46 protein-coding genes (1 of these 46 running past the window's edge) are annotated in these 57,671 nt (G+C 62.1%); 5 read left to right on the forward strand and 41 right to left on the reverse strand.

Annotated features, from left to right (window positions below; all coding sequences use genetic code 11):
* Positions 1-307 precede the first annotated feature (307 nt).
* The 3 genes from pbpC to HNO82_RS15205 form a co-directional block, all read right to left on the reverse strand.
* On the reverse strand, positions 308-2,590 hold the full coding sequence (pbpC, locus tag HNO82_RS15195; protein WP_175344303.1) for a penicillin-binding protein 1C: 2,283 nt from the start codon (positions 2,588-2,590) through the stop codon (positions 308-310).
* A gap of 5 nt (positions 2,591-2,595) precedes the next feature.
* On the reverse strand, positions 2,596-8,469 hold the full coding sequence (locus HNO82_RS15200) for an alpha-2-macroglobulin family protein (RefSeq protein ID WP_175344304.1): 5,874 nt from the start codon (positions 8,467-8,469) through the stop codon (positions 2,596-2,598).
* A 104-nt stretch (positions 8,470-8,573) separates the two neighbouring features.
* Positions 8,574-9,455 (reverse strand): LysR substrate-binding domain-containing protein, encoded by an 882-nt coding sequence (locus HNO82_RS15205; RefSeq protein WP_175344305.1) that lies wholly within the window; start codon positions 9,453-9,455, stop codon positions 8,574-8,576.
* A gap of 134 nt (positions 9,456-9,589) precedes the next feature.
* Here HNO82_RS15205 and HNO82_RS15210 point away from each other — a divergent pair, with 134 nt between their 5' ends.
* Positions 9,590-10,771: an MFS transporter gene (locus HNO82_RS15210; protein WP_175344306.1), complete on the forward strand. Its 1,182-nt coding sequence runs from the start codon at positions 9,590-9,592 to the stop codon at positions 10,769-10,771.
* Positions 10,772-10,789: 18 nt separating this feature from the next.
* A complete protein-coding gene (locus tag HNO82_RS15215) occupies positions 10,790-11,887 on the forward strand; it encodes an SDR family oxidoreductase (RefSeq protein WP_175344307.1) in 1,098 nt (365 codons plus the stop codon).
* A 43-nt stretch (positions 11,888-11,930) separates the two neighbouring features.
* Here HNO82_RS15215 and HNO82_RS15220 read toward each other — a convergent pair whose 3' ends face one another.
* The 18 genes from HNO82_RS15220 to ndk form a co-directional block, all read right to left on the reverse strand.
* On the reverse strand, positions 11,931-12,596 hold the full coding sequence (locus tag HNO82_RS15220; protein ID WP_175344308.1) for a GAD-like domain-containing protein: 666 nt from the start codon (positions 12,594-12,596) through the stop codon (positions 11,931-11,933).
* Entirely contained in the window at positions 12,593-13,714 is a 1,122-nt protein-coding gene (locus tag HNO82_RS15225) for a polymorphic toxin type 15 domain-containing protein (protein ID WP_175344309.1), read from the reverse strand. The genes HNO82_RS15220 and HNO82_RS15225 overlap by 4 nt, the downstream gene beginning before the upstream one ends.
* Positions 13,711-13,956 carry a hypothetical protein gene (locus HNO82_RS15230; protein ID WP_175344310.1) on the reverse strand — a complete coding sequence of 82 codons (246 nt, stop codon included), beginning with the start codon at positions 13,954-13,956 and terminating at the stop codon, positions 13,711-13,713. The genes HNO82_RS15225 and HNO82_RS15230 overlap by 4 nt, the downstream gene beginning before the upstream one ends.
* A 331-nt stretch (positions 13,957-14,287) precedes the next feature.
* Positions 14,288-14,818, reverse strand: a complete 531-nt coding sequence (locus HNO82_RS15235) for a phosphoribosyltransferase (RefSeq protein ID WP_008329857.1) — start codon at positions 14,816-14,818, stop codon at positions 14,288-14,290.
* A 53-nt stretch (positions 14,819-14,871) separates the two neighbouring features.
* Positions 14,872-16,185: an adenylosuccinate synthase gene (locus HNO82_RS15240; protein ID WP_008329859.1), complete on the reverse strand. Its 1,314-nt coding sequence runs from the start codon at positions 16,183-16,185 to the stop codon at positions 14,872-14,874.
* Between the two features lie 3 nt (positions 16,186-16,188).
* Positions 16,189-17,349: an ATP phosphoribosyltransferase regulatory subunit gene (locus HNO82_RS15245; RefSeq protein WP_175344311.1), complete on the reverse strand. Its 1,161-nt coding sequence runs from the start codon at positions 17,347-17,349 to the stop codon at positions 16,189-16,191.
* A gap of 271 nt (positions 17,350-17,620) precedes the next feature.
* Entirely contained in the window at positions 17,621-18,514 is an 894-nt protein-coding gene (hflC, locus tag HNO82_RS15250; RefSeq protein ID WP_175344312.1) for a protease modulator HflC, read from the reverse strand.
* On the reverse strand, positions 18,514-19,872 hold the full coding sequence (gene hflK / locus HNO82_RS15255; RefSeq protein WP_008329866.1) for an FtsH protease activity modulator HflK: 1,359 nt from the start codon (positions 19,870-19,872) through the stop codon (positions 18,514-18,516). The genes hflC and hflK overlap by 1 nt, the downstream gene beginning before the upstream one ends.
* Before the next feature lie 89 nt (positions 19,873-19,961).
* Positions 19,962-21,086 (reverse strand): GTPase HflX, encoded by a 1,125-nt coding sequence (hflX, locus tag HNO82_RS15260; protein WP_008329868.1) that lies wholly within the window; start codon positions 21,084-21,086, stop codon positions 19,962-19,964.
* Between the two features lie 39 nt (positions 21,087-21,125).
* Positions 21,126-21,365, reverse strand: a complete 240-nt coding sequence (hfq, locus tag HNO82_RS15265) for an RNA chaperone Hfq (protein WP_006463311.1) — start codon at positions 21,363-21,365, stop codon at positions 21,126-21,128.
* 139 nt (positions 21,366-21,504) lie between these two features.
* Positions 21,505-22,848 (reverse strand): ribosome biogenesis GTPase Der, encoded by a 1,344-nt coding sequence (der, locus tag HNO82_RS15270; RefSeq protein ID WP_008329870.1) that lies wholly within the window; start codon positions 22,846-22,848, stop codon positions 21,505-21,507.
* A 32-nt stretch (positions 22,849-22,880) separates the two neighbouring features.
* Positions 22,881-24,080 (reverse strand): outer membrane protein assembly factor BamB, encoded by a 1,200-nt coding sequence (gene bamB / locus HNO82_RS15275; protein WP_008329871.1) that lies wholly within the window; start codon positions 24,078-24,080, stop codon positions 22,881-22,883.
* Between the two features lie 142 nt (positions 24,081-24,222).
* Positions 24,223-24,867 (reverse strand): YfgM family protein, encoded by a 645-nt coding sequence (locus tag HNO82_RS15280; protein WP_175344313.1) that lies wholly within the window; start codon positions 24,865-24,867, stop codon positions 24,223-24,225.
* A 45-nt stretch (positions 24,868-24,912) separates the two neighbouring features.
* A complete protein-coding gene (hisS, locus tag HNO82_RS15285; protein ID WP_175344314.1) occupies positions 24,913-26,268 on the reverse strand; it encodes a histidine--tRNA ligase in 1,356 nt (451 codons plus the stop codon).
* A 129-nt stretch (positions 26,269-26,397) separates the two neighbouring features.
* A complete protein-coding gene (gene ispG, locus HNO82_RS15290) occupies positions 26,398-27,660 on the reverse strand; it encodes a flavodoxin-dependent (E)-4-hydroxy-3-methylbut-2-enyl-diphosphate synthase (protein WP_175344315.1) in 1,263 nt (420 codons plus the stop codon).
* A gap of 14 nt (positions 27,661-27,674) precedes the next feature.
* Positions 27,675-28,766 carry a helix-turn-helix domain-containing protein gene (locus tag HNO82_RS15295; protein ID WP_175344316.1) on the reverse strand — a complete coding sequence of 364 codons (1,092 nt, stop codon included), beginning with the start codon at positions 28,764-28,766 and terminating at the stop codon, positions 27,675-27,677.
* A 300-nt stretch (positions 28,767-29,066) separates the two neighbouring features.
* A complete protein-coding gene (rlmN, locus tag HNO82_RS15300; protein WP_175344317.1) occupies positions 29,067-30,239 on the reverse strand; it encodes a dual-specificity RNA methyltransferase RlmN in 1,173 nt (390 codons plus the stop codon).
* A gap of 96 nt (positions 30,240-30,335) precedes the next feature.
* Positions 30,336-30,761 (reverse strand): nucleoside-diphosphate kinase, encoded by a 426-nt coding sequence (gene ndk, locus HNO82_RS15305; protein ID WP_008329884.1) that lies wholly within the window; start codon positions 30,759-30,761, stop codon positions 30,336-30,338.
* Positions 30,762-31,028: 267 nt separating this feature from the next.
* On the opposite strand from ndk, the gene HNO82_RS15310 reads away from it, so the two are divergent.
* Positions 31,029-31,718 carry a Bax inhibitor-1/YccA family protein gene (locus HNO82_RS15310; RefSeq protein ID WP_008329886.1) on the forward strand — a complete coding sequence of 230 codons (690 nt, stop codon included), beginning with the start codon at positions 31,029-31,031 and terminating at the stop codon, positions 31,716-31,718.
* 73 nt (positions 31,719-31,791) lie between these two features.
* On the opposite strand, the gene rlmD is transcribed toward HNO82_RS15310, so the two are convergent.
* The 20 genes from rlmD to HNO82_RS15410 all read right to left on the reverse strand — a co-directional run bounded on the left by rlmD (position 31,792) and on the right by HNO82_RS15410 (position 55,312).
* Positions 31,792-33,153: a 23S rRNA (uracil(1939)-C(5))-methyltransferase RlmD gene (gene rlmD / locus HNO82_RS15315; protein WP_175344318.1), complete on the reverse strand. Its 1,362-nt coding sequence runs from the start codon at positions 33,151-33,153 to the stop codon at positions 31,792-31,794.
* A 141-nt stretch (positions 33,154-33,294) separates the two neighbouring features.
* Entirely contained in the window at positions 33,295-34,308 is a 1,014-nt protein-coding gene (gene rpoS / locus HNO82_RS15320; RefSeq protein ID WP_175344319.1) for an RNA polymerase sigma factor RpoS, read from the reverse strand.
* A gap of 3 nt (positions 34,309-34,311) precedes the next feature.
* Entirely contained in the window at positions 34,312-35,283 is a 972-nt protein-coding gene (locus HNO82_RS15325) for a peptidoglycan DD-metalloendopeptidase family protein (RefSeq protein ID WP_008329893.1), read from the reverse strand.
* Positions 35,284-35,518: 235 nt separating this feature from the next.
* On the reverse strand, positions 35,519-36,484 hold the full coding sequence (locus tag HNO82_RS15330; RefSeq protein WP_175344320.1) for a protein-L-isoaspartate(D-aspartate) O-methyltransferase: 966 nt from the start codon (positions 36,482-36,484) through the stop codon (positions 35,519-35,521).
* Positions 36,481-37,218, reverse strand: coding sequence for a 5'/3'-nucleotidase SurE (surE, locus tag HNO82_RS15335; protein WP_175344321.1), 738 nt, complete (start codon positions 37,216-37,218; stop codon positions 36,481-36,483). The genes HNO82_RS15330 and surE overlap by 4 nt, the downstream gene beginning before the upstream one ends.
* 71 nt (positions 37,219-37,289) lie before the next feature.
* Complete coding sequence (locus HNO82_RS15340) at positions 37,290-38,237, reverse strand: flagellar brake protein (RefSeq protein WP_008329899.1); 948 nt, start codon at positions 38,235-38,237, stop codon at positions 37,290-37,292.
* 1 nt (position 38,238) lies between these two features.
* Positions 38,239-40,392, reverse strand: coding sequence for a DNA repair helicase YoaA (yoaA, locus tag HNO82_RS15345; protein WP_175344361.1), 2,154 nt, complete (start codon positions 40,390-40,392; stop codon positions 38,239-38,241).
* 216 nt (positions 40,393-40,608) lie between these two features.
* Positions 40,609-40,815: a YdcH family protein gene (locus tag HNO82_RS15350; RefSeq protein ID WP_008329904.1), complete on the reverse strand. Its 207-nt coding sequence runs from the start codon at positions 40,813-40,815 to the stop codon at positions 40,609-40,611.
* Positions 40,816-40,923: 108 nt separating this feature from the next.
* Positions 40,924-41,835 carry a hypothetical protein gene (locus HNO82_RS15355; protein ID WP_175344322.1) on the reverse strand — a complete coding sequence of 304 codons (912 nt, stop codon included), beginning with the start codon at positions 41,833-41,835 and terminating at the stop codon, positions 40,924-40,926.
* A gap of 11 nt (positions 41,836-41,846) precedes the next feature.
* Positions 41,847-42,944 carry a cell division protein ZapE gene (gene zapE, locus HNO82_RS15360; protein ID WP_175344323.1) on the reverse strand — a complete coding sequence of 366 codons (1,098 nt, stop codon included), beginning with the start codon at positions 42,942-42,944 and terminating at the stop codon, positions 41,847-41,849.
* A 146-nt stretch (positions 42,945-43,090) separates the two neighbouring features.
* On the reverse strand, positions 43,091-44,518 hold the full coding sequence (gene lpdA, locus HNO82_RS15365; RefSeq protein ID WP_175344324.1) for a dihydrolipoyl dehydrogenase: 1,428 nt from the start codon (positions 44,516-44,518) through the stop codon (positions 43,091-43,093).
* 121 nt (positions 44,519-44,639) lie between these two features.
* Positions 44,640-45,881: a 2-oxoglutarate dehydrogenase complex dihydrolipoyllysine-residue succinyltransferase gene (gene odhB, locus HNO82_RS15370; RefSeq protein WP_017451791.1), complete on the reverse strand. Its 1,242-nt coding sequence runs from the start codon at positions 45,879-45,881 to the stop codon at positions 44,640-44,642.
* 88 nt (positions 45,882-45,969) lie between these two features.
* Entirely contained in the window at positions 45,970-48,834 is a 2,865-nt protein-coding gene (locus HNO82_RS15375; protein ID WP_175344325.1) for a 2-oxoglutarate dehydrogenase E1 component, read from the reverse strand.
* Between the two features lie 367 nt (positions 48,835-49,201).
* Positions 49,202-50,503: a citrate synthase gene (gltA, locus tag HNO82_RS15380; RefSeq protein WP_008329923.1), complete on the reverse strand. Its 1,302-nt coding sequence runs from the start codon at positions 50,501-50,503 to the stop codon at positions 49,202-49,204.
* A 159-nt stretch (positions 50,504-50,662) separates the two neighbouring features.
* On the reverse strand, positions 50,663-50,947 hold the full coding sequence (locus HNO82_RS15385; protein WP_008329929.1) for an FAD assembly factor SdhE: 285 nt from the start codon (positions 50,945-50,947) through the stop codon (positions 50,663-50,665).
* Between the two features lie 132 nt (positions 50,948-51,079).
* Positions 51,080-51,790 carry a succinate dehydrogenase iron-sulfur subunit gene (locus tag HNO82_RS15390; RefSeq protein WP_006463281.1) on the reverse strand — a complete coding sequence of 237 codons (711 nt, stop codon included), beginning with the start codon at positions 51,788-51,790 and terminating at the stop codon, positions 51,080-51,082.
* Between the two features lie 11 nt (positions 51,791-51,801).
* A complete protein-coding gene (sdhA, locus tag HNO82_RS15395) occupies positions 51,802-53,580 on the reverse strand; it encodes a succinate dehydrogenase flavoprotein subunit (protein WP_034333989.1) in 1,779 nt (592 codons plus the stop codon).
* A gap of 2 nt (positions 53,581-53,582) precedes the next feature.
* Positions 53,583-53,948 carry a succinate dehydrogenase, hydrophobic membrane anchor protein gene (sdhD, locus tag HNO82_RS15400; protein WP_008329931.1) on the reverse strand — a complete coding sequence of 122 codons (366 nt, stop codon included), beginning with the start codon at positions 53,946-53,948 and terminating at the stop codon, positions 53,583-53,585.
* Between the two features lie 2 nt (positions 53,949-53,950).
* Positions 53,951-54,361 (reverse strand): succinate dehydrogenase, cytochrome b556 subunit, encoded by a 411-nt coding sequence (gene sdhC, locus HNO82_RS15405; protein WP_175344326.1) that lies wholly within the window; start codon positions 54,359-54,361, stop codon positions 53,951-53,953.
* Positions 54,362-54,526: 165 nt separating this feature from the next.
* Positions 54,527-55,312: a GntR family transcriptional regulator gene (locus HNO82_RS15410; RefSeq protein ID WP_034350451.1), complete on the reverse strand. Its 786-nt coding sequence runs from the start codon at positions 55,310-55,312 to the stop codon at positions 54,527-54,529.
* A 468-nt stretch (positions 55,313-55,780) separates the two neighbouring features.
* On the opposite strand from HNO82_RS15410, the gene HNO82_RS15415 reads away from it, so the two are divergent.
* The gene (locus HNO82_RS15415; protein WP_034350453.1) at positions 55,781-56,770 is read left to right on the forward strand and encodes a malate dehydrogenase; all 990 of its coding nucleotides are present in this window, start codon (positions 55,781-55,783) and stop codon (positions 56,768-56,770) included.
* Positions 56,771-56,872: 102 nt separating this feature from the next.
* A protein-coding gene (locus HNO82_RS15420; protein WP_175344327.1) for an HpcH/HpaI aldolase/citrate lyase family protein crosses the window boundary here: on the forward strand, positions 56,873-57,671 show its 5' portion. Its footprint extends 203 nt past the window's final position; the window shows 799 of its 1,002 coding nt (coding positions 1-799); its start codon is at positions 56,873-56,875; its stop codon lies off the right edge, out of view.

A 57,671-nucleotide genomic window follows, 5' to 3' on the forward strand; every position in this document is an offset into this window, starting at 1 on the left:
ACCAAAATAGAAAAGGTCGATTGATGAAAATCAATCGGCCTTTTGTATTTTGGGGACCGCGAGCAAAGCGCCTGCGCGCTTTGCGGGAGGGGCGAGAAAGTCCGGCCTTGCAAGGCCGGACGGGGTCGCGGGACGTGACCGAGTGCCTCAGTGCGCAGCAAAATGGAAAAGGTCGATTGACGAAAGTCAGTCGGCCTTTTGTATTTTTTGGGGGGCACGTCATGACGGCTAAGTTATTCGAAGTGTCGTTTTTATTATTTCTTGCGCGCCGTGCAGAATACTCAGAGTCGATCAAGAAACGACATCCTCAATTCCCACGCTTGCCCACCACCTTGCCACCTGGTCGCTCCACCGCCCCCCGCACCTCAAATCGCACCCGATCCAGTTCCTTGCCGGCCTTGTCCTGCAACACCAGCACATGCTTGCCCGGCCAGGGCATCCAGTCGAAACTCAAGTCCTCCAGCGCAGGCGCAGACGTGCTCGCCACCACCTTCTGTGCCTTCACCCTGCCCGCCTGCATGACCTCCTGCGGCATCAGCTTGCCGTCCAGCATCCAGCGACTACCGGCAGGCGCACCCTGGGCGCGGAAGCGGATGCGCTGACGCGCAGGCGGAATATCCGGGTCCAGTGCCGCCAGCATGCCCGTGGTGGGATAGGTGATGGCAGGACGGATATCGCGCGCATGCGCCAGCCGGATCTCGGCCTGCGCCGTGCCGGGCAGAAAATATTCCGTGCGCGCCGCTTCCACCTCCTGCTCATAACGGATCACCTGCGCCTGCACGCCAATTGGTTTGGCAGGCGGTCCGTTGCCTGCATCGCGGCCACCGTTGCGTCCACGCTCATGCAGATACTGCATGACTTCCTGCCACACCGGTGCCGCCCCCGTCACACCGGACACGTCCCACATCGGCGCACCAGAAGCGTTTCCGACCCATACCCCGACGGTATAACGCGAGGAATAGCCCACGCACCAGTTGTCGCGCATGTCCTTGGAGGTGCCGGTCTTGACCGCCGTCCAGATGCGCGTGGATAGCGCATTCTCCAGACCGAAGGTACGGGCGCGCGCACTGCGGTCCGAAAGAATATCGCCGACGATGTAAGCCGCATCTGGGTCCATGACCTGCAGGGTGCGCGCTGTGGTGCGGGCCTCATCGAGTCGCGTGCGCAATGGCGTGTAGCGCCCCTGATTGGCCAGCACGCGATAGGCATTGGCCAGGTTGGCCAGGGTCACATCGGCACTGCCCAACGCGAGGCTGTAGCCGTAGTAATCACCGCTCTCGCGCAGGTTGAAACCCAATGCCTGCAAGCGCCGGAAGAAGCGCTCCGGCGTCACCATCACCAAGGTGCGCACGGCGGGGATATTGAGGGAGGAAGCCAGTGAGGTGCGCAGGCTGACCAATCCCTTGTATTGCTTGTCGTAGTTCTGGGGGATATAGAGCCCCGCCGAAGTGGCAAGGTTGACGGGAGAGTCGTCCAGCAGGGAGGCTGCCGTCAGCCATTTCTTTTCGATCGCCAGTTCGTAGAGGAAGGGCTTGAGGGTCGAACCCGCCTGCCGCTGTGCGACTACACCATCCACATTGGCCGCCGCCGACAGCGGGCCGCTGGAACCAACCCAGGCCAGCACCTCGCCGCTGGCATTGTCGATGACGATAATGGCACCGTCCTCGATGTTGCGATCGGCCAGTCCGGCCAGTTGATGGCGCAAGACTTGTGTGGCAAAACGCTGCACGGGCGCATCGAGTGTGGAGCGCAATTGCTGGCCCGGTGCGTTCAGCAGCTTGCGCGCCAGATGCGGTGCCAGTTGCGGCGCTTCGCTGGTGCCTGGCAAATCACGTCTGGCTGACACGCGCGCCACGGCCAGTTCGGTGCGACCGTCCATGCCGCTGCACTGCTGCGCTGCCCCCTCCTCCTTGAGGATGGCGCAGGCACGTTCGGCCACGCGGCGCGGCGGCGCATTGGGCGCGCGGATCAAGGCGACCGCAATGGCGGCCTCACCCTGGTCGAGTCCGCTGGGATGCTTGCCGAACATCACCCGCGACAAGGCGTGCACCCCCACCAGTTCCCCCCGGAAAGCGACCAGATTGAGATAGGCCTCCAGGATCTGATCCTTGCGCCAACTGCGTTCCAGTGACTGTGCAATCCATGCCTGCGAAACCTTCTGCGTGAACGAACGCGCGCCGGACTTGCGGTGCAGATCGTCATAGAGCAAACCCGCCAGCTGCATGGTGATGGTGGAGGCGCCGCGTGTCCTGGTGTTCCACAGATTTCCCCAGGCAGAGGCGGCCACGGCACTCCAGTCGATACCGCTGTGCTGGTAGAAGCGTCGGTCTTCCGAGGCGATCAAGGCATGGCGCAGGGCCGGCGAGACGTCTTCCAGTTTGACCCAGGCCAGCTTGCGCTCGTCCATGTTGATGCGCATGCGCTGCAACAGCTCGCCATGACGGTCCAGCAGACTGGCTTCGGAGGGCAGGAAATCGCGCTGCACCTCGTTGAACGAAGGCACCGCAGCCGCCGCTATCGGCAGCAGCAAGGCCAACATCAGCGCGCCCCTTGCACACAGTGCGCCGGGCCGGGATATGCGTGTGGTCATGCCGATCACGGCGCTGCCTTCACGACCAGCTTGCCATTGGGGATTTCACCAAACATCTCGGGCGCGTACATCGCTTCCACCCGCGTGGGCGGCAGGTTGAATTCACCGGCATTGTTCAGACGCACGGTATAGCTGATGCTGGTGCGACCCTTGGGCATGGCTTCGTAGTAGGCGCGATAGGCTTCGAAGCTGCGCTCTTCATAGGCCAGCCAGCCCATGCCATGCTCACGCGGGGCCGCCTCTTTGCCCTGTGCGATGACGGAGTCGCGCCCCAGGCCGGAACCCAGCAGGGTGGCACCGCCCGGCACCGGATCGCTGACCACCACCCAGGTCATTTCGGCCTGGGCATCGATGTCCAGCGTCACGCGCAGCACGTCGCCACGGGTGTAGACGCCGGCTTGCTTCTGCTCGATGGCCTCGACCTTGCGGGTGATGCGATAACCGGCGGCGAAGGGCTGCTTCAAGGGCACCGCGGCCAGACTCTGCAAGGTGACCCATGGTTTGCCATTCCCCTCTTGCACCACGCGTACGCTGCCACCTTGCGCATTGCCTTGCGGCCACGGCAACTGCAACTTGCCGCCGTTGGCTGCGCCGCTCCAGGCCAGGCTTTGCGTGGCGGCGCTGGCACCGTTCTGCTCCAGCGTGGCACGGGTGGTACCGGTGACCGCTTCGGACTCGAACTTGCGGGCGAATTTCTCCAGCGCCAGGCTGCCCCAGACGTTGGCCGTGGTGGTGCTCCAGTGGCCGCGCTGCTGCCGGCCGATGGCGCCGGCGATCAGGCGCGGCATGTCCTCGCGCCAGGCCGGGTTGTTCAGCTCCAGCAGGATCAGACGGTTGGCATTGGCATCGGCGCTGCTCATGAGCCACCACCAGTAATCACCCTCTTCACTGGAGAAGCCCATGCGCGTGCCCTGGAAGTTCAGGCGGGCGCGCAGGATCTGATCAGCTTGCTGCAGCTTCTTGTCGCGCTCGGGGATGGCGGCGACCCGCTGCAAGATGCCGATCCAGTCCAGCAGTGCCGATGTGGGCCAGACATTGGGGTTGATCTGGATCGAACCCAGCATCGCAGGCTGGACGCGGTTATAGCGCGACAGCGCTTCCAGCGCGGCCAGCTTGCGCACATCCAGATCCTTCTGCGGCGACCAGAATTCGCGCATGACCTTGCCTTCCACGAAGGCAGCCAGACCATCGAGCATCTTGTCGCGGCTGGCTTGCGGAATGGCGTAGCCGGCCTCGTTGGTGGCGGCCAGCAGATAGGCCGTCAAGGTATCGCTGCCCCGGCGCGCAGCACTGTCACTGGGCGGGAAGTAATAGGCCAGGCCGTCGCCGTCCAGATAGGTCGGCAGGTCCGCCACGATCTTCTGCCAGGCCGCTTCATCGCGCAGACCGATGGCCTTGGAGGTCTTCTGCTCCAGGCAAGCAAAGGGATAATTGACGAAGTAGCGGGTCAGGGCATCACTGCCACCGGCCAGGCTGGGCTTGAGCGAGATCGCCAGGCCACCGCGCCCGGGCAGGCTGTCGGCGGGCCGCGCCACGTTCATGGCAGCACTCTTGTCCAGCTGGAACAGCGTGGCCTGCTGCACCGTGACCGGCACGGCGGGCACAACGCGCTGGGTGAACTTCATCGCGTCACGCGCTTGCTGACCGCCCTGCTCCCGGGCGCTGATTTCCCAGGCCAGCTGGCTGATATCTTCGGGCGTCTGCACCGGCCACATGACTTCAGTGGACTGCCCGGCGGCGATCTTCACCTCACGTTCAGGCAGTGTCAGCGTACTGCTTGCAGTGCCCCCCTGCGCACGTGCGGCGACCTTGATGGTCATGTCGTGCGTGGTGGTGTTGCGTACGGTGACGGTGCCATTGAAGTTGTCACCTTCACGGACCAGCGGCGGCAGACCGGAAATGAGCTGCACATCCTGCGTGGAACGGATGCTGACGCTGCCGGTACCGAAATCGCTGATGCCGTTCTCGGCGATGGCAACGATGCGGAAGGAGGTCAGCGCATCATTGAGCGGCACATCGAGTTGGGCCTTGCCCTCTGCATCCAGAGTGACGCTGGGCTTCCATACCAGCAAGGTATCGAACAACTCACGCGTGGGCGCACGACCACCGCCACCGCCGGCCGGGGTGGCCTTCTTGCCGTAGTGGCGCTTGCCGACCACCTGCATCTGCGCGGTGGAGGTTTCCACGCCATAGCTGCGCCGTTGCAGCATCGCGTGCAATACATCCCAGCTGCCATTGGGCTGCAGTTCCAGCAAGGCTTCATCGACGGCGGCGAGCGCGAATTCACCACCGGCGGCGGGCTTGCCGTTGGGCAGCTTCACCTGCACTTGTACTTTCGCCGTGGCGCGGATCGGATACGTCGGTTTGTCCGTCGTGACCGCTACCTGCAGACGATGGCCCGCATCACCGACGTTGACTTCGGCAATACCGAATTTCCAGGCCGGCTTGGAAAGATCGACGACGGGGCCCGGTCCCTGGTATTGGCGGAATTCATGCCACCAGTTGATCGGTTCCTTCCAGCCCCAGATGAAGAAGGAATACCACGGCACCTCGCGCATGCGGCCACGCACAGCCAGGACCGACACATAGACGTTGGGACCATACTCGGCCTTCATCGGCACACTGATGGCGGGATCCTGGCCGGACAGCTGCACCACGCGCGTATCGATGACACCCTCGCGTTCGACCGCTACCAGGGCGGTAGCGTGGCGGAATGGCATGCGTACCTGGAAGGTGGCGGTCTCACCGGGCTGATAACTTTTTTTCTCGGGCAGGATATCGATGCGGTCCTGGTTCTCGCCATCGAACCAGACTTCGCCGCGTCCCGCGACCCACACCGAGGAGCGGGCGGCAGCGGCGTTGCCATGGCCATCCCTGGCGCTGGCGATCAATTCCACATTGCCCGCTTCCGACAATTCCGTCTCGCAGGTGAACATGCCGTGCGGGTCGCTCTTGCCGGAGCAGAGCTTGCCCAGGTCCTGCTTGCTCTCATCGTTTTCATACGCATAGAAGCCGCCGACCATGCGCTTGCGGTGCGAGTTGGTCTTGCGCGCCAGGCCACGGATTTCCACCGGCACACCGGCTTGCGGCTGGCCTGCGGTATTGAGGGTGACGGCAGTCAGTGTGAGCTTCTTCTTCACCGAGACCCAGTTGCCGGTGCGCAGACCGACCACCACGGCGGAAGGCCACAAGGGCGTAACGCTGGAGATGGTCTGCACCTCGCCATTGGGGTCGCTGTAGGTCATTTCGGTGAGCAGTTCCTGCGGGCGTTGCAGCGCGGGCAGTTTGCCGATCACGGCGCGGCCTGCACCGTTCTTGTCGAGCGTGACGGCCAGCTTGTCGGCGACGATCTTCTGGTCGTCCGCGTTGCTGTCGTCATCCTCGCGCGGGGCATCGAAAGAGAAACCGTCGTAACCGGACATGTTCAGCGACCGCGAGCGCAGCAGCGAGGACACCTGCACCGCCTGGTTGGCCGCTGCGCCACCGTTGATGTAGTTCAGCTGCAGGTCCAGCGGCAGTTCCTTGATGGCGACCTGCGCGCCCTTGGGAGGCGTGATGCGCCCCTGCATCAGCGGCAGGCGGAATTCCTCCACGCGGAAGGTACCGGTGACGTAGCTGCCACGGCCATAGTGATCTTCGTCATCATCGTCACTCTGCTCACCCGTATTGGACCTGACGCGTCCCTGGTCGAGCACGACTTCATAGCTGCCCAGCCTGGCTTGCCTGGGCAGGACGAAGGTGGTCTCGGCGCTCTTGTTGCCGCGCCAGGTCAGCGGGAACTGGTATTGCTGGCCACTGCCGAGATGGCTGATGCGAATGCGCGTGGGCAGGTCTTCCTTGCGCATCAGGCCAAAGCCTTGCATGGTCTCGGTGCGGATGACGTGCTTCATGGATACCGTTTCTCCCGCACGGAACAGGGTGCGATCGAAGATCGTGGTAGCGCGCGTGGTGACCGACTTGTCCATGTCGGTGGGCAGGTTGAAGCGCCAGGATTCGATGCCCTCGTTCCACGAGGTCAGCGCGAAGGCCATGTCCTGGCGCCCCTTCTCGTCGGTCTTGCGGGCGCTGACGAAGAGGCCATTGACCTTGTCGGCGTTCTCGGGGCTGTAGCCACGGTTGGCGCAGGCATCTTCCAGCACCGGCATCATGGCCACGCCGCTGGCATTGGTCCGGCCCTGCCAGAGCTGGGTGCCGTCGCAATTGGAGACGCGGATCTCGGCATCGGCCACCGGCCTGGCATCATCCAGTCGGGTTACCCAGACCGCACCATTGACGCGACCCAGCTTGACGTGCACCGACAGGTTGGTCACCAGCGCGCTGGTGCGCACGTACATCGGCTGCGGCTTGCCCAAGAGCGAGGCACCCAGTTTCTGCGATTCCAGTTCGACCACGTAGAAGCCGGGGTCCTTCAGCGGAATGCCGATCACTTCAAACGGCCATTGGCCATCCTTGGCGTCCTTCTGTGCGGGCAGATCGAGTTTCTTCGCGCCCGGTTCCCTGGCCAGCAGGCTGACGCTGCGCGTATCTATCTTCTTGGGATCACCCCATTTCTCGTGATATTTGTTCAGGCGCGTGAGCCAGGCGATGACGGCCTTGTCGCCATCGACCTTGAGGTCGGCCACCTGGCCGGGCATGGCGCGGCCATCCTTGCCGCGCACCAGCAGACCGGCTTCCACGCGGCGCAACGTGACCGGCAGTGTGGGATCGGCGTTGAGTTCGATGATGCCGAAGGGCGCGGCCGGGAATTTGGCCAGCGGCGGGAAATCGGCCAGCGCCGACTTCAACGGGAAGCTGCCCGCATTGGCCAGCGTACGCCCATCCTCATCCTTGAAGCCGGAGGGCAGGCTGATGGTGAAGTCGGATTTCTCCGGGAATGGCGGCTTGAAGCGCAGCTCGCGCACCGCTTCATCCTTGTCGCCTTCCAGGGTCGGCTTGATCTTGCCGGTGGTGGCGTTCATCACCACCTGTTCGGCCAACTTGCGCGGCACCGGGGCCGAGAACGACAAGGTGACCGGCAGGATCGGCGAGCAGGCCGCATTGGCGTTCTCGCGCTGGCACGACAGGCTGGCGACGAATTCGCTGCGCACCTGGAAATTGAAGACCTGAGGCTTGGAGGTGACGATGGAAGGCGCATTGGCGGCGGCGATGCCGCGATCCCAGACCAGTTTCACGTGCGCCTCGTTGGGCAGGCGCTGCTGGCACTGCACGATGGTCACCGACGCCGGGTCCACGCCTTTGGCGAACTGCTGCAGCAAGGCCTTGCGATCAGCGTCTCCGACGGCTTTGGTGGGGATGCGCTCGTTGATGCCTTCGGCTTCGCAATACAGGTGCTCGCGCACCGTGGCCTCGGTGGCCGGGCCGTTCTGGAACAGGATGAAGGCCTGGTCCTCGGTGATCCGGGCGCCATCGTAGGGCTGTACGCGACTCACGGCCGGGCCGCCCGTGCTGAACTGGAAGCGCGTCTTGCCGCTGACGGTATTGCCGGCCTGCGAGCGTACGTCGCCGCGCAGACTGAAGCTGCAGCGCGTACCGGGCGGCAGGTCGCGTTCGAAGTCGTAGACCCAGTTCTTGTCATCGACCCAGCGCGCCGTGCCGCTGACGGCGCAATCGGCATCGAAGGGTGAGGCGGCCTTGGGATCGCCGAACTTGATCATCGATTCCGAAAAGCGCGCCCGTACCTGGCGGATGCGCTGCACGTCGCCCTGTGGCGAAAAGGACAGCACACTGGCATTGGCGGCCTGCGCCGCCGGTGCAGTGAGCACAGTGGCCGTGCCCAGCGTGACCAGCAACGCAGCCGCCGCCAGCAACCCTCGCAGCGGGTGGCACAGGGCCGTGAACCATGGACGGCCTGTGGCCATGCCGTTTTCCGTTTGCTTCATCTTGTTCTCTCCGGATCAATCTTGTCTTGATGACAGCCACAGGACGCTTCCCCCTTGCGGCAACGCTGGCGCTCAGACTGGAATAACGGCAAAACGTTTCCGATTTACAGCTTGCACTGCAAAAAATCCAGGAAACAGCTGATGCGGCGTGACAGTTGGGTGTTGTGATAGTAGACCGCCGAGATCTTCTGGCGAAAACCGCTATCGTAGTGCTCCATCAGCCGCACCAGGCGCCCGGCGGCCAGATCGGCAACGGTCATGAAGTCGGACAGGCAGGCAATGCCCTGCCCCTGCAAGGCCAGGTGACGGAGGGTCTCGCCACTGGAGGCGCGGATCGCCGGGCGGACCTGGTAGCGGTCCCCGGCGGTATGGCGCAGCGGCCAGTGATTGAGGATGTCTGGCTGGGAAAAGCCGATCAGTTGGTGCTGCTCCAGCGCTTCCACCGACTCCGGCGCGCCGTGGCGGGCAAGGTAATCGGGACTGGCCACGATGTTCAGGCGCGCCGAACTCAGGGGCCGTGCATGCAGGGTGGAATCCTGCAGTTCACCGATGCGGATGGCAATGTCGGCGCGCTGCTCCACCAGGTCGATGAAGCGGTCATTGGTGGTCAGCTCCAGTTCGATGTCCGGATAGGCTGCGCGGAAAGCCCCTACATGCGGAACAATACAATGCAGCATGAAAGGCACTGCCGCATCCACACGCAGCTTGCCAACCGGCTTGCGGGTGCGCATGCGCACCGTGTCTTCGGCTTGCTCCATGGCGGCCAGGATGGCGCGCGCCTGCTCCAGGAAGGCTTCACCCTCTTCGGTCAGTTCCATGCGGCGCGTGGTACGGGTCAAGAGGCTCGCGCCCAGCTTCTCTTCCAGGCGCGACAACGCCCGGCTCACCCCTGAGGTGGTCTGCTCCAGCACCTCGGCGGCCGCCGAGAGCGTGCCCGCCTCCACCACGGCGACGAAGGTGCGCAATTCCTCGGACTGAATGCTCATTGTTGACTCCGGATCAAATATTCTTTGATTTTAACGGTATTTTTCTCAACAAAGTCTGCGCGCACAATCCTTCATATCGCTGGCAATCCATTCCGGATCGGCCGGCCTGAACCCCTCACCTATCAAGGATTGCCATGCCAATTGCACTTTGGGCGCTGACCATCAGCGCATTCGCCATCGGGACTACCGAGTTCGTCATCATGGGTCTGCTGCCAGAGGTAGCGACCAACCTGGGCGTGAGCCTCTCCTCGGCCGGCCTGCTGGTGACCGGTTATGCGCTGGGCGTGTTCGTGGGCGCCCCGCTGGTCACGGCGACCTCCGGACGCCTGCCGCGCAAGACCTTGCTGATCGCATTGATGGTGGTCTTCGTCATCGGCAACCTGGCCTGCGCCATCGCGCCGGGTTATGCCACGCTGATGATCGGGCGCGTGGTGGCCTCCTTCGCCCATGGCGCCTTCTTTGGTGTCGGCTCGGTGGTAGCCACCAGCCTGGTTCCCAAGGAAAAGCAGGCCTCGGCCATCGCCCTGATGTTTACCGGCCTGACGGTGGCCAACGTGCTGGGCGTGCCCTTCGGCACCTGGCTGGGCCAGAGCTATGGCTGGCGTGCCACCTTCTGGGCGGTGACCGCCATCGGCGTGATCGCGCTGGCCGCCACGGCCGTGCTGGTGCCTCGCTCGCAAGGCGGAGAAGAAGCCGACTTCGGCAAGGAAGTGCGCGTGCTGATGCGCCCGCAGGTAATGCTGGGGCTGTTGATGACGGTACTGGGCTTTGGCGGCGTGTTTGCGGCCTTCACCTACATCGCCCCGATCCTGACCGACATCAGCGGCTTCCCGGCGTCGGCGGTCTCGCCCATCCTGTTGCTGTTCGGCCTGGGACTGGTGATCGGCAACCTGGCCGGCGGCAAGCTGGCCGACCGCAAGCTCATGGCCACCCTGCTGGGCAGCCTGGTGCTGCTGGCGGTGGTACTGGTGCTGTTCGGACTGACCAATGAAAACAAGATCGCCGCCATCATCGGCGTGGGCCTGATGGGCATGGCAGCGTTCGCCACCGTGCCGCCCCTGCAGATGCGCGTGCTGGAAAAGGCGACCGGTGCGCCCAACCTGGCCTCCTCGGCCAACATCGCCGCCTTCAACCTGGGCAATGCCGCAGGTGCCTGGCTGGGTGGCGTGACCATCGATCATGGTCCGGGCCTGCATGCAGTGCCTTACGTCGCGGCGCTGCTGCCGCTGGCGGGGATCGCCGTAGCGCTGGTGAGCTGGAAGATGGACGCCCGTCCGGCAGTCCTGGTCCGCACCGAACGCTCCACACCCCTCTGATCACTGACGGAGCCTGCCATGACCCAGTCCCCAAACGCCTCACAAACGCAGCGCCAGACTGCCCTGGTAGTGGGCGCCCACGGCGTGATCGGCAGCCAGCTGATCGCGCACCTGCTTTCCCTGCCGCAGTGGGAGGTCATCGGCCTCTCGCGCCGGGGTGGCGAGCACCGCAAAGAACAGCGGCTGCGCCACGTTTCCGTGGATCTGCTCGATGCCGGCGATGCGAAGCGCCAGTTGGCCCCGCTGGAACAGGTCACCCACGTGTTCTATGCGGCCTATCAGCATCGCCCCAGCTGGAGCGAACTGGTGGCTCCCAACCTGGCCATGCTGCAGAACACGGTGCAGACGGTGGAGGCTTATGCCCCCGGCTTGCGCCATATCAGCCTGATGCAGGGCTACAAGGTCTATGGCGGCCATCTCGGTCCCTTCAAGACGCCGGCGCGCGAAAGCGATGCGCAGTTCATGCCGCCCGAATTCATGTTCGACCAGCAGCGCTGGCTGGAGCAGCGGCGCGTCGAATCCGGGTGCGGCTGGAGCTGGTCGGCACCGCGCCCGGCAGTCGTGGGAGGCGCCGCCCTGGGCAACCCGATGAACCTGGCGCTGGCCATTGCCCTGTACGCCTGCATGAGCAAGGCACTGGGGCTGCCGCTGCGCTTTCCCGGCAAGCCAGGGGCTTACGACAAGCTGATCGAGATGACCGACGCCCACCTGCTGGCCAAGGGCACGGTGTGGGCCGCCACTACCGAGGCGGCGGCCAACCAGGCCTTCAACATCGGCAACGGCGACCTGTTCCGCTGGAGCGAGATGTGGCCCAGGATCGCCCGTTATTTCGGCATGGAAGTGGGCATTCCGCTGCCGCTGAAACTGGCCGAGGTGATGGCGGACAAGGCGCCCCTGTGGGAAAGGATCGTCACGGCACATGGCTTGAAGCAGCATCCTTATGCTTCACTGTCGGCCTGGGAATTTGCCGATTTCGTGTTCTCCTGGGACTACGACATGTTCGGCGACGGCAGCAAGGCGCGGCGCCTGGGCTTTCATGAGTATGTGGAGACGGAGCAGATGTTCTATCAGCTCTTCGATACCTTCAAGGAACGCAAGGTCATTCCGTGGTCCTGAACTGCGCAGCCCGGGATCGGTAGACGGATCATGGCTGCGCGTTTCAAGAATCGAGCAGCTTTTCAATATCGATCCCGGCGAGCGGCAGTGACGGTTCGGCGAACTGGCGGAGAATCGTCAGGTGCACATGCGCATTCACTTTTACCAAATTATCCAGACGCATTTTTCCTCCAAGAACGATGGCGGGCTCGAATCCATAGATTTCATTCGGTTCAAGAGGACCGAGCTTGGATCTGGCGCGCTCGAAAAGTGGCTGTCCGTTCTCGTCTTCCATGTCAAACGTGTCCGGGTCACTAGCTCCGAAAAACGAACGGACCGAAAAGTCCATGTCTTCCTTAGTTTGGGGTTTCAAATCTTCGGGCAGTGCAGCGATCACGTTGACCGCGCAAGCAATTGTGACGCTGCACCCCGTTGCCTCCCCGCACACATAAAGATCGCCAAATGCAGACCTTGCAATCACGTGAAATGCGTCAATCTCATCCAATCCTGTGTCTGCGAGCCACTCATCAACGAGGTCTTCATAGTCATCAGGATCAACTGTGCAAAAGAGACCGTTCGCATATTCGCACCATCCCTCTTGCTCCCAATATTTCAGTAACTGATCGGGAAGCGTATCGCGCCATTTTTCAAGACTTGACGCCGGTACTGGAGATCTCTTGGTAGCCTCCCCAAAGTTACTAATAAAAAATTCGAAGTCCTCGTCTCTCATCTCATTCCCTTGCCACGGCAGGGCTCCAGTTTGACATTCATTTTCTGATCTCCACGACCGTTATCGATCGCATGTTTGGCTTCACGATCCATTTCCTGCACCCTCGTCAGCGGCTTCTGCCCTGAATTCCGGCTTCCCGGCGGCGTGTAAGCTTGGTTCCAACTAGCTCCAATTGATTTGTTCACGTCTGCGCGGCCGATATTCTGCGTCTTATGCTGCATCCAACCTCCAGCAACCATGTCTGGCTCATGCAGTACAGCTAACGCTTCCATCACCTTTTTTGCTCGAATTTCCGCTTGTGTCTTTGCTATTTCCGGGCTCACACCTCGCTTACGTTGGCTAGTGTTAATCCTAGTCGTCATTCGTGTCAGGACAGATTTACGCTCTAGGTCTTGCGCTGGTCCGGCCGCCGGATTCCGATTCATTTTCTTAAATGCATCCCTGGCCATCGCGTATTCGCTAGCCGTCAGATTATTGATGGCCTCCTCCTGGCGTCTGAGCTGCTCCGCCATTTCTTTCAGAAACGCCTTTTGTTCCTCCTTGCTCATCCGCATGAATTGTTTCTTGTCATAGGGATGGAAGCAAGGCACTTTAAACGGCCGGGCCTTGACGGTGACATCCTTCTTTGGGTCCTTGGGCTTTTGCGGGCCAGGGGTAGCTTCTCTGGCGACCTTGGCTTCGCGGGCAGCTCTGGCGGCTTCCTCTGCTTCCTTTGCCGACTTCGCTGCTTTGGCGAGTTCTTCTGCCTCGTGCGCGCCCTTGCCAACCCGGGATGCGGTTCCGGCACCCTTTGCCATGCCGACCGCACGCTTGGCGACCTTGCCAACTGTGGTCACTACCTTGCCGCCCGGGATCATGCTCGCCGCAGCGATCCCCGCTTCAACGTAGTCGCCCTCGGCGGTATAGATGGCCGCATCGATCGCACCCGTGATGACCGACAAGCCAGGAACGAAACTGGCCACGCCCAGCACGCCGTGCACCCAGGGACTGGACTTCTGCCAAAACGTTTTCTCGGCCGCAGTCTCTGCCTTGATGGCTGCGTTGGCGCCGCCACCGTGCGGTTCGATGTGCGTGAACGACCTGTCAGCCTGTTCGAGGATGACGCCTTTGGTCGTCATGACACTGTATCCCGGGTCATGTCGACCAGAAGGCAAGGCAAGTCTTTGATTTCAAACCAGCTGTGATCGGCCAAGCGCTCAAGAACGGGCGCGAAGTCGCGTGGCAAGCGCTCGCTGGCGTCAAGCCGGTTGACTAGCGGTTCATTTTGGGAGACGGGGTGATACGGGAAAGCCCGCCGCAGAATGCGGGCGTAGGCATGGTCTGGAAGCAGCTGTTCCAGACCCGGGGGCGCTTTGGGCATGCGAAGATCCTGTGCTCATCAAGTATCCCTCCCTGATGTAACACCGGCCCGCATTATATTGTTTCCTTTAGGAAACTTGCAACTACTGGATGGCGACGGCTGGCAAAAATCCTGAACACGGCACAGTGACCACGGGCTTCGCTATGCATCTAGCACCGTGTACGTTGACTATGGCCACCATCAGCATGAAGCCAAAACAAAAAAGGCCTGAGTCCGGTTTGATACCGGACTCAGGCCTTCAAGACGTAAATCTGCTTGCCAACTTATAGGGTCAGTTCACCCCAGCAAACCTTTTTACATTCACATCTTCTTCCATAAACCAAAGCAACGATCAGGCACCCTTCTTGATCCAGGCTGCCAGCTGATGCGGACCCAAGCCGTCATATTCTTCGAACGGCTGGTGAATCCACGGGTTGGTCGGCAGGTAGTCGATGTGGAAGTCAGGTTCCACCACCGAGCAGGCCTTCCACCACAACACGGCACTCTTGATCTCGGTGACGGCAGGGTAATGTTCCTTCAGGTGGACCATCACCTTCTGCAGGGTCACGCCCGAATCGACCAGGTCGTCCACCAGCAGGATGCGTCCACCCAGGGTTCCCTTGGTGATGGTGATGTACTTGGCGATGTCCAGGGAACTGCGGATGGTGCCGGCCGCTTCACGGTAGGAGCTGGTCGAGAGAATGGCCAGCGGGACATCGAAAATGCGCGACATCACGTCACCCGGGCGCAGGCCGCCGCGCGCCAGGCACAGCACCTGGTCGAACTGGTAGCCGGATTCGTAGACCTTCAATGCCAGTCGTTCGATCAGGCGGTTGTAGTCGTCCCAGGAGACCCAGAGGTCTTTGTCGTCAGAGATCTTCATATTCTTGATTGCTTCGTAGTGCCTTGTGCCGATAACGGCGATTGCTTGGTGAATTACTTGAACGGATGGCGCAGGACGATGGTCTCTTCGCGGTCCGGGCCGGTGGAGATCATGTCGATGGGCACGCCCACCAGTTCCTCGATGCGCTTGATGTAAGCGCGGGCGTTGGCCGGCAGAGCGTCCAGCGACTTGGCGCCGACAGTGGTCTCGGACCAGCCTGGCATTTCTTCGTAGATCGGCTCGCAGGCAGCGGCTTCTTCAGCGCCGACCGGGAAGATGTCGACGGTCTTGCCGTTGAGCTTGTAGCCGGTGCACAGCTTCAACGACTCCAGGCCGTCCAGCACGTCCAGCTTGGTCAGGCACATGCCGGAGACGCCATTGATCTGCACCGAGCGCTTCAGCAGGGCGGCATCGAACCAGCCGCAGCGGCGCGCACGGCCGGTGACGGTACCGAATTCATGACCGACCGAGGCCAGGTGCTTGCCGGTGCCGGCGTCCGTCGGCAGTTCAGCCGGGAACGGACCCGAACCGACGCGGGTGGTATAGGCCTTGGTGATGCCCATGATGTAGTGCAGCATGCCCGGACCCACGCCCGCACCGGCGGCGGCATTGCCGGCCACGCAGTTGCTGGAGGTGACGAACGGGTAGGTGCCATGGTCCACGTCCAGCAGGCTGCCTTGCGCGCCTTCGAACAGGATCTTGCCGCCGGCCTTGTGGATGGCGTACAGGTCGCTGGAGACGTCGGTGACCATGGGCTTGATGCGCGGCACATTGGCCAGGGCATCGTCCAGGGTCTTCTGGTAGTCCACCGGCTGGGTCTTCAGGTAGTGGGTCAGGACGAAGTTGTGGTAGTCCAGGTTGGCCAGCAGCTTTTCGGCAAAGCGCTTTTCATTCAACAGGTCAGCCACGCGGATGGCACGACGGGCCACCTTGTCTTCGTAGGCCGGGCCGATGCCCTTGCCGGTGGTGCCGATCTTGTCCACGCCTCGGGCGGCTTCACGCGCCACGTCCAGGGCCACGTGATACGGCAGGATCAGCGGACAGGCGTCCGACACCTTCAGGCGCGAGCACACTTCCACGCCGGCGGCTTCGAGCTTGTCGATCTCGCGCAGCAGGTCGGGCACCGACAGCACCACGCCGTTGCCGATGTAGCAGGCCACGCCTTCGCGCATGATGCCCGAGGGGATCAGTTGCAGCGCAGTCTTCTTGCCGCCGATGACCAGCGTGTGGCCGGCATTGTGGCCGCCCTGGAAACGCACCACGCCTTGGGCGTGATCGGTCAGCCAATCGACGATCTTGCCCTTACCTTCGTCGCCCCATTGCGTACCGATGACGACGACATTCTTTGCATTGCTGTTCTGTAACATGACTCAACCCAAGTTTTTGATAATCCAGTTTCCATTGCTGAAATCGAGTGCGCGATCGCAATCGAATTCGTCCTGATCGTTTTCGTGGCCGGGAAGGCTTTGGATCACGATCTCTCCCGCTTGCCGCAATTGCGCTATTTTCTCACGCAGACCGGCGTCCCTGCCCCAAGGGGCGAGGATGGCGCGTTTTCGTTCTGCGCCCGGCATCAGTCGTGCCAGTTCACGCAGGTCCAGGGAGAAGCCGGTGGCCGGCCGCGCACGGCCGAAGGCTTCTCCCACATGGTCGTAGCGGCCGCCGCGCACCACCGCATTGGGCAGGCCGGGCACGTAGGCAGAGAACATCACGCCGCTGTGGTAATGATAGCCGCGCAGGTCGGCCAGATCGATGGTGACAGCCGCGCCTTCATGGCCGGCAGCCAGTTCCACCACGGCCTGCAGCTCGTCGAGCGCCTGGCCGATGCCAGGCAGAGCCGGCAAGGTGATGCGGGCGCGCGCGATGACGGAAATGTCGCCATACAGGTTGGGCAGCGCAAGCAAGGCGGCGCGAGTACCGTCCTGATAGCCGGCGGTGATTTCCTTCAGGCCAGGCACATCCTTGGCCTGCAGCAGGCCGAAGAGCTCCGCCTCGTCGCGCTTGGCGGCGGCATCGTTGGCAATGATGGCGCGCAGCACGCCGACGTGGCACAGGTCCAGGCGGATGGTTCGCATGCCGGCCAGGGCCAGCGAATTCAAGGCCAGTTCCTGAATCTCTGCGTCGGCTTCGATGCCGGCATGGCCATAGATCTCGGCACCAATCTGGATTGGTTCGCGGGTGGCGTGCAGGCCGGTCGGGCGAGTATGCAGGACACTGCCGGCATAGCACAGGCGGGTGACCGAGGCGCGATTGAGCAGATGGGCGTCGATGCGCGCCACCTGCGTGGTCATGTCGGCGCGCACGCCCAGAGTGCGACCGGAGAGCTGATCAACCAGCTTGAAGGTGCGCAGGTCGGTGTCCTGGCCGGCGCCGGTGAGCAGCGATTCGAGGTATTCCAACAGCGGCGGCATGACCATTTCGTAGCCATAGAGGCGGAAATTGTCGAGCAGGCGCCGGCGCAGTTCCTCGATCTTGCGCGCTTCGGAGGGCAAGACATCGGCGATGTTTTCGGGAAGAAGCCAGTTAGGCATAAACAAAAGTCAAAGCAGAAAAAAACGGTTTGCGTACTTGCGTGATGCGGATGACAACAAGACAAGCAGGCGCCCAGACGAACAATCGGGGCGGTCCGCAAATGCCTGCCGCCCCTCATCTTGTATTCCGGGAAAATTGCACCCCGGAACATTGTGTCCGACCAAAAAAGGAAAGATGCCCTTTACCAGCGGCATCCATCCGGTTCGCCCTGCCCGCCGCAAACCTGCGGCGGCGCAGAACACTTCACATTATCGCCTGTTAAGCAGATTTTTACTTCTTCGCAGCGCTGGTGGCGCCGCCGCCCACTCCCTTGAAGTACTTGAAGAACTCCGAGCTCGGATCCACGACCAGGAGATCGTGACGGTTCTTGAAGCTGGCGCGGTAGGCTTCCAGGCTACGGTAGAACTTGTAGAAGTCGGGGTTCTGGCCGAAGGCCTGGGCGTAGATCTGGGACGCCTTGGCGTCACCGGCACCGCGAATCTTTTCGGATTCGCGGTAGGCTTCGGCCAGGATCACCACGCGCTGGCGATCGGCATCGGCACGGATCTTCTCGGACTCGGCCGCACCGGTGGAACGCAGCTCATTGGCCACACGCACCCGCTCGGACTTCATGCGTTCAAACACCGAATTGTTGATCTGGTCAACGTAGTCCACGCGGCGCAGGCGCACGTCGATGACTTCGACGCCGATCTGCTTGGCTTCGTTGGCCACGCGGGCCTGGATGGCGTCCATGAGGTTGTTGCGCTGGCTGGAGATCACTTCGCGTACGGTGCGCTTGGTGATTTCATCGTTGAGCGCCGCCTTGACGATCTGCGAAAGGCGATCCTGGGTACGACGTTCGTCGGCGTTGAAACTGACGTAATACAGACGCGGATCGACGATGCGCCACTTGACGTAGGCATCAACCAGCACGTTCATCTTTTCGGCGGTGATGAAGCGGTCTGCATCAGGGGTATCGAGCGTCTGGATGCGCTTGTCCACGTACATCACGCTCTGGAACGGTGGCGGCAGCTTGAAGTGCAGGCCGGGTTCGGTGATGACCTGCTTGACTTCACCCAGGGCGAAGACAATGGCCGAGGAGCGCTGATCCACCACGAAGATGGTGGACGACGCCAGCCAGATCGCCACCACGGCGACGATGACGGAGGTAACGAGGCGGCCCATCAGCGCACCTCCCTTTCGCGCGCATCACGGGGATCGCGGTTTCTCGAATCTCGCATCAGCTCGGAAGAATACACGGTGTCGTTTCCTGCAGTCGAAGTGGTGGACGCCGCGCCCGCAGAGGGCTGGACGGTCGCCGAAGCCTGCGCCTTGCCACCGGCCGGGGTCGCTTCGCTGGCGCTTTGCTGGATCAGCTTGTCCAGCGGCAGATACAGCAGGTTGCTGCCGCTCTTGGCATCAACCATGACCTTGGTGGTGTTGGCAAAGATTTGCTGCATGGTTTCCAGGTACATGCGCTCGCGGGTGACCGCCGGCGCCTTGGCGTAGGCTTCTTGCACCTGGGTGAAGCGGGAGGCATCACCTTCTGCATTGGCGACCACGCGGGAGCGGTAGGCCTCGGCTTCTTCCAGCAGGCGCGAGGCGGCGCCGGATGCGCGCGGGATCACGTCATTGGCATAGGCCTGGCCTTCGTTCTTGAGGCGCTCGCGATCCTGACCTGCCTTGACGGCGTCGTCGAAGGCGGCTTGCACCTGTTCAGGCGGTTGCACGCCCTGCATGGTGACGTTGGTGATCTGTACGCCGGACTTGTAGCGGTCCAGGATCTGCTGCATGCGCTGGCTCACGTCCAGCGCGACCTTTTCACGGCCTTCATAGAGGACGAAGTCCATCTTGCTGCGACCGACGATTTCACGGATGGCGGTCTCGGCGACCTGGCGTACGGAGTCATCCGGGTCGCGGTTGCTGAACAGCCATTCTGCGGCGTTCTTGAGCTTGTACTGGACGGCGAACTGGATATCGATGATGTTTTCATCATCGGTCAGCATCAGGGATTCCTTCAGCTGCTTGTTGCGCACATTGCCGCGATAACCGATCTCGGCAGTACGCACCTGGGACATGTTGACGATCTCGTGGCCCTGGATGGGATACGGCCAGCGCCAGTTGAAGCCCGGCAGCGTGGTGTGGCTGTAGCGACCGAAGGTAGTGACCACGGCGGTCTGACCTTCCTGCACGATGAAGAAGCCGCTGGCCAGCCAGAGGAAAGCCACGATCACGGCGATGACGCCCACGCCGATGCCGGCACCCTTGACGTCGCCACGATTGAAGCCACCGCCACCGTTGCCGCCGTCGGATCCGCCACCGCCCTTGCGGCCCAGGAGGCCGGCGATGCGCTGGTTGAAGTCGCGCCAGAGCTGGTCGAGGTCAGGCGGGCCGTCATTGTTGCCGGACGGTTTTTCGGGCCGTTTGTCGCCGTTATTTCCGTTATTCTGATTCTCGCGGTTGTCGTTTTGCGAACCACGTCCCCATTGGGGGTCGTTCAACGAAAACTTGACACCGATTTTCCTGAATAAAGACACAAGCATGCGTTTGCGTTCCGGCTGAAGTAATGGATTAAGAAAATCAAGGAGGAATGCGCGCCAGGAACGTGCAAAAAGCCGTCCCCTCGAACGGCTCAAGCGTGCATGTCTGCGGAATCGACTGGCTCGGAACGGCTGCGACCCCTGGCCTCCAAGGCGGCCTTGAGCGAAGCGGCGATCGCTTCGCGCAGCAGATCCAGGCCAGCACCGGACTTGGCACTGACGAAAACCCGCTGGATTTTACCATACTCGTCATACTCGACCGTCGGTTCCAGACCGGCGGCGTCGATCTTGTTCCAGACCAGGATCTGCGGCACGTGATCTGCGCCGATTTCCTTCAACACCAGGTTGACCTGCTCGATCTGTTCCATCCGTACCGGGCTGGCCGCATCCACCACGTGCAGCAGCAGGTCGGCGTGAATGGTTTCTTCGAGGGTGGCGCGGAAGGCCTCGACCAGTTGGTGAGGCAGTTCGCGGATGAAGCCCACGGTATCCGAAATCACCACGTGCCCGACCTCGCCCAGGTAAACGCGACGGGAAGTCGTGTCCAGCGTGGCGAAGAGCTGGTTGGCGGCATACACCCCGGCCTTGGCAAGGGAATTGAAGATAGTCGACTTGCCGGCATTGGTGTAACCCACCAGCGAGACCGAGAAGGTTTCACTGCGCCCCCGCGCGCGACGCTGCGTGGCATGCTGCCGGCGCAGCTTGGCCAGCACGGCCCGCAAGGCCTTGACACGCTCGCCCAGCAGACGGCGGTCTGTTTCGAGCTGGGTTTCACCGGGTCCGCGCAGACCGATACCCCCCTTTTGCCGCTCCAGGTGAGTCCAGCCGCGGATGAGGCGGGTGGCCAGGTGTTGCAACTGGGCCAGCTCAACCTGCACCTTGCCCTCGTGGCTCTTGGCGCGCTGCGCGAAGATATCGAGAATCAGGCTGGTCCGGTCGAGCACGCGCACCTTCAGCACCCGCTCCAGATTACGCTGCTGGGCCGGTGAAAGAGCGTGATTGAAAATGACCAGTTCGAGCTGGAGGTCGGCAACGGCGTCGGCCACTTCCTGTGCCTTGCCGGTGCCTACGAAAAGCGCGGCATCCGGACTGGCACGGCGACCGGTGATGGTGATCACCGGTTCCGCACCAGCCGATTTTGCCAGAAGGAGGAGCTCATCCAGACTTGCGGCGAAATCGTTCTTGCCGAAGTCCAGGCCGACTAACGCGGCACGCATGTCAAAATGCCCACGGCGTCAAGCCGGCCAGGTAGACCATTATTCGTCGGACGAGGATTCGAGACTGAGGTTGACCGCACGTGCAGGCACGACGGTAGAGATGGCGTGTTTGTAAACCATTTGCGTAACGGTGTTACGCAGCAGGACCACGTATTGATCGAAAGACTCCACATGGCCTTGCAGCTTGATGCCGTTGACCAGATAGATAGAGACGGGAACGTGCTCTTTTCTCAATGCGTTCAGGAATGGGTCTTGTAACAATTGCCCTTTGTTGCTCATGGCAGCTCCACGGTGTTGTTGTGATTAGGACTTGGAGGCACTTCAAGGAATATCAAGTGCTTGACCAACTTTATGCTATTCAATTTAAACGATTTTCGCTCCAACGCCAAAAACATTGATCGAATAGCAGGATTTACGATTATTTTTCCTGCCGGATGAAAGGATTCTTGCCCGACTTGAACTCGATACGCAGTGGAGTGCCGACCAGGGAGAAAGTTTCCCGGAAGTGCTTTTCCAGATAGCGTTTGTAATTGTCATCGATGGCTTCCAGCGCATTGCCGTGGATCACCACCACGGGAGGGTTCTGCCCGCCCTGGTGCGCATAGCGCAGCTTGGGACGAATCGAACCCTTGCGGCGCGGCTGCTGGTGTTCCAGCGCCTCTTCCAGCGCGCGCGTCAGGCGCGGCGTGCTCAGCTTGGCCATGGCAGCGGCGTAGGCCGAATCGATGGATTTCATCAGCGGACCGATACCGGTGGACTTGAGTGCCGAGATGAAGTGGAACTTGGCGAAGGAAAGGAAATTCAGTTTGCGCTCCAGATCCATCTTGATCTGGTTGCGCTGATCGCTTTCCATGCCATCCCATTTGTTCACACCGACCACCAGCGCCCTGCCCGACTCCAGCACGAAGCCGGCGATGTGGGCATCCTGCTCGGAGATGTCCTGTTGGGCATCCAGCAACAGCAGCACGACGTTGGCATCTGAAATCGATTTCAGCGTCTTGACCACGGAGAATTTCTCGATGGCCTCGAAGACCTTGCCACGGCGGCGGATGCCGGCGGTATCGATCAGGGTGTAGTGACGGCCTTCGCGCTCGAAGGGAATTTCAATCGAATCGCGCGTGGTACCCGGCATGTCGAAGGCAATCACGCGCTCTTCGCCCAGCAAGGTATTGACCAGGGTCGACTTGCCCACGTTGGGACGACCGACGATGGCGATCTTGGTACCGCGCATGGCCGGCTCTTCGGCTTCCGGCTCCTGGGCACGCTGGGCCTCGATCTGATCGAGGGCTTCCTCGACCAGGTCAGCCACGCCGTCACCGTGGGCGGCGGAGATCACATAGGGATCGCCCATGCCCAGCTCGTAGAAGTCGGCGGTGACCGAGGTGTACTTCATGCCTTCGGACTTGTTGACCACCAGCAGCACGGAGCGGCCGCACTTGCGCAGGAAGTCGGTGATGGTCTTGTCGTGCGGCGTCAATCCCTGGCGACCGTCGACGATGAACACCACGATATCGGCCTCGACCACTGCCTGCTTGGTCTGCTTGGCCATCTCATACATGATCCCGTCCTTGGCGACGGGTTCGAAGCCACCGGTATCGATCACCAGGAACGGACGTTCGCCGACGCGGCCTTGGCCGTAGTGACGATCGCGCGTCAGGCCGGGCAGGTCCGCCACCAGCGCATCGCGGCTGCGGGTGAGCCTGTTGAACAACGTCGATTTGCCGACGTTGGGACGGCCTACAAGTGCAATTACCGGTTTCATTTCTTTTCTTGGGGGTCGTTCGTCACAGCCACTTATTCGGCAACGACGGAGACCACGGTTCCTGATTTGGTTTGGAAAACGACAGACGAACCGGTCGAAACCGGAGGCGCCTGGATAGCACTGCCGTCGGTAGCCAGACGGGCCACGAAGGCGCCATCTTCCCGCGACAGGAAGTGAATATAACCCTGGAAGTCACCCACCGCCACCGCTTTGCCAATGGCGATCGGGCTGGAGAGCTGGCGGTTCTTCAGACGGTCGTTGCGCCAGATGACCGCACCGGTATCACGCGCAAACTCGGTCACGGCACCGCCGACATCGGCCGCGTAGACATAGGCATCATCCAGATTGACGCCGACATCGCTGGAAAACTCCTTGATCCAGCGCACATTGCCATTGAGCAAGTCAAAGCAACCGATGCGCCCCTGGTAGGAGGCCGCGCAGATGTCGGTCGCGCCCAGCGCCGGCACACCAGATACATCGGAGATGCGTTCCAGTTCGGTGGTGCCGCGCGGATCGCCGACCGGCACTTCCCAGCGCGGACCGCCATTGTTCAGTGCCAGCGCCGACAGGCGGCCGCCCGGCAGAGCCACGAAGGCGGTCTGCGAAGCAATCACGATGCCCGGCGCATTGCGCAGCGTCAACGACGGCACGTTGCGCTGGACCATCCAGCGCTGGCTGCCATTGTCGGCATCATACGCGGTCACGCGGTTGTCGATGCTGCGAATGACCACCAGCCCCTCACCCACGGCCGGGGCCGACAGCACTTCGCTGGGCGCCTGGGCGCTCCAGGTCGGCTTGCCGGAGCCCGCATCGAAGGCCTGGATACGGCCCTTCTCGCCCACCACCACGACAGTGCTGCCATCGGTGCCGACACCGGCCGTCAGGTCACCCTCGGCACGGCTGCGCCACAGGGTCTGACCATTCTGGGCATTGATGCGTACCACGGTGCCGTCATTGGCGGCAGCAAAGATGCTGCCGGCAGCAAAGGCCGGGCTGAACTGGTAGCTGCCGGACTTGCCGACCGAGACCGTCCAGGCGGACTGGGCGCGCATCTTCTGGGTGAATTCCACCAGCGGCGCCGGCGGATTCGGATCTTTCTTGCTGGAGAACAGCGAGCAGCCTGACAAGGCCACCACGGCGGCCATGGCCGCCACGTTCAGCGCCAGCTTGCCGGCGCGGCGGGATCGAGCAAAGGATGTTGCCTGGGCAGCAGTGGCTGTCACACTACGCATATTCTGTTTCCTCTAAGCGATGGATGGATTCGCGGTGGGATTGCGATTCAATTCGTGGGTTGCACCAGCAACCCCGCGGGTCACCGGTCCGCCGCAGCAGACCGATCACCGGGGCATTCAGTCAGTCGCGCGGGCGCCGGCCTCAGGCCTTGGGCGCTTCGCCGCCAATGGCGTCGAGCTTGATCTGGATCAGCTGGCGCGCCGGATCCTTGGCATCGCTCTTTTCCAACGCCAGCTTGTAGGCGGTACGGGCTTCGTCACGCTTGCCCTGCGCCGCCAGCACATCCCCCTTGCGGTCGGCGATGGCGCCGGCAAACTGGGCCGGATAGTCACCCGACAAGACCTTCAGCGCTTCATCGTACGCCTTGGCATCAAGCAGTACCCCGGCCAGACGCACGGCGGCGATGGCCTTGTACTCCTTGCCACGACCATGGTCGATCACCCATTGCAGCTGTTTCTTGGCCGCTTCCATGTCATTGGCATCGAAGGCCGACTTGGCGGCCACCAGCGCGCTCATTTCGGCGTAGGCGGTACCGCTGAACTTGTCCTGAATGTCGGCCGCGGCACGTTGCACCTTGGCATTATCCTTGGCGGCCAGCGACTTCTGCTGCTCTTCGTAGAGCACCGAGGCTTGTGCCGACTGGCGGCCCTGATAGGTGTTCCAGCCGGTCCAGGCGGCGTAAGCGGCCAACGCAATGATCAGCGCCCAGGTCACCAGGTTGCCGTACTTCGCCCACCAGGCCTTGATGGAATCAAGCTGTTCTTGTTCTTCGAGATCGTATGCCATGTAACTCTGCGTTTAGATAAGTTGACGGTCGAGGAGGACGGGTCTTCAGGGGTGATAGTGCACGTGGTCGTGATCATGGTCGTGATCGCCCACGATCTGTTCCACGATGTAATCGACCACGCCGTCGAAGGCCATGTTGCTCTGATTGGCACGCCCTTCCTCGGCATTGCCTTCGCGCATGTGCTTGACGGTGGCGGTCCCGGCCTTGAGCTCGTCTTCGCCGATGATCACGGCAAAGGCGGCACCGCTGGCGTCGGCGCGCTTCATCTGCGCCTTGAACGAGCCACCACCATTGGACGATGCGCAATGTAGCACAACATCGAGCCCGGCAGTCCGCAAACGTTCAGCCAGGACAAAAGATTGCAATTGTGCATCCTCGCCTTGATGGACCAGATAGACGTCGCACTGATTCGGTGCGTACTGTTCGCCATTGGCCTTCATCAGCTCCAGCAAGCGTTCCACGCCCATGGCGAAGCCGCAGGCCGGAGTCGGCTTGCCGCCGAACATTTCGATCAGCGGGTCGTAGCGGCCACCGCCACAGACGGTGCCCTGCGAGCCCAGCTGGTCGGTGACCCACTCGAACACGGTACGGTTGTAGTAGTCCATGCCGCGCACCAGGCGCGGATTGATGGTGAAGGGAATGTTGTTGTGGCGCAGGATCTTCTGTACGCCCTCGAAGTGCGCGCGCGATTCTTCACCCAGGTAATCCAGCAGCTTGGGCGCGGCATTCACCATCTCCTGCATGGCCGGATTCTTCGTATCCAGGATGCGCAGCGGGTTGGCGTGCAGGCGACGCTGGGCGTCGGTGTCCAGCAACTCCTTGTGCTGTTCAAAGTAGGCGATCAGGTCGGCGCGGTGCTTGTTGCGCTCCTCGGCATTGCCGATGGAGTTGAGCTCCAGGCGGATGTCGGACAGGCCCAGGTCATCCCAGAGGCGCTGGCACATCATGATCAGCTCGGCATCGATATCCGGACCGCTGAAGCCCACGGCCTCGGCCCCCACCTGGTGGAACTGGCGATAACGACCACGCTGCGGACGCTCGTGACGGAACATCGGGCCGACGTACCAGAGGCGCTTGGGGCCGTCGTAGGTCAGATTGTGTTCAAGGGCGGCACGCACCACGCCGGCAGTGTTTTCCGGGCGCAGGGTCAGGTTGTCGCCGTTCATGGAATCGGTGAAGGAATACATCTCCTTCTCGACGATGTCAGTCACCTCGCCCAGGCCGCGCGCGAACAGTGCGGTCGGCTCGACGATGGGCGTGCGGATCTGCTGGAAACCATAGCTCTTGAGCACCGATTGCACGGTGTTCTCGAACAGTTCCCACAACGGGGCGTCGGCCGGCAGGATGTCATTCATGCCTTTGACGCCAACGATTTTTTCGACTTTCTTTTGTTCTGACATACCGAAATCCGGAATTTTGCTTTTTACTTCATTTTTGGAAGCTGGAATATGTCGCATCTTTCGTGCGACGGGCCAGCGCAAGTGTACTGCATGGCCTGGAACACCCTAGGGTGGCCGGCCACGCGATGATCAGGCATGACTACCCTGACCGTAATGCGATTCGACGTATTCCAGCACCACGCTCTGGAATTCCTCGGCGATGCGTTCGCCGCGCAGGGTCATCTTCTTTTCGCCATCGATGAACACCGGGGCCGCCGGCGACTCGCCGGTGCCGGGCAGGCTGATGCCGATGTTGGCGTGCTTGGACTCCCCGGGGCCATTGACGATGCAGCCCATGACTGCCACGTTCATGGCTTCCACGCCGGGATACTTGCCCTTCCACACCGGCATCTGCTCGCGCAGGAAGGTCTGGATCTTGTCGGCCAGGTCCTGGAACACGGTCGAGGTGGTGCGGCCGCAACCCGGGCAGGCGATCACCATCGGGGTGAACTTGCGCAGACCCATGGTTTGCAGGATTTCCTGGCCGACCACCACTTCCTTGGTACGGTCGCCACCCGGCTCGGGAGTCAGTGAGATGCGGATGGTGTCGCCGATGCCTTCCTGCAGCAGCACCGACAGCGCCGCCGTGGAGGCGACGATGCCCTTGCTGCCCATACCGGCCTCGGTCAGGCCCAGGTGCAGCGGATAGTCGCAGCGACGCGCCAGTTCGCGGTAGACCGCAATGAGGTCCTGCACACCGGAGACCTTGCAGGACAGGATGATCTTGTCACCCGACATGCCAAGTTCCTCGGCGCGCTGGGCGTTCTCGATGGCGGAGGTAACCAAGGCTTCATACATCACCGCCTGCGCCGACCAGGGTTCGGCGCGGCCGGCGTTCTCGTCCATGATGCGCGCCAGCAGGGCCTGGTCCAGGCTGCCCCAGTTGACCCCGATGCGCACCGGCTTGTCGTACTTGCAGGCCACTTCGATCATCTGGGCGAACTGGGTATCGCGCTTGGCGCCCTTGCCGACGTTGCCGGGGTTGATCCGATACTTGGAAAGCGCCTGGGCGCACTCCGGATAGTCGGTCAACAGAGTGTGGCCGTTGTAGTGGAAATCACCCACCAGCGGCACGTCCACGCCCATGCGGTCGAGCTGCTCGCGAATGGCCGGCACGGCTGCTGCGGCCTCGGGCGTATTGACGGTCAGGCGCACGATCTCGGAGCCCGCGCGGGCCAACTCCTTGATCTGGATGGCTGTCCCGATGGCGTCGGCCGTGTCGGTGTTGGTCATGGATTGCACCATCACCGGCGCACCGCCACCCACGATGATCTCGCGCGTCCCGTGGCTGATGACCACGCGGCGGCTGTTGCGGCGGGCCAGCGGCCCGGAGGCGATCGGGAAGGAAGACATGTCAGTCAGTCGGTTCAGTTCAGGTTCAGGCGTGCAACATTGCTGTCGCCCGGGGTTTTCAGGTCCAGCGGCTGGCCGCGCAGCGTCGCGTCGACACCGGCGGCGTTGCCGATGATGAGCGTGGTCGCATCGGAGACGTCGAAGGTCTCGGTGGTGCCGGCCTTGAGCAGACGTGAAATCACGGTGCTCTTGTCAGCGCGGCGGATTTCCACCCAGGAATCCTCGCGGAAGGTCAGGCGCAGCAAATCCTTGCTGTTGACGATGTTCAGCCCGCCGGGCACGGTGGTCGAGGCCATCTGTGCCGGCGCGTTTGCCGTCGCTGCCGATGCCGCCGGGGCAGGCATGGAAGCCGGCTCGCTGGCCGCAAGTGTGGACGGCTGCACCGGCTCCGGCTTGGTCGATGCGGGGGTCTGGGCCGTCGGGGCCGGCGATTGTGTGGCCGGCACAGACTGCTTGGCCGACTCCTCGGCAGGCGCGGGCGAGATGGTCTCAACGCGCGCATTGACCGGCAGCTCGCTGGAGGCGGTCTCCGCACTCTGCGCGTTCTGCGCTTCCTGCACGGTTTCCGGGGCTGCAGCGGCATCCTCGTGATGCGACTTGAGGAAGGCCAGCTGAGGCAGCCTGGTCCCCAGCTCGGTCCAGCGCACGGCTGCAGCGCCTGCCAGCAGCGCCACCACCACGACACCGGCGATGATGGGCAAGGCTGAACTGTTGCCGCGCGTACTCATCATCATGGCCGGCAACGGACCTTCCGAGAAGGGTGTCGACAGTGAATGCTGAGGCACGATGTGATCGCGCTGCTGCACCGCCGACTCCTGCGGCATGGCCGCCGCCAGGGCATGGCTATCCAGCCCCAGCACCTTGGCATAACTGCGCACGAAACCGCGCGCCACCGCGAGGCCGGGCAGGGCCGCATAGTTGTCGGCCTCGATGGCCTGAATCTGGCGTGGCGCCAGCTTGACCAGGCTGGCCACCTGCTCGACGGACCACCCCTTTTTCTGCCGCGCCGCCGCCAGCGTAGCGCCCGGCAAGACCTGGGCCTGGGACGGTTGACCGGGATCTTGCGGTTGCTGCGACGACATTTCGTTCATTTGTTGATCACTCATCAAATGCTCCACATGGAAAAGCTTTTTTTAGCCGGACCTGGCCGGATTCTTCTGGAGCGTCCCTGCGCGGCGTGCGCCGCGTCCCTCCGGGGAAATTCGACAACTTCAGCACAGCCCGCCCGACCTCGGCAAGACTGGCATTGACTTCAGCAACAACGCGAAAGGGACGTGCGATGGCTGCGCCACAGCGCAACATCGACGCCCCCGTCACCCATTCTGTAAAAAGCGGCAGCTGTGCCCCCGCCGTGGCGGCGAAGGCTGGTACCGCAGGACCAGCAAGGACATGGGACCGCCCTGCCGTCACCCGGAGATCTCCACGATGCGACCGAAGTCGCGGCCGAACTTGGCCTGGTATTCGGCCATTTTCTGCATGCGTTCCTGCACCCGGGTACGATCCTTGACCTCGCCGGCCAGTTGACCGCAGGCGGCATCGATGTCATCGCCACGGGTCTTGCGGATGGTGGTCACGATGCCCGCATCCATGAGGATCTGCGCAAACGCCTTGATGCGCGGATTGTGCGAGCGCTTCAAGCCCGACTCGGGGAAAGGGTTGAAGGGAATCAGGTTGAACTTGCAGGGGATGGCGGTCTCGCCTTCCTTCACCAACGCGACCAGTTCGCGGGCATGGGTGTCGGTGTCGTTGACGCCATCGAGCATGCAGTACTCGAAGGTGATGAAGTCGCGCGGCGCGAATTCCAGATAGCGCTTGCAGGCCAGCATCAGCTCGCGCAGCGGGTGCTTGCGGTTCAGCGGAATGAGCGAGTCGCGCAGCGCATCGTTGGACGCGTGCAGCGAGACGGCCAGCGCCACCGGACATTCTTGCGACAGCTTGTCGATCATCGGCACCACGCCGCTGGTGGACAGCGTGACGCGGCGGCGCGACAGGCCATAGGCATTGTCGTCCAGCATCAGGCGCAAGGCGGTGACGGTCGGCTCGAAGTTGAGCAGCGGCTCGCCCATGCCCATCATCACCACATTGGTGATCTGGCGCTCGCCCTTGGGGCCACCTTCGATGCCCTTGGTCTTGCGCAATTCGAATTCCGCCATCCACAACTGGCCGATGATTTCGGCCACGGTGAGATTGCGATTGAAGCCCTGCTTGCCGGTGGAGCAGAAGCGGCAATTCACGGCACAGCCCGCCTGCGTCGATACGCACAGCGTGCCGCGGTTTTCTTCAGGAATGAACACGGTTTCCACCGCATTGCCCTGGCCCACGTCGACCAGCCACTTGCGTGTGCCGTCGGTGGAGGTATGGTCGCTGATGATGGCCGGCGCACGGACTTCGGCGCGGGTCTTGAGCTTGTCGCGCAGCGATTTGGCCAGATCGGTCATCTGATCGAAATCAGACACGCCGAACTGGTGTATCCAACGCTGCAACTGCTTTGCACGAAACGGCTTCTCACCCAACTCGCCGCAGTAGGCGACGAGTTGCGCGGGATCCATATCCAGCAGATTGGTGAGAGCTGTAGTCATGATGCTTGCGGTCGGGACCAGGACAGAAAGACGTTGCAGGGATTGCGACGCCGGTTTTTGCCCCAGCCCGGAAGACCGATGAAAAACAGGAACAGATTAACGCGAATAAACGTTCAGTGCCGGGAAGAAGTAGCTGATTTCGACCTTGGCGGTTTCTTCAGCGTCCGAACCGTGCACGGCGTTGGCATCGATGGAGTCGGCGAAGTCGGCGCGGATGGTGCCCTTTTCAGCCTTCTTCGGATCGGTCGCGCCCATCAGGTCGCGGTTCTTCAGGATGGCGCCTTCGCCTTCCAGCACCTGGATCATCACCGGGCCGGAGACCATGAAGTCCACCAGATCCTTGAAGAAGGGGCGCTCGCGGTGCACGGCGTAGAAGCCTTCTGCTTCAGCGCGCGACAGTTGCGCCATGCGGGCAGCGATGACCTTCAGGCCAGCGTTTTCGAAACGGGTGTAGATCTGGCCGATCACGTTCTTGGCGACGGCGTCGGGCTTGATAATCGACAGGGTGCGTTCAATTGCCATGAGAAAAACTCCAATAAAAATAATGGCTTAAAGCCAAGAATTGATAATTCAATGAACCTTGTATTTTAGCATGAAACCATCAAATATCATGTCAATTCACCTCCTTTGACGCTGCCTGCGGGCAATGATGCACCACCGCAGGCGACCACGCGCAGGAACCGGGTTCATATAAAGTGCCCGCATCTCGAACCATAGCGAGGGAAGACTTGTCTTAGCAGTGAGCCGGCGTGCTATTCTCTGGCTCGCATTCAACGCTTTGGAGGACATATGAACCAACTGGACACGACCTTCGGCCACTCGACCACGAGCCTGGCCGCCCGCAACCGCGTACTGCGCAACACCTACTGGCTGCTGGCGCTGTCGATGATCCCGACCGTGCTGGGCGCATGGCTGGGAGTGCAGATGCACTTGAACCTCTTTGCCGCCAGCCCGATGATCGGCTTCGTGCTGTTCCTGGCGATCGCCTTCGGCTTCTTCTTCGCCATCGAGAAGACCAAGAATTCCGGCTGGGGTGTGGCTTTCCTGCTGGGCTTCACCTTCTTCATGGGCCTGATGCTGTCGCGCCTGATCGAATACACGCTGGGCTTCTCCAACGGCGCCGGCCTGATCATGACGGCCTTTGGCGGCACCGCCATCATCTTCTGCGGCATGGCCACCATCGCCACCGTTTCCAAGCGCGACTTCTCGGGCATGGGCAAGTGGCTCTTCGCAGGCGTGCTGGTGATCCTGGTAGCTTCGCTGGCCAACATCTTCCTGCATCTGCCGGCGCTGCAACTGACCATTTCAGTGGTCGCCATCGCCATCTTCTCGGCCTACATCCTGTTTGACGTGCAACAGGTCGTCAACGGCGGCGAAACCAACTACATCTCGGCAACGCTGGCTATCTACCTGGATGTCTACAACGTCTTTGCCAACCTGCTGTCCATCCTGGGCATCCTGGGCGGCAACCGCGACTGATAGCTCAAACATTGCTTCATCAGCAATAAAATGCCGGCGAAAGCCGGCATTTTTTTCGTCTACAGCGGGGCGCTTACGCTGGCAAGTCGAACACGGCAATGGATTCCACATGCGCCGTATGCGGGAACATGTTGACCACGCCCGCGTACTTGAGAGCATAGCCACCCAGATGTACCAGCATGCCGGCGTCACGTGCCAGTGTTGCCGGGTTGCAGGAGACATAGACGATGCGCTTGGGCTTCAGATGCTGCTGTTCGGGCGGCAATTCCACCAGCGCCTTGCAGACTTCCATGGCGCCTTCGCGCGGGGGGTCGATCAGCATGCGATCGAACTTGCCCAGCGCCACGAAGTCCTCGGGCTTGGCTTCAAACAGGTTGCGGCAGTAGAAGCTGGTTTTGGCATCCACGCCATTGACCTTGGCATTGTCCAACGCGCGCTCGGTCAGCGCGGTGCTGCCTTCGATGCCGACCACTTCGCGCGCCAGGGTGGCGATGGGCAGGGTGAAGTTGCCCAGACCGCAGAACAGGTCCGCTACCCGGTCTTGCGGCTGCACATCCAGCAGGCGCAGGGCGCGCGCCACCAGTACGCGGTTGATCTGATGGTTGACCTGGGTGAAGTCGGTGGGCTTGAAGGGCATGCGGATGCCGAATTCAGGCAAGGTATATTGCAGGCGCGACTCGGCCGGATAGTAAGGCGCTGCCGTATCAGGCCCCTTGGTCTGCAGCCACCACTCGATCTTGTGCTCGTCGGCGAAGCGCTTGAGCAGGGTTTCATCGGCCGGGCTCAACGCCTCCATGATGCGCAACACCAGGACGGTGACCTTGTTGCCTTCATCGCCCTCACCGACGGCCAGCTCGATCTGCGGCATACGGTCACGAATAGACAGTCCTGCCACCAGTTCACGCAGCGGCACCAGCATGGCTGAGACATTGGGCGGCAGGATTTCGCAAGTCTTCATATCGGCGATGAAGGACGAGCGTTTCTCATGGAAGCCCACCAGCACCCCGCCCTTCTTGGCCACGTGGCGCACCGAAATGCGGGCGCGATAGCGATACCCCCAGGTCGGCCCGTAGATGGGGCGCAACATCACCTCGGCCTTGGTCTTGCCAAGGTGCCAGAGGTTGTCTTCCAGCACGCGCTGCTTCATGGCGACCTGGGCCGACGGCTCCAGATGCTGCATGGCGCAGCCGCCGCAGGTGCCGAAATAGTCACATCTGGGTTTCACGCGCAGCGAAGACTCGCGGTGCAGCGTGGTCATCACGCCCGCTTCCCACTTGGCTTTCTTGCGATAGGATTCGAAACTGACCCGTTCGCCCGGCAGCGCGCCTTCGACGAAAATGACCTTGCCTTGCGTGCCATCCTCGTTCTCGAGGTGACCAACGCCGCGCCCGTCCATGTCGAGCGACTTGATTTCAATGATGATGTCTTGTTGCATGAGGGAAACCACAGGGTAGGACCGAAGCCCGCTGCCGAAAACAAAAGCGGTATTGTCCGCGATCCGGGAGCGGGAGGGAAGCAGGAAGCGCATCCGGACAATGCCGGCGCACAGAAATCCACTGCAACGAAGGAATGCGGCCTAGAACAGCGCGTCGCGACTGACACCACGCGAAGTCAGCAGGCGCTTGAGCTTGACCAGAGCCTCCTGCTGTACCTGGCGCACACGCTCACGCGTGATGCCCATTTCGCCGGCAAGTTGCTCCAGCGTGGAAGGATCGTCGTTGTCCAGCCCGAAACGCCGGGCTACCACGACACGTTGCTTTTCCGACAAACTTTTCAGCCATTCGCGGATCAGCAAGGCCATTTCCTGGCTCTCGGCGCGGGTGTCGGGATGTTCTTCCACGGCGCTGGGCAACAGGTCCATGAGACTGGCCTGCGGGTCGTTGTCCAGCGGGGTATCCAGCGAGGCGGCATGCTCGGACAGCGCCAGCACATCCTGTACCTCTTCCACCGGACGGTCGACCAGGTGCGCGATGTCTTCCGCACTGGCGTCTCTTCCGTCACGTTGTTGCGCTTCCAGATGATATTTTGCGCGCAGGATCTGGTTCAGCTCGCGCACCATGTGCACCGGAAGCCGCACGGTACGGGCCTGATTCATGATGGCGCGCTCGATGCTCTGGCGTATCCACCAGGTGGCATAGGTGGAGAAGCGGAAACCGCGCTCGGGCTCGAACTTGTCGATGGCGCGCATGAGACCAAGATTGCCTTCTTCAATCAGGTCAAGCAGTGCCACGCCCCGATTGATGTAGTGCTTGGCGATCGACACCACCAGCCGCAGGTTGTGCTCGATCATTTTCTGGCGGGCCAGGAATTCACCGGCCTTGGCCCGGGTGGCGAAGTGCAGCTCCTCAGCCGCCGTCAGCAGGGGCTTGGCGCCGATCTTGTTGAGGTAATGCTGGGTGGTGTCGGTGGAGAGCTCGGCGGCGAGCACCTTCTTGAGCTCGTCCACGCCCTCGGCGGGGGCCGGTTCCCGAGGCTGGTCAGCAGCATCGCCGTCGATCACTTCCGGCTCTTCGATCTCCTCGATGGGATCGTCCATGCCCTCTTCATGAGGATCCTGGTCTGGCAAGTGATCGCGGCGATTGCTTGTCATACGCTAGCGTGGCGGTAAGTATTTGGAAGGATCAACAGGTTTGCCCTGTTGGCGGATCTCAAAATGCAGTTTCACGCTGTCGCTGTCGGATTTGCCCATTTCAGCGATCTTCTGGCCCTTGGTCACGGACTGGCCCTCCTTGACCAGAATGGTCTTGTTGTGCGCGTACGCCGACAGCAGGTTGTTGGTGTGCTTGATGATCACCAGGTTGCCATAGCCGCGAATGCCGCTGCCGGCATACATGACCTTGCCCCCGGCAGCCGCCAGCACAGCCTGACCATCCTTGCCGGCGATGTCCACGCCCTTCTTGCCACCCTCGAAGGTGCCGACCACCTTGCCTTCGGCTGGCCACATCCAGGAGACACCTTCATCATCCACAGTCGCAGGCTGGCTGGCCGCGGCCGGCTTTTCGGCCGCATGCGGCGCTTCCGGCTTGGCTGCGGTCGCCGGGGCGGCTGTGGCCGGTGCCGCATCGGGCTTCTCCAGTTCGGCCAGGGCACTCTCCGAATAGGCGCGCTTGTCACCCCGCGGACCGGTCTTGTTGCCGCCCGGGGCCATCGGCGCAGCTGCCGGCGCGGCAGTGCCAGGCGCCCCCAGCGGCTTGACGTCCAAGCCCGCCCCCGGTGCGGCAGCAACCGCAGCGGTCTGGACCGGCCCGGTGCGATCCGGCGGCGCCACGCGCAACACCTGATCGACCTTGATGTCGTTCGGATTGGTCAGGTTATTCCAGGCGACGATGTCGCGCCAGTTCTGCCCGACGTCCAAAGCGATGCGATAGAGCGTATCGCCCTTCTTGACCGTGTAGTAGCCACGTCCAGACGGAACCGGCACGGCCGGAGCGCTCACGGCGTCAGCCGGCCTGGCGGTGCTGCTGGTGCGATCGACCACCGGTGCCGGCTGCTGATTCGGTGTCGAGCCGCAGGCGGCCAGCAGACTGACGACACTGCCCAATACAGCCAAACGAATTTTCTTCATGCTCTTACGTTAGATTTTGTACGACGCTAGTTGACAAGCAGCCAGCGCCAGAAGTTCACCAGGGAAATGCGGCCCCCTCGCCTGCCCATCCGCTCTCTTCATCGACCCGCGGCTTGGATGCTTGTGCTTGTTGCCGCCCGTTCCCTGTTCGATGATACGTGGCGGACCTGATCTCCGCCGGTACTGCGCATTGCGTTCTGCGTTCTGCGTTCTGCGTTCGCCGACACTCACGAGATCACACCGTTCCCGGGCGCAACGGCACGAAATGGCACTGCTCCAGGGTAGTACGGCGCCAGTCGCGCTGGCCGACACGTTCAATCAGTTCCAGCACCTGCTGGCGTTCGCCCACGGGTGCCACCAGCCGACCGCCAATGGCCAGCTGTTCCAGCAGGGCCTGCGGCACTTCCAGTCCGGCCGCCGCGAGGATGATGCCATCGAAAGGCGCAACCTGCGGCAGGCCAAGCATACCATCTCCGTAATGCAAGCGGAGGTTTGCCACGCGCAAGGGACGCAGATTGGTCTTGGCCAGTTCATGCAGCGGCTTGATGCGCTCGATGGAATACACCTCGCCCGCCACGCGCGAGAGCACGGCGGCCTGGTAGCCGCAGCCGGTACCGATCTCCAGCACCCGATCCAGACGTCCGCCATGGCGGTTCTGGCGCATCAACTCGATCATGCGCGCCACGATGTAGGGCTGCGAAATGGTCTGATGATGGCCGATGGGCAAAGACGCATCGATATACGCCTGGCTGGCCAGACCGGGCTCCACGAACATGTGGCGCGGCACCGCCTCCAGCGCCGCCAGCACCTTGGCATCGGCCACTCCCTGCTTGGCCACGCGCGCGACCATGGCCTTGCGCACCGCCTCGGAGGCCAGCGGAGAAGCGTGGTGCGAGGCATTGGTCTGGGTCACTGTCATCACGTTCCGGACCGCGGTGCGCGGCGCCGGGGCCGCACTCAGCAATGGCTGGGCCGGCGCCACCGGCGCGCGCGGCGGTGCCGGCGGCGGGCGCAGCGCCTGGGCCAGGCCCTGCTGCACCGGCTTCAAGGCGGCACGCTGCAAAGACTGGGCGGCATTCTTGGCCGCCGTCTGCGTGGTGGCCGGGGTACGGCCAGCCGCGTCCCGGCCGGCACTGGCGGTCTTCTTCTTGTCGACCACCGAGGACAGGCTCAGCGGAAAGCGGCTGGGCTTGTCGTTCATGCAAGCGCTTTCTTGAGGTTGTCCAGTTGTGCAGTATGGGTGAGATCGATCTGCAGCGGCGTGATGGACACATAGCCGTTGGCAGTGGCATGGAAATCCGTGCCCTCGCCGCCATCCTTGGCCGCCCCCGCCGGTCCGATCCAGTACAGGTCACGGCCGTGCGGATCGGTCAGCTTGTGGACTGGCTCGGACATGTGGCGCTTGCCCAGGCGCGTGGCCACGCTGCCCTTGATCTGCGCGTACGGCAGGTTGGGAATGTTGACGTTGAGCAGGTAAGGCTTGGGCAGGCTGTCGAAGCGGCGCTCCACGATCTCGCGAGCGATGCGCGCGGCCGACGCCAGTTCGCCCCAGCCCTTGTGCAGTTGCGAAAACGCAATGGAGGGGATGCCGAACAGGAAGCCCTCGGTCGCCGCCGCCACCGTACCGGAATAGAGCGTATCGTCGCCCATGTTCTGCCCCTGGTTGATGCCGGAGACGATCAGGTCGGGACGCTCCTTCAACAGTCCGGTGAGGGCCACGTGGACGCAGTCCGAAGGCGTGCCGTTGAGGTAGTAGAAGCCGTTGGGGGCCTGCTCCACCCACAGTGGACGATCCAGCGTCAGGGAGTTGGAGCTGCCCGAGCGATTGCTGTCGGGCGCCACCACGGTGATATCGGCGATCGGTGCAAGCGCCTCGGCCAGGGCATTGATGCCGGGCGCAAGGTAGCCGTCGTCGTTGCTGATGAGGATTTTCATGGGCTGAATTTTAACCGAAGCCGAGCCTTGGGCAGTCCCTCTTGCCGACATTCTCATCCCCCGCGCACCCTCTATTCCTGCATGGTCAGTTCCTGATAGACATAGGCCGACAGCACCAGCTTGTCGCGCACCGTCAGTTGCGCAAATTCCACCCCGTACTGATGGAAATCGGCCTCGCCCAGCGATTCTACCGCCCGCAACACCACCGGAAGCTCCAGCGGCAATTGCTGGTCCGCCACCGAAGCCACGAAGCGCAGCTTGCCCGTCACGCCCTTCTTTGCCGCCACCTTGCCGGAGAGCGAGGTCGCCACCAGCGAGGCGCCGGCCAGGCTCAGGTCGATCACGCTGGCCGCCAGCGGCTGACTGCCATCCACCGCCAGGTAGCCTTCCGCGCCAACGGGCACGCGGGTAGCCTGACGGATCACAGTGGAACGGACTTCCCTGGGCAGGGAAAGATGCAGGTAGACGAACGGTGTGTGCTGATATTTCAGCAGTTGCGCCGCAAAGGCATAGGCACGGCGACCGGTCAGAGCGCGCACGACAAAGGCCTGCCCCTCGCGCAGGAAGATCTGCTTGCCCTCCTTTTGCGGTGCAGTGACCAGGATGCTGCGGTTGGGCAGGCAACCCACCAGCGAGACCGCATGGCGCTGGCCGACATCATCGGCAAACTGCAGCCAGAGCGTATCTCCGATCTGCCAGCGCACTTCGTCCAGGGTAATCACGCTTTCCTGGCCGCGCACCGCCGCCGAGGGCTTCAGAGGCTTCTTGCCGCCCTGCTTCTTGCGCAGCACGTCACGTGCCTGCGGCAGCCGAACCGATTCCGTATCCGGCTCGGCAATCCAGTTGGCATTGCGATACAGGCCATTCTCGATCAGGCCGGCCAGTTGGTCCGGCGTATCGATCAGGGTGCCCCGTGCCAGCAGCAGCTTGCCGGCTTCGTTGTAGATCGGCCAGGGCGCAGGACGGCCCAGAGCCAGTTCGGAGGCGCGCACCGGCACCAGCGAGGTGTGGTCCGCCATGTCAAGCCTCCACCGCAGCGTCCTCGCCGCCAGCCGCAGCCGCCCGGCGCGCATCCTCTTCGCGGAAGAAGGCCTGCACCACCTCCAGTTCGCGCGTGCGCTTGAAGGGGGGCAGGCTCTGCCAGATGCGACGACCATAATTCTTGGTAATGATGCGCGGGTCGCAGATCATCAGCACGCCACGATCGCCCTCATCACGGATCAGGCGGCCAGCGCCCTGCTTGAGGTTGATGATGGCGGCCGGCAGTTGATGGTGCACGAAACCGTTCAAACCCTGCTTTTCCATCTCGCTGATGCGTGCAGCCAGCACCGGATCATCCGGCGGCGAGAACGGCAGCTTGTCGATGATCACCAGCGAGAGCGCATCTCCGCGCACGTCCACGCCTTCCCAGAAGCTCTGGCTGCCGATCAGCACGCCATTGCCCGCCGCACGGAAACGGTCGAGCAACTCCGTGCGACCGGCCTCGCCCTGCACGAACAGCGGGAAGTCGTGACCACGCGCAGCGAACTCGGTACGCAGGCGCTCGGCGGCGCGATTGACCGCGCGCAGGGTGGTGCACAGGAAGAAGCAGCGACCACCGGCGGCCTCGATGGTGGGCAGCGCGGCATCGATCACCGCATCCGTGTACTCAAAGGAATTGGGCTGCGGCAGGTTCTGCGGCACGTACAGAAGGCCCTGCTCGCCATAATTGAAGGGACTGGGCCAGGATTGCGCTGGCGCATTCCACAAGCCCATCTGGGCGGCATAGTGATTGAAATCTTTCTTCACTGCCAGCGTCGCGGAAGTGAATATCCATGAGCGTGGCGTACCCTCGCGCTGCTTGTTGAAGATGGGCGCGATCGACAGCGGCGTGCGGTGCAGCTGCAGCGAGGACTGGAAGGCTTCCACCCACAGCACGTAGAAGGGTTTCTGGGCCGGCGGCTCTTCCTGCTCCTCGCCCGCTGCCTCCCGCTTGTTGTGGGCGGGCTTGGCCGCTGCCTTGGCGGCGGCTTCGGCCTGGATCTTGGCCAGCTCGTCGGGCGTCCCCCAGTTCTCCAGCTGGCGCAGCAATTCATTGGCGCGGTCACGGCATTGCTCGATGGTCTCGGCACGCTCGGCCTGTTTTTCCAGCACGGCGATCATGTCGTCCATGCAGTCTTTCAGGGTATCGAGCGCGGGGAAGAAGGCGCTGGAGGGAGCGATCTGGTTCAGCGCCAGCCTTACGGATTCTTCCGGGAAGGCCAGCCGCAGATCCCGCGCCGCCCGCTCCACCGGCGCCACCAGGCGCGCCCAGTCGGCGCCGTCGCGGGCGTGCGACAGGCCTTCGGCCAACACGTCGCGGCACAGTTCCAGAATCTGCGAGGTGGAAATGGTTTCGCCGAAGAACAGCGTGGCGGTATCGGGCAACTGATGCGCCTCGTCGAAGATGACGGTGTTGGCCGAGGGCAGCAGTTCGGCGATGCCGGTGTCCTTGAGCGCCACATCGGCAAAGAACAGGTGATGGTTGACCACTACCACGTCGGCCTGCTGCGCTTCCTTGCGCGCCTTCATCACGAAGCAGTCCTGGTAGTACTGGCATTCGGCGCCAAAGCAGGTATCGCGGGTGGAGGTCACCAAATTCCATACCGAGGCCGTCTCGGGCACCTTGGTCAGCTCGGCCTTGTCGCCGGACGAGGTGGATTTGACGAAGCGCGAGATCTCGCGCAGGTAACCGACATCCTCGCGTGCGGTCAGGCGACCGTTCTGCAGTGTGCGCTCCAGATGGAAATGGCAGACGTAGTTGCTGCGCCCCTTGAGTAGTGCCACCGAGACCGGTGCATGCAAGGCCTTGCGCACGGTCGGGATATCGCGATTGAAAAGCTGATCCTGCAGCGTCTTGGTGCCGGTGGAGACGATGGTCTTGCCGCCCCACAGCAGCGCAGGTACCAGGTAGGCAAAGGTCTTGCCGGTACCGGTACCGGCCTCGGCGATCAGCGTACCCTGGCTGGTGATGGCCGCGGCGATGGCCTTGGCCATTTCGGTCTGGGCATGACGCGGACGGTAGCTGCCGACGGCACCACCGAGGGGACCACCAGCACCGAAGAGGCGCTCGACCTCGGCATCATGGATGCCCGGTGCGTCGGGATTGGTACCCTCGGTCTCGGCGGGAACGGTGCGGGCGCGGCTGTCGGCCATGTCGGCGGGGGCGTCTGGAGCTGTCACTGCGGCAAACCTGTAGGAAAACACGTGCGGCGCAGGCATCGGTGACACCGGCGCAACTTGCACGTCATTGGGAACAAGGCGCTATTTTACGCGGAGTCGGCAGCGCGCCCCTGACTGGCATGAAAGATCCGTGCCAGCGCGCTTGAGAATTCGAGAGCGACGCCTGCACAGGCAGGCGGACAACGGGATTCAGGCGGGGATATCGGGTACCAGCTGCATCTTCAGCAGCGCGATGTGGTCCTTCAATTGCAGTTTGCGCTTCTTGAGGCGGCGCAGTTGCAGGTCCTCGGAACGGGCATCGCGGGTGAGCATGTCGATCACGCTATCGAGATCACGGTGCTCGACTTCGAGTTCGATGATGCGGCGCTGGATGTCTTCGCGATGCGTACTGGTCATGATGGCGGCTGGTTGCTGATGTGCTTGCTAGTGTAATGCACCCGCCGGTACACGCCAAATCGACGTGTACGGCGGAAGAAAAGTCCAGCCGCCAAGCGGCTTGCCTGCTTACTTGGCGATGGGCTGCTGCGATTGCTGCTGTTGCTGTTGCTGTTGCTGATCCAGTTGCTGTTGCTGCTTCTGCTTGCGCTCGGCACGTTCCCGCTCGTTCTCGGCCTTCTTGCGCTCTACTTCCAGGCGATGCTCCTCGGCTTGCTGGATGCGGCGCTGCCGTTCAGCGGCGTTGGCCGCACGGGCCGGTGCGCGTGCGGCTTCCTCGGCCTTCTGGCGCTGTACCTCGGCCTCATGCTGACGCACGCGGTAATCGGCGGGTACATCCTTGTTCTGGTCGATCCGCTGCTGCACTTCGCTGTTCTTGGCGCGGCTTTCCTTGACCTTGCGGGCGGAATCGGCCTCCTTCTGCTTCTGCTCGGCCAGACGACGGGCGGAATCCTCCTCGTCCTTGGCGCGCTGCTCGGCCAGCGAACGATCACGGTCATCCACTGCGGCCTGGCGCTGGAAGACCTTGGCCTCGTATTCCACGGCCTTGATGCCCTTGTCGGTCAGACGTTTGCGGTCACGCGCGGCTTCCAGGCAGTCCGAGACCAGGAACTTGGGATAGCAGGCACGCTGGTCGAGGATGTAGCGCAGCTCGGCCGCCTGGCGATCCTCAGCCGCTTCCTCCAGCGCTTTCTGGGCCAGCTCGTCCGACTTGATGGACCCCGCAGGGTAACGCTGCGCGATGGGCGGACGCGCTTCCAGTTCGTCGAAGCGTTCACGGCTCATCGTCGCTACCGGTGCCGCCGCCGGGGATACCGGGCTCGCCTGGGTCTGCGCCGGTTGCACGCCCGCAGCGGCCTGGGTCGATGCCTGCCCTTGCGCCATGGTGGCACCAGCGACCAGGGTCAGCATCAGGCCGCACAGGGAAGAGGTAACGCCTTTGGCATCGGCAAAAAGACCTTGCATGGATTTCTTGTTCATCAGATGGTTGTTCAGGAGAGGCTGTCGGCAATCGTGCGGCGATCCGCATCCAGGTATTCCTTCGACTGCATCTCAATGATACGTGAAACGGTGCGGTGGAATTCGTTGGAGAGCGTACCGACGGTGTAAAGCTCGTCCGGCTCCACGGCGGCCGACATGATCAGCTTGACCTTGTGATCATAGAAGACGTCGATCAGCCAGGTGAAGCGGCGCGCCTCCGAGGACATCGCCGCCGACATGCGCGGAATGCCTGACAGGATCACGGTCTGGAAGCGGCTGGCCAGCTCCAGGTAATCGTTCTGCGAGCGCGGGCCACCGCACAGCGTGGCGAAGTCGAACCAGATCGCACTGCCCGCACGGCGCAGGGCGCGGATCTCGCGGGCTTCGATGTGTACACGCGGATCTTCGTCGGCGGCTTCTGCGACGGCAGCAAAGGCGCTGCGCAATTCTTCATCGGTCTTGGCATTCAACGGGGTGTGATACACCTTCACCTGCTCCAGTACCCGCTTGCGGTAGTCGATGCCGGCGTCGATATTCATGACGTCCAGCTTGTCCTTGAGCAATGCAATGGTGGGCAGCATGCGGTCGCGATGCAGGCCATCCGGGTAGAGCGTGCTCGGCTCATAGTTGGAGGTCATCACGAACGACACGCCATGGTCGAACAGGCCCTTCAACAGGTTGTAGAGGATCATCGCATCGGCGATGTCGGAGACGTGGAATTCGTCGAAACAGATCAGCCGATACTTCTTGGCGATGCGCTTGGCGACTTCATCGAGGGGATCGGAAATCCCCTTCAATTCATCAAGCTGGCGATGCACGTCGCGCATGAATTCATGGAAGTGCAGGCGCGTCTTGCGCACCACCGGCACCACGGAATAAAAGCTGTCCATCAGGAAGGACTTGCCGCGCCCTACCCCGCCCCACATGTAGACACCGCGCGGCACCGCAGGCCGGCTGATCAGGCGCTTGAAGGTGGAGGCGCGCTGGGCCTTGTAGGCGACCCATTCCTCATAGGCGCGCTGCAGGCGCTCGATGGCGCGCAGCTGCGCTTCATCAGGTTGATAACCGCGCTGGGACAGCGACTGTTCGTAGAATTGACGGACATCCATGGTGTGGTCTTGTAAAACGACAATGGGCGAGCCAGGCTCGCCCATTGGGTTGGCATCTCAATGCGCACTATGCGGGCAACTCGGACGCGACCAGCCGCAGGGGCTGGCCAGGCGTCGGCGACCCGTATTGTCGCACTGATCGCGCATCAGAAGTTCAATGCGCGCTTGTCCACGGCCAGGGCCGCTTCCTTGGTGGCTTCCGACAGCGACGGGTGAGCGTGGCAGATACGTGCGATGTCTTCGGACGACGCACGGAATTCCATCGCCACGACGGCTTCGGAGATCAGCTCGGAGGCCATCGGGCCGACGATGTGCACGCCCAGGATCTCATCGGTCTTGGCATCGGCCAGGAACTTCACCATGCCCGAGGTATCGCCCAGCGCACGGGCGCGGCCGTTGGCCAGGAACGGGAAGGTACCGGCCTTGTACTGCACGCCTTCGGCCTTGAGCTGCTGCTCGGTCTTGCCGACCCAGGCGATTTCCGGCGAGGTATAGATGACCCAGGGAATGGTGTTGAAGTTGACGTGACCATGCTGGCCGGCAATACGCTCGGCCACGGCAACGCCTTCTTCTTCGGCCTTGTGGGCCAGCATCGGGCCGCGCACTACGTCGCCCACCGCCCACACGTTGGGCAGGTTGGTCTTGCAGTCACCGTCCACGGCGATGAAGCCGCGCTCGTCCAGCTTCAGGCCCACGCCTTCGGCGTTGAGGCCAATGGTGTTGGGGGTACGGCCGATCGAGATGATCAGCTTGTCGAATTCGCCGGTGTGGGCTTCGCCCTTGGCATCGGTGTATTCCACGGAGACGCTGTTCTTGCCGGTCTTGATGGTACCGATCTTCACACCCAGGTTCACGGCCAGGCCCTGCTTGGTCAGCAGCTTGTGGGCTTCCTTGGCGATCTGTTCATCGACGGCACCCAGGAAAGTCGGCAGCGCTTCCAGCACGGTCACTTCCGCGCCCAGGCGACGCCAGACCGAACCCATTTCCAGGCCGATCACGCCGGCACCGATCACGCCCAGCTTCTTCGGCACTTCAGAAATGGACAGTGCGCCGGTATTGGAGAGGATCAGCTTTTCGTCGAACTCGGCGCCCGGCAGTGCACGGGCGTTCGAACCGGTTGCCACGATCACGTGCTTGGCAGTGATGGTTTCTTCGGCAGCGCCGGCGACCTTGATCTCGTAGCCATTGGCATCGCCCTTGACGAAGGAGCCACGGCCGTGGAAGAAGGCGACCTTGTTCTTCTTGAACAGGTACAGGATGCCGTCGTTGTTCTGCTTGACCACGGTGTTCTTGCGGCCCAGCATCTTTTCCAGGTTCAGGCCCAGGCCCTTGACTTCGATGCCGTGCTCGGCGAAGCCGTGGCTGGCGTGCTCATAGTGTTCGGAGGATTGCAGCAGCGCCTTGGACGGGATGCAACCGACGTTGGTGCAGGTGCCGCCGGGTGCGGGACCGCCCTTTTCATTCTTCCATTCGTCGATGCAGGCGGTGTTGAAGCCCAGTTGCGCTGCGCGGATGGCGGCGATGTAACCGCCGGGGCCACCACCGATGACGACTACGTCAAAATTCTTGCTCATGTGTGTATTCCTGATTCGTTGTGCGCGTCCGCTTTGGTCTCTTGGTCCAAAGCGGATGCAAAAAGGCGCTGAATGCCTGGGGGCCGTTCAGCGCCTCGCTCACGCCGTGATGGCCGGTTGCTTACAGATCCAGCAGCAGGCGTGCGGGATCTTCCAGAGCTTCCTTGATCGCGACCAGCGACAGGACGGCTTCGCGGCCGTCGATGATGCGGTGGTCATAGGACAGCGCGAAGTAGTTGATCGGACGGACCACGACCTGGCCGTTTTCAACCACAGCGCGTTCCTTGGTGGCGTGGATGCCCAGGATCGCCGATTGCGGCGGGTTGATGATCGGGGTCGACAGCATGGAACCGAAGGTACCGCCGTTGGAGACGGTGAAGGTACCGCCCGACAGTTCTTCGATGGACAGCTTGCCGTCCTTGGCCTTCTGGCCGAATTCACCGATCTTCTTCTCGATGTCAGCGATGGACATCTGGTCCGCATCACGCAGGATGGGCACCACCAGGCCGCGCGGCGAACCGACGGCCACGCCGATGTCGAAGTAGCCGTGGTAGACGATGTCATTGCCATCGACCGACGCGTTGACGATCGGGTACTTCTTCAGGGCGTGCACGACTGCCTTGACGAAGAAGGACATGAAGCCCAGCTTGACGCCGTGTTCCTTCTCGAACTTGTCCTTGTACTTGTTGCGCAGGTCGATGACCGGCTGCATGTTGATTTCGTTGAAGGTGGTCAGGATGGCGTTGGTCGATTGCGATTGCACCAGACGCTCGGCCACGCGGGCACGCAGGCGGCTCATCGGCACGCGCTGTTCCGGACGGCTTTCCAGGCCAGCCTTGACCGGTGCGGCCACTTGCGCCAGGGCCGGCTTGGCAGCGGCAGCAGGTGCAGCGGCGGGAGCCGACAGGGCACCCAGCACGTCGCCCTTGGTCACGCGGCCATCCTTGCCGGTGCCGGTGACTTGCGAGGTCGACAGGTTGTTGTCGGCCAGCAGCTTGGCAGCGGCGGGCATGGCGACGTCGCCCTTGGAGGCCAGCTCGGGAGCGGCAACCGGGGTCGGTTCGTTGGTCGCTTGCGGTGCCGGGGCAGCCTTGACTTCGGTCGGGGCCACTTGTGCGGAAGCGTCGGTGTCCAGGATGGCGATCACTTCACCGGCCACGACGGTGGCGCCGTCGGCCTTGATGATCTGGGTGATCACGCCGGCGTCCGGCGAGGGCAGTTCCAGCACGACCTTGTCGGTCTCGATGTCGATCAGGTTTTCATCGCGGGCGACGGGTTCGCCAACCTTCTTGTGCCATTGCAGCAGGGTCGCTTCGGCGACGGATTCCGACAACTGCGGGACTTTTACTTCGATTTGAGCCATTTTCAGGATTCTCCGATTTTCGGGTGATTTCGTTCTTATGGAAACAGGGACGCACTGCCCTCGCAGCGCGTCCCGTTTGCATCGATGATTACTTGGTCAGCACAAAGCCCTTGAGCTTGGCGAAGGCGGTTTCGATCAGTGCCTTTTGCTGTGCGTAGTGCTTGTCGTAGTAACCGACTGCCGGCGAGGCGCTGGCCGGGCGGCCTGCATAGGCCAGCTTCTGACCTTCGGAGAGATTCTCGAAGATGTTGTGCTGGATCTGCAGCCATGCGCCCTGGTTCTGCGGCTCGTCCTGTGCCCACACCAGTTCGTTGAAGTTCGGGAACTGCTTGAGGGCAGCGGCGAACGCCTTGTGCGGGAACGGATACAACTGCTCGACGCGGATGATGGCCGTATCGGTCTGGCCACGTTCCTTGCGGGCGTTGACCAGGTCGTAGTACACCTTGCCCGAGCAGGCGACGATGCGCTTGACCTTCTTGGCGTCGATGGTTTCATCGACTTCCGGAATCACAGTCTGGAACGAACCCTTGGCCAGGTCGGACAGGGGCGAGCCGGCATCCTTGTTACGCAGCAGCGACTTCGGGGTCATGATGATCAGCGGCTTGCGGAACAGGCGGATCATCTGGCGACGCAGCAGGTGGAAGATCTGCGCAGCGGTAGTGGGCTGCACGACCTGCATGTTGTTGTCGGCGCACAGCTGGAGGTAACGCTCGATACGTGCCGACGAGTGTTCCGGACCCTGGCCTTCGTAGCCGTGGGGCAGCATCTGCACCAGACCCGAGGCACGGCCCCACTTCACTTCGCCGGAGCTGATGAACTGGTCCATCACGACCTGGGCACCGTTGGCGAAGTCGCCGAACTGGGCTTCCCAGATGGTCAGGGTGTTCGGTTCAGCAGTCGAGTAGCCGTATTCGAAGGCCAGCACGGCCTCTTCGGACAGCACCGAGTCGATCACGGTGAAGGTGGACTGGTTCTCGGCCACATTCTGCAGCGGGATGAAGGTACCGGCATCCCAACGCTCGCGGTTCTGGTCGTGCAGCACGGCGTGACGGTGGGTGAAGGTGCCACGGCCGGCATCCTGGCCGGTCAGGCGCACGGCATAGCCGGAGGAGACCAGGCTGGCGTAGGCCAGGTGTTCACCCATGCCCCAGTCCAGGTTCATTTCGCCACGGCCCATGGTAGCGCGATCGTTCAAGACCTTCTCGACCAGCGAGTGCACCTTGAAGCCTTCCGGCACGGTGGTGATCTTGGCGGCCAGGCGCTTCAGTTCCGCCATCGGCACGGCGGTTTCGGCGGCGTCGGTCCACTTGCGGTTCAGGAACGGCAGCCAGTCGACGGCATACTTGCTCTTGAAGTTGGTCAGCACCGGATCGATGGCGTGCTTGCCGGCGTCCATGGCGGCGCGGTAAGCCTTGACCAGTTCTTCGCCGCCATCGGCGGGAATGGTCTGCTGGGTCACCAGCTTGTCGGCGTAGAGCTTGCGGGTGCCGGGGTGCTGGGCGATCTTCTTGTACATCAGCGGCTGGGTCAGAGCAGGGGTATCTTGCTCGTTGTGGCCCAGCTTGCGGAAGCAGATGATGTCGACCACGATGTCCTTCTTGAACTTCATGCGGTAGTCGACAGCGATCTGGGTGGCGAACACGACGGCTTCCGGATCATCGCCGTTGACGTGCAGCACCGGGGCTTCGATCATCTTGACCACGTCCGAGCAGTACAGGGTCGAACGGGAGTCGCGCGGGTCGGAAGTGGTGAAGCCGATCTGGTTGTTGATGACGATGTGAACGGTGCCGCCCGTGCCGTAGCCACGGGTCTGTGCCAGGTTCAGGGTTTCCATCACCACGCCTTGGCCGGCGAAGGCGGCGTCGCCGTGCACCAGGATCGGCAGCACTTGCGAACCATCCTTGTCGCCGCGGCGATCCATACGGGCTTTGACCGAACCCTCGACCACCGGATTGACGATTTCCAGGTGGGACGGGTTGAAGGCCAGCGACAGGTGGACCGGGCCGCCAGGGGTCGACACGTCCGAGGAGAAACCTTGGTGGTACTTGACGTCACCGGCCGGCAGGTCGTCAGCGTGGCGGCCTTCGAATTCGGAGAACAGTTCCTGCGGGGTCTTGCCCAGGATGTTGACCAGCACGTTCAGGCGGCCACGGTGGGCCATGCCGATCACGATTTCCTGCACGCCCTTTTCACCGGCGCGCTGGATGGTTTCATCCAGGGAAGCGATGAAGGACTCGCCGCCTTCCAGCGAGAAGCGCTTCTGGCCGACGTACTTGGTGTGGAGGTAGCGCTCCAGGCCTTCAGCAGCGGTCAGGCGCTCCAGGATGTGCTTCTTCTTGTCGGAGGAGAAGCTGGGCACGGCACGGGTCGGTTCCAGGCGCTCTTCCAGCCAGCGCACTTCCGACATGTCGGAAATGTAGGTGAACTCGGCACCGATGGAGCGCGTGTAGGTGTCACGCAGCATCTGCAGCAGGTCGCGCAGGGAGGCGGTTTCCGGGCCGAAGTAGGTGTTGTTGATGTTGAACACGATGTCCATGTCGGCGTCAGTAAAGCCGTAGAAGGACGGATCGAGTTCGGGGATGTTGGGGCGTTCCTGGCGTTGCAGCGGGTCCAGGTTGGCGAAACGGGAACCGAGGTCACGGTAGCCGGCGATCAGCTGGGTAACAGCGACGCGCTTGCGGCCCATGTCGGAGTCGGCGGAAGCAATGACGGTGCGGATCGGGCCTTGCTTGGCACGTTCGGCGAAGGAAGCGATCACCGGAGCGTGGGCCACGTCAGGACGGGTGGAGCCGTCAGTAGCGGGAACGTGTTGCACGGCGTCGAAGTATGCACGCCAGTTGTCGGGGACGGAGCCGGGATTGTTCAGGTAGGCTTCGTACAGTTCTTCGATGTACGGAGCATTCCCACCGAACAGGTAGGAGTTGATGTTGTATTGCTCGTAGAGCTTTGTCATTTGCTCACCTTTCTTCGCGCTTCGCGAGATTAGCGGGTTTCTACACCTTCCGCGACACGGCCTGACCGGTTAGCGGATTGCATCAAGTTGTGGGGGAAGGACCTTGTCTACCTGAACTTCTGTACGTCATCCAGTCAGCGCATCGGAATTATATCTCCTAATATCAAATAAAAAAGCGAATCCTAAGGGATTCGCTTTTTTATTTGAAACCTGAAGCAAAAGGCGTTTCCGCCCACCAACGCCGGCCCGCAAAGCCTTGCTGCGCGGGCCCCGCTTCCCTCCCCCATCACTCCCGGGAGACGGGAAGCGCAGCGCTGGAGCCGCCTTTGTTGTCCGGCCGACAAGGCAGACGGACAACATCCGGCGATCAGCGCTTGTCGATCGGGGGAACGTCGCGACGCGGCGAGCCGACGAACAGCTGACGCGGACGGCCGATCTTCTGTTCCGGATCCGAGATCATTTCGTTCCACTGGGCGATCCAGCCGATGGTACGGGCCATGGCGAAGATGCAGGTGAACATCGAGGTCGGGATACCCAGGGCGCGCTGCACGATGCCGGAGTAGAAGTCGACGTTCGGGTACAGCTTGCGGGAGACGAAGTAGTCGTCTTCCAGGGCGATCTTTTCCAGCTCCATGGCCAGCTTGAACAGCGGGTCGTCGTGCAGGCCCAGTTCGTTCAGGACTTCGTAGCAGGTTTCGCGCATCAGCTTGGCACGCGGATCGTAGTTCTTGTAGACGCGGTGACCGAAGCCCATCAGCTTCACGCCGGAGTTCTTGTCCTTCACCTGCTTGATGAACTCGGGGATGTTTTCCACGGAGCCGATCTGTTCCAGCATGTTCAGTGCGGCTTCGTTGGCACCGCCGTGGGCAGGACCCCACAGGCAGGCGATACCGGCGGCGATACAGGCGAACGGGTTGGCACCGGAGGAGCCGGCCAGACGCACGGTCGAGGTCGAAGCGTTCTGCTCGTGGTCGGCGTGCAGGATCAGGATGCGGTCCAGTGCGCGCACCAGGACTTCGTTGACCTGATACTCTTCACACGGGTTGGCGAACATCATGCGCATGAAGTTGGCCGTGTAGGACAGGTCATTGCGCGGGTACACGAAGGGCTGGCCGATGCTGTACTTGTAAGCCATCGCCACCAGGGTCGGCAGCTTGGCGATCATGCGGATGGCCGAGACTTCGCGGTGGTTGGCGTTGGAGATGTCCAGCGAGTCGTGGTAGAAGGCCGACAGCGCGCCCACCGAGCCGGTCAGGACGGCCATCGGGTGCGCATCGCGGCGGAAGCCACGGAAGAAGAAGTTCATCTGCTCGTGCACCATGGTGTGCTGGGTCACGGTCTTGACGAACTCTTCCTTCTGGGTGGTATTGGGCAGTTCACCGTGCAGCAGCAGGTAGCAGGATTCCAGGAAGTCGCAGTTCACTGCCAGCTGTTCGATCGGATAGCCGCGGTACAGCAGTTCGCCCTTGTCGCCATCGATGTAGGTGATGGACGAGTTGCAGGAAGCGGTGGACATGAAGCCCGGATCATAGGTGAACTTGCCGGTAGCGCCGTAGAGCTTGCGGATATCGATCACATCAGGGCCGATGCTGCCCTTGTAGATAGGAAAATCTACGGACGGAGAGCCGTCGGAGAACGACAGGGTAGCTTTGATATCGGTATTGGACATAGCTTTTCCTTTTGCTGGGATGGTGAAACCGTTAATCAAACGCCGCGACCGCAGGCCGGGCGTCATCGTGGCTCAGATGCGCCGGGTGGCCAGTGAAAACAGGCCGCGATCGGGCAAAATCGGTCTGGCTTGTGGCCAGGCGCAATATTCGTGCAACAGTCAGGCAGTACGCAGTTTCTTCAGCAACGCATGCACTTGGGGCAGGTCAACCGCCGCTTCGGGCTCCTTGCGGGCCAGCAGCAAGTCCATCAGGTCGTTGTCGGTCAGGTCCATCAGGCGCGAGAAGGCATCCACCTCGTCGTCGCTCATCTGCGCCTCGTTGGCGTCGAGATAGCGGGTGAGGATCAGATCGTTCTCCAGCAGCCCGCGGCGCGCACGCCAGCGCAGTCGCGCCCGCTTGGCCGGATCATCCTGGTGACGCTGTTCAGTCATGAACTCGCTCATTTCTTGTCTTTCCATTCACTTCAACCGGGCCAAAACTGAAGGAACCGGTCGGGGAAGCCGCTTGCAGCCCTGCTCCCCCTTGCTGCCGCCCGCCATGCACGGCGGGTCTGGCAGGCAACACGCCGATCCGGCTTACACCGAACGGCGCACCATCAGTTCCTTGATCTTGCCGATGGCCTTGTTGGGGTTCAGACCCTTGGGGCAGACATCGACGCAGTTCATGATGGAACGGCAACGGAACAGGCGATATGGGTCTTCCAGGTTGTCCAGACGCGCGCCGGTGGCTTCGTCGCGGCTGTCGGCGATGAAGCGGTAGGCTTGCAGCAGGCCAGCCGGGCCGACAAACTTGTCCGGGTTCCACCAGAACGACGGGCAGGAGGTCGAGCAGCAGGCGCACAGGATGCACTCGTAGACGCCGTCGAGTTCTTCACGCTGTTCGGGCGACTGCAGACGCTCCTTTTCGGGAGGAATGCTGTCGTTGATCAGGTAGGGCTTGATCGAATCGTATTGCTTGAAGAAGTTGGTCATGTCCACGATCAGGTCGCGGATCACCGGCAGGCCAGGCAGCGGTTTCAGAACGATGGGTTCGGTCAGTTCGTTCAGGTTGGTGATGCAGGCCAGGCCGTTCTTGCCATTGATGTTCATGGCATCGGAACCGCACACGCCTTCACGGCAGGAGCGGCGCAGCGCCAGCGAATCGTCGACGTCGGACTTGATGCGTTGCAGGGCGTCCAGCAGCATCTTGTCGGTGGGCTTCAGTTCCACCGTCAGGTCTTGCATGTACGGCTTGTCGTCCTTGTCCGGATCGTAACGATAGATCTTGAATTTCAGGGTGCGAGTCATGTTGCGACCTCTTAGAAAGTACGTGCTTTAGGTTTGAAAGTCTCGACGGTCAGCGGCTGCATGTTGACCGGCTTGTAGTCGAGACGATTCCCCTCGGAGAACCACAGCGTATGCTTGAGCCAGTTCACGTCGTCGCGCTGCTCGTGGTCGCTTTGCGCGTGGGCGCCGCGCGATTCCTTGCGGGCTTCGGCCGAGGTGATGGTGGCCTTGGCGGTTTCGATCAGGTTGTCCAGTTCCAGCGCTTCCACGCGGGCGGTGTTGAAGACCTTGGACTTGTCCTTGAAGGAGACGTGCTTGCGACGCTCGTCCAGTTCCATGATCTTTTGAACGCCTTCCTTCAACAGGGCATCGGTACGGAACACGCCGCAGTACTTCTGCATGGTGGCGCGGATGTCGTTGGCCACGTCCTGCACACGTTCGGAACCGGTGCTGCTTTCCAGGTGCGCAATACGTTCCAGCGAGCGGTCCAGGGCGCCGGCCGGGATCGGCTTGTGGCTCTGGTCCTGCAGGCGGCTGCCGACGATGTGGTTGCCGGCTGCGCGGCCGAAGACCACCAGGTCCAGCAGCGAGTTGGTACCCAGGCGGTTGGCGCCGTGCACCGAGACGCAGGCGCATTCGCCGATGGCGTACATGCCCTGCACCACTTCCTTCATCGAACCGCCCTTGGGCGCGACCACCTGGCCGTGGATGTTGGTGGGGATGCCACCCATCTGGTAGTGGATGGTCGGCACGACGGGGATCGGTTCCTTGGTCGCGTCGACGTTGGCGAACTTGTGGGCGATTTCCAGGATCGAGGGCAGGCGCTTCTTGATGGTGTCGGCACCGATGTGGCGCAGATCCAGCAGCACGTGATCCTTGTGGGGACCGACGCCGCGGCCTTCCTTGATTTCCTGGTCCATCGAACGCGAGACGAAGTCACGCGGGGCCAGGTCCTTCAGGGTCGGCGCATAGCGCTCCATGAAGCGTTCGCCGTTGCTGTTGATCAGGATGCCGCCTTCGCCGCGCACGCCTTCGGTAATCAGCACGCCCGCGCCGGCCACGCCGGTCGGGTGGAACTGCCAGAATTCCATGTCCTGCAGCGGCAGGCCGGCACGTGCGGCCATGCCCATGCCGTCGCCGGTGTTGATGAAGGCATTGGTCGATGCCGCCCAGATACGGCCTGCACCGCCGGTGGCGAACAGGGTGGTCTTGGCGTGCAGCATCATGATTTCGCCGGTTTCCATTTCCAGCGCCACCACGCCGAGGACATCGCCCTCTTCGTTGCGGATCACGTCCAGCGCCATCCACTCCACGAAGAAGTGGGTCTTGGCGCGCACGTTGCGCTGGTACAGGGTGTGCAGCAGAGCGTGACCGGTACGGTCAGCCGCAGCACAGGCGCGCTGCACCGGCTTTTCGCCCAGGTTGGCGGTGTGGCCGCCGAACGGACGCTGGTAGATGGTGCCATCCGGGTTGCGGTCGAAGGGCATGCCGAAGTGTTCCAGCTCGTAGACGGCCTTCGGTGCTTCGCGGCACATGAATTCGATGGCGTCCTGGTCGCCCAGATAGTCCGAACCCTTGACGGTGTCGAACATGTGCCAGTACCAGTTGTCTTCGGACATGTTGCCCAGCGAAGCGCCGATGCCGCCTTGGGCAGCCACGGTGTGCGAGCGGGTCGGGAAGACCTTGGACAGGACGGCGACGTTCAGGCCGGCTTCGGCCAGTTGCAGCGAGGCGCGCATGCCGGAGCCACCGGCGCCGACGATGACCGCGTCAAAGCGGCGGGTAGTGATGGCGGATTTGATTGCAGCCACGATTAGTTTCTCCACAGAATCTGCGCGGCGTAGCCAGCGCAACCGATCAGCCACACGATAGTGGCAACTTGCAGGACCAGGCGAACGCCAACGGGCTTGACGTAGTCCATGAGCGCGTCACGCACGCCGATCCAGGCGTGGAAGAACAGGGCCATGAACACGGCAAAGGTAGCTACCTTGAACCATTGATGCGAGAACAGCGCCGCCCAGCCTTCGTAGCTGAAGTTGGTCGCCGTGAAGAAGCACACCAGCAGGATGACGGTATAGACAGCCATCACGACGGCGGTGGCGCGTTGTGCCAGCCAGTCACGCAGGCCATAGTGGGCGCCGACGACCAGGCGCTTGGGTCCGATGTTGTTATCAGCCATTTTCAGAATGCTCCGAACAGTTTCAATGCGACCAGGACCATCAGCGTGATGCTGATCACCAGGACAGTTGCCGAGGACTTGCGTGCGCTGTCCTTGTCCAGACCGACGTGGTTGTCCATGATCAGGTGACGGATGCCGGCGCAGAAGTGGTGCAGGTAGGCCCAGGAAAGCGCCAGGATGACGAGCTTGACGAACCAGCCCGAAGTGAAGCCCTTGAGATAGGCAAAGGTACCTTCCGAGAGCAGGCTGCTGTCCAACAGGAACAGGATGAAGGGCAGCATCAGGAACAGGAACAGACCGCTGATGCGGTGCATGATCGAGACGATGGCAGCCAAAGGCATGCGATAGCCGGCAATTTGGGTTAGGTGTATGTTACGAAATTGCGGCCGTTGTGGTTTAGCGGCTTCAGACATACAAGGTTCTCCTCAGTTTAAAACAATCATGCAATTTTCGCCGATTTTCGAAATCACCATCAACTTTTATTGCGCTTCGCAGCATGCCGAAAAGGCTTGACACCGGTCCTTCTGCACTGGACAGGCGCGTTGCACCTGAGGCCGGAATGACCGACCCGGCTTTGCTCAGCTCAACTCGCTTTGGTAATGGTGATTCGTCGTCAGGTACAGTCCGCGCCGCATTTCCACCGGCTTGTCGCCATAGGTAAATGAAGCCCGCTCCACACTCAGCAACGGCGTTTGGGGCGCTACGCCCAGAAACTCTGCGGCATCCTGATCCGCCCCGACGGCACGGATGCGCTCTTCGGCACGGATCATGCGCGTACCGAACTCGGATTCAAACAGACCATACAGAGGCCCGCGATATTCCACCAGGCGCTCGGCCGTCAGCCCCTTGAAGATGGCGCCAGGCAGCCAGATGTCTTCGAGGATGATGGGAACGCCGTTGAAGGATTTTACCCGGCGAATGAAAATGACGGAGTCACCCGACTTCATGTCGAGCTGACGGGCCACTTCGGCCGAGGCGCGTACGCGCCTGACTTCGATGATCTTGTTGGCGGGACGCTGCGGCTCGTCGCTGTCGGCCATGAGCCTGAGGAAGCGGAACTGCGCCTGCGTCTCGTGATGGGTGGCCACGAAGGTCCCCTTGCCCTGGCGACGCACCACCAGGTTTTCGGCTGCCAGTTCGTCGATGGCCTTGCGCACCGTACCCTGACTGACCTTGAACCGGCTGCCCAACTCCACCTCACTGGGGATCAGCTCGCCCGGCTTCCACTCGCCCGCTTCCAGGCGCTGCATGATGAGCGCCTTGATCTGCTGGTACAACGGACTGAAGGTGGGCGCCGGACTGGCAACACCCGCCCCCGCGGCTTGCGCGTCGACGTTGTTCGGATTGGGCAGGATCGAGCTCATAACCTCGAATTTCACCACAAAACTCCTTACGGCGTCCAGCAAAAACTAGGCAATAATATGTCTTATATAAGACATAAGATATTGATTGACAGCGGTCTTTCGCAAGCCTACACTCGCGAGCAACCTGAAGAGCCGCAAGGCAGGCAGGGAGCGATCTACCGGCCAGTAGACGATAACGAGAATCGCTCTCATCAAGACCTCTCCGATGCGACCATTTTCTGCAGGCAGAACACAAGTTTGACAGCTTTTTGATTTGTCGGCAGGACCCGGCCCGAAAGCACCTGACTCACTGCGTTTTCGACGGTATCATGGCGGCCTAACAAGAATTCGAGGAAAACCGCGCATTTTTCATGCGCACCCCTGAAGCAACCGCTACACGGCCCTGCCGCGCCACGCGCGACCTGACCGCAGCGGCCGCTTCGATGCAGTCTGAATGCTTTTTTTCATCACCTCTTTTGGAGATTCAACATGGCTAAAGCCCCCATGCGTGTTGCCGTCACCGGCGCCGCCGGTCAGATCGGTTACTCCCTGCTGTTCCGCATCGCCAATGGCGACCTGCTGGGCAAAGACCAGCCGGTCATCCTGCAACTGCTGGAAATCCCCGATGAGAAGGCACAGAAGGCCCTGAAGGGCGTCATCATGGAAATCGATGACTGCGCCTTCCCGCTGCTGGCTGGCGTGACCGCCCACAGCGATCCGATGACCGCCTTCAAGGATGCCGACATCGCCCTGCTGGTGGGTGCCCGTCCCCGTGGCCCCGGCATGGAGCGCAAGGACCTGCTGGAAGCCAACGCCCAGATCTTCACCGTGCAGGGCAAGGCACTGGACGCCGTAGCCTCGCGCAACGTCAAGGTGCTGGTGGTCGGCAACCCGGCCAACACCAACGCCTACATCGCCATGAAGTCGGCCCCCAACCTGCCGGCCAAGAACTTCACCGCCATGCTGCGCCTGGACCACAACCGCGCCCTGTCGCAAGTGGCTGCCAAGATCGGCAAGCCGGTCTCGGCCATCGAAAAACTGTGCGTGTGGGGCAACCACTCGCCGACCATGTACGCCGACTACCGCTTCGCTACTGCTGATGGCGCATCGGTCAAGGACACCATCAACGACCAGGAATGGAACAAGAACGTGTTCCTGCCCACCGTCGGCAAGCGCGGCGCGGCCATCATCGAAGCCCGTGGCCTGTCCTCGGCCGCTTCGGCAGCCAACGCGGCCATCGACCACGTGCGTGACTGGGTACTGGGCACCAACGGCAAGTGGACCACCATGGGCATCCCCTCCGACGGTTCCTACGGCATCCCCGAAGGCACCATGTTCGGCTTCCCGGTGACCACCGAAAACGGTGAGTACAAGATCGTCCAGGGCCTGGAGATCGATGAGTTCTCGCAAGAGCGCATCAACATCACCCTGAAGGAACTGCTGGAAGAGCGCGAAGGCGTCAAGCATCTGGTCGGCTAATTGACCATGGCGCGGCCGCCCTTCGGGGCGCCGCGCCTGCCGTTTCGTCTCCGTGTCACATCGCCCGTTTCGATAACCTCTACCCTGCTTTCATTCGCAGCAATGCTTCCTTCCCAGGTCTTGTTCCCAGGTGCCCAGCAACCGGTTTCGCTTCCGGTGTGCGATCACTACGCCGGCTCCGAAAAGCTGATGCGCAAGTCGATGGCCCTGCAACAGGAGCTCGGCCCCTTGTTCGACATCACCTTCGACTGCGAAGACGGTGCTGCCGCCGGCAATGAAGCCGCGCACGCCGAACTGGTCGCCTCGCTCATCGTCAGCCCCGACAACGTCTACCGCCGCATCGGCGCGCGCTTGCACGACGTGGGGCATGCGCATTTCGAGCAGGACGTGGCCATCATCTGCGGCGCCGCTGCGCGCGAGCTGGCCTATGTGATGCTGCCCAAGCCCGAAGGCATCGATGACGTGCAGCGCGCCCTGGAGAGCATCAACCGCGTGGCCCGCTCGGCGGGTCGCCCGCAGTTGCCGGTGCAGGTATTGATCGAGACCCATGGTGCCCTGGCCGATGTCGCCAGGATCGCCGCCCTGCCCCAGGTGCAGTCACTGTCCTTCGGGGTGATGGATTTCGTCTCGGCCCATTACGGAGCCATTCCCGGCAGCGCCATGCGCTCGCCCGGACAGTTCGACCATCCGCTGGTGCGCCGCGCCAAGCTGGAAATCGCCGCCGCCTGTCATGCGCATGGCAAGGTGCCGTCGCACAACGTGAGCACCGACATCAAGAATCCCGCCGCCGTGGCCGACGATGCGCGTCGCGCGGCGCAGGAGTTTGGCTATACCCGGATGTGGAGCATCCATCCGGACCAGATCCGGCCCATCGTGCAGGCCATGTCCCCGACCAGCGAAG

The organism is Herbaspirillum sp. C9C3 (genome assembly GCF_013359625.1).
Taxonomy (GTDB): domain Bacteria; phylum Pseudomonadota; class Gammaproteobacteria; order Burkholderiales; family Burkholderiaceae_D; genus Herbaspirillum.

Coding starts and splice junctions, on each gene's coding strand:
- pbpC (WP_175344303.1), bottom strand. CDS start 2,590: ATGACCACACGCATATCCCGGCCCGGCGCACTGTGTGCAAGGGGCGCG.
- HNO82_RS15200 (WP_175344304.1), bottom strand. CDS start 8,469: ATGAAGCAAACGGAAAACGGCATGGCCACAGGCCGTCCATGGTTCACG.
- HNO82_RS15205 (WP_175344305.1), bottom strand. CDS start 9,455: ATGAGCATTCAGTCCGAGGAATTGCGCACCTTCGTCGCCGTGGTGGAG.
- HNO82_RS15210 (WP_175344306.1), top strand. CDS start 9,590: ATGCCAATTGCACTTTGGGCGCTGACCATCAGCGCATTCGCCATCGGG.
- HNO82_RS15215 (WP_175344307.1), top strand. CDS start 10,790: ATGACCCAGTCCCCAAACGCCTCACAAACGCAGCGCCAGACTGCCCTG.
- HNO82_RS15220 (WP_175344308.1), bottom strand. CDS start 12,596: ATGAGAGACGAGGACTTCGAATTTTTTATTAGTAACTTTGGGGAGGCT.
- HNO82_RS15225 (WP_175344309.1), bottom strand. CDS start 13,714: ATGACGACCAAAGGCGTCATCCTCGAACAGGCTGACAGGTCGTTCACG.
- HNO82_RS15230 (WP_175344310.1), bottom strand. CDS start 13,956: ATGCCCAAAGCGCCCCCGGGTCTGGAACAGCTGCTTCCAGACCATGCC.
- HNO82_RS15235 (WP_008329857.1), bottom strand. CDS start 14,818: ATGAAGATCTCTGACGACAAAGACCTCTGGGTCTCCTGGGACGACTAC.
- HNO82_RS15240 (WP_008329859.1), bottom strand. CDS start 16,185: ATGTTACAGAACAGCAATGCAAAGAATGTCGTCGTCATCGGTACGCAA.
- HNO82_RS15245 (WP_175344311.1), bottom strand. CDS start 17,349: ATGCCTAACTGGCTTCTTCCCGAAAACATCGCCGATGTCTTGCCCTCC.
- hflC (WP_175344312.1), bottom strand. CDS start 18,514: ATGGGCCGCCTCGTTACCTCCGTCATCGTCGCCGTGGTGGCGATCTGG.
- hflK (WP_008329866.1), bottom strand. CDS start 19,872: ATGCTTGTGTCTTTATTCAGGAAAATCGGTGTCAAGTTTTCGTTGAAC.
- hflX (WP_008329868.1), bottom strand. CDS start 21,086: ATGCGTGCCGCGTTAGTCGGCCTGGACTTCGGCAAGAACGATTTCGCC.
- hfq (WP_006463311.1), bottom strand. CDS start 21,365: ATGAGCAACAAAGGGCAATTGTTACAAGACCCATTCCTGAACGCATTG.
- der (WP_008329870.1), bottom strand. CDS start 22,848: ATGAAACCGGTAATTGCACTTGTAGGCCGTCCCAACGTCGGCAAATCG.
- bamB (WP_008329871.1), bottom strand. CDS start 24,080: ATGCGTAGTGTGACAGCCACTGCTGCCCAGGCAACATCCTTTGCTCGA.
- HNO82_RS15280 (WP_175344313.1), bottom strand. CDS start 24,867: ATGGCATACGATCTCGAAGAACAAGAACAGCTTGATTCCATCAAGGCC.
- hisS (WP_175344314.1), bottom strand. CDS start 26,268: ATGTCAGAACAAAAGAAAGTCGAAAAAATCGTTGGCGTCAAAGGCATG.
- ispG (WP_175344315.1), bottom strand. CDS start 27,660: ATGTCTTCCTTCCCGATCGCCTCCGGGCCGCTGGCCCGCCGCAACAGC.
- HNO82_RS15295 (WP_175344316.1), bottom strand. CDS start 28,766: ATGAGTGATCAACAAATGAACGAAATGTCGTCGCAGCAACCGCAAGAT.
- rlmN (WP_175344317.1), bottom strand. CDS start 30,239: ATGACTACAGCTCTCACCAATCTGCTGGATATGGATCCCGCGCAACTC.
- ndk (WP_008329884.1), bottom strand. CDS start 30,761: ATGGCAATTGAACGCACCCTGTCGATTATCAAGCCCGACGCCGTCGCC.
- HNO82_RS15310 (WP_008329886.1), top strand. CDS start 31,029: ATGAACCAACTGGACACGACCTTCGGCCACTCGACCACGAGCCTGGCC.
- rlmD (WP_175344318.1), bottom strand. CDS start 33,153: ATGCAACAAGACATCATCATTGAAATCAAGTCGCTCGACATGGACGGG.
- rpoS (WP_175344319.1), bottom strand. CDS start 34,308: ATGACAAGCAATCGCCGCGATCACTTGCCAGACCAGGATCCTCATGAA.
- HNO82_RS15325 (WP_008329893.1), bottom strand. CDS start 35,283: ATGAAGAAAATTCGTTTGGCTGTATTGGGCAGTGTCGTCAGTCTGCTG.
- HNO82_RS15330 (WP_175344320.1), bottom strand. CDS start 36,484: ATGAACGACAAGCCCAGCCGCTTTCCGCTGAGCCTGTCCTCGGTGGTC.
- surE (WP_175344321.1), bottom strand. CDS start 37,218: ATGAAAATCCTCATCAGCAACGACGACGGCTACCTTGCGCCCGGCATC.
- HNO82_RS15340 (WP_008329899.1), bottom strand. CDS start 38,237: ATGGCGGACCACACCTCGCTGGTGCCGGTGCGCGCCTCCGAACTGGCT.
- yoaA (WP_175344361.1), bottom strand. CDS start 40,392: ATGGCCGACAGCCGCGCCCGCACCGTTCCCGCCGAGACCGAGGGTACC.
- HNO82_RS15350 (WP_008329904.1), bottom strand. CDS start 40,815: ATGACCAGTACGCATCGCGAAGACATCCAGCGCCGCATCATCGAACTC.
- HNO82_RS15355 (WP_175344322.1), bottom strand. CDS start 41,835: ATGAACAAGAAATCCATGCAAGGTCTTTTTGCCGATGCCAAAGGCGTT.
- zapE (WP_175344323.1), bottom strand. CDS start 42,944: ATGGATGTCCGTCAATTCTACGAACAGTCGCTGTCCCAGCGCGGTTAT.
- lpdA (WP_175344324.1), bottom strand. CDS start 44,518: ATGAGCAAGAATTTTGACGTAGTCGTCATCGGTGGTGGCCCCGGCGGT.
- odhB (WP_017451791.1), bottom strand. CDS start 45,881: ATGGCTCAAATCGAAGTAAAAGTCCCGCAGTTGTCGGAATCCGTCGCC.
- HNO82_RS15375 (WP_175344325.1), bottom strand. CDS start 48,834: ATGACAAAGCTCTACGAGCAATACAACATCAACTCCTACCTGTTCGGT.
- gltA (WP_008329923.1), bottom strand. CDS start 50,503: ATGTCCAATACCGATATCAAAGCTACCCTGTCGTTCTCCGACGGCTCT.
- HNO82_RS15385 (WP_008329929.1), bottom strand. CDS start 50,947: ATGAGCGAGTTCATGACTGAACAGCGTCACCAGGATGATCCGGCCAAG.
- HNO82_RS15390 (WP_006463281.1), bottom strand. CDS start 51,790: ATGACTCGCACCCTGAAATTCAAGATCTATCGTTACGATCCGGACAAG.
- sdhD (WP_008329931.1), bottom strand. CDS start 53,948: ATGGCTGATAACAACATCGGACCCAAGCGCCTGGTCGTCGGCGCCCAC.
- sdhC (WP_175344326.1), bottom strand. CDS start 54,361: ATGTCTGAAGCCGCTAAACCACAACGGCCGCAATTTCGTAACATACAC.
- HNO82_RS15410 (WP_034350451.1), bottom strand. CDS start 55,312: ATGAGCTCGATCCTGCCCAATCCGAACAACGTCGACGCGCAAGCCGCG.
- HNO82_RS15415 (WP_034350453.1), top strand. CDS start 55,781: ATGGCTAAAGCCCCCATGCGTGTTGCCGTCACCGGCGCCGCCGGTCAG.